We start from the raw sequence: 54,128 nt of genomic DNA, 5'->3' as shown, positions 1-54,128 counted from the left end.
CGCTTACCGCTTACCGCTTACCGCTTACCGCTTACCGCTTAGGCCTGTGGCTGCCCGTATATTTGCTCTGCGCGGTTAAATAGCACCCACGATGTTAAAATATATTTATCATTCGATACTGGCTTATTACCGCGATGAGTATGAGTAAAGTAGCCTGGGGCAATCACCATAGTGCCTTTTTTCGGAGCTATCTTACGATTTTGATAATAAAACTCGGTTTCACCGCCTTCTTCAACATCGTTTAAATAAAACATAAATAACAATACTCGATGCAGTGCTTCGTTATGGTGTAACTGTGGGTACACTTCACTATGCCAATACGGGTAGCCGCCTTTGTTAACTTCGTATTTTTGCGCTTGGATATTACCGAGTCGAAAAATTTTCTGTACCAATAAAGGTAATTGCGGTTTACCTACCTCGTCAAAATTAGCTTGCGTTAAATCAACAGGTTGTCCTGTTTGGGGGTGGTACACTTTTAAACCAAACGCCCCAATCATTATAAAAATATGTTCTTCAATGTAGTTAAAAACATATTGTGCAGTAGTTTGTTGAATATGTTTTAATTGCTCAGCGTATTCAGGATGATTGTTTAAGTGTAAGTCGTGGCTATCTTTTTTATTAAGATCTATGCCGCCTGATGTCATCCCTTGTTTTATATGCGGGCTTTGCGAAAAGATGGTGATAAAGTTATCGCAAAAGTCATTACTGAGCGCGTTGTCATACACGCGGATAAAGTCCGTCATGAGTTACCTGTTTAATTATTATTGGATTATTATGTTTACTGAAAAAGTGATGCCGCGCTTTAGCGAAACGGATGCACTCGGACACATCAACAATACCGTACTCCCTGTTTGGTTTGAAGCCGCACGTGCACCTATTTTTAAATTTTTTACCCCCGATTTAAATCCTCACGATTGGAAGCTTATTATTGCTAAAATTGAGGTGTCGTTTGTAGGTGAGTTGTTTTACTCGCATGAAGTAAGTATTAAAACATCGGTAGAGCATATTGGCAGCAGCTCATTTGTGCTTCGCCAAGAGGCATGGCAGCAAGATAAATGCTGCGCAATCGGTAAAACAGTGCTGGTACGTTACGACTTTGCCGCTAAAGCTAAGCAAGCTTTATCTCGTGTTGAAAAAGCAGCCTTAAATGAGCATTTTATTGCAGCTTCTTAATGTGTAGTTAGTAATTTAAGGTGCGCAAGTAGTTATCTAAAGCGGTGACTTGCGCTTTCCTAAAGCATAGCCCGAGCTTTGTTCTACGCCACAATATGTCATCGCTGGTTTTTGCCCACTCGTTGTTAATTAGGTAATCGACTTCTTGAGCGTATAGACCATGGCCAAAATGACAACCTAAGTCAGCCAATGCACTGCAATTACCTAGCAGTGCATTAGTTAGCGTGCCATAGGAGCGTACCAGCCTATTTAATAATAACTCAGGCAACCAATTATATTTTACTTGTAGTTGCGTTATTAACGTCGCTTTTTCACTAAAATCTCCGCCTGGTAACGGCGCGCTTTTTGTCCACGCTTCAGTCATATGAGGATAAAATAGCGCGAGTTTGTCCACAGCATTTTCTGCCAGTTTTCGATAAGTAGTTATTTTTCCGCCAAACACACTTAACAAAGCAGCCTGATTATCATCATTATTTAATATCAGCTTATAATCGCGGGTTACAGCTTGAGCATCTGCTGAGTGGTCATCGAGTAATGGCCGTACGCCACTGAATGTATGTACTATATCAGTCGCTTCAATCGGAGTTTTAAAGTAATGATTAGTAATATTGATTAAGTAACTAATTTCTTGTTTGCTAATTTTTACATCTTTAATATTGCCGGTATATTCTTCATCAGTAGTGCCAATGAGAGAATAGTCATCTTCAAAGGGAATGACAAAAACAATACGTTGATCTTCATTTTGGAGAATATAGGCACATGGCTCGTCATGAATACGTGGCACCACGATATGGCTGCCTTTGACTAAGCGAATATGCTGTGGTGATGGCTGAATAAATACATTATCAAACAATGAAGCAACCCAAGGGCCTGCGGCATTAACAATGCATTTGGCTTTGATTTGTAGTTGCTGCTGGGTCGTTTGTTGCGCTAGAGTTACATCCCAATGTTCAATATTGCGCTGTGCCTTTATACAACGAGTACGTGTTGCTATGGTTGCTCCGTGTTGTTCGGCGGCAAGGGCGTTTAAGATCACTAAACGCGCGTCATCTACCCAGCCATCAGCATATTCAAACCCTTGTGTAATTGATGCATTTAGCACACTGTCTTTTGTGAAAATAATCGACTTGGAAGCGGGTAGCGTGTCTCGTTTTCCTAGATGGTCGTAAATAAATAATCCTAGGCGGATCATCCATGGCGGCCGCAAATGTGACTGATGAGGAAGCCTAAACGAGAGCGGCCAAATAATATGCGGTGCTTTTTTTAATAACACTTCACGCTCTAGCAATGCTTCTTTTACTAACCTAAATTGATAGTGCTCTAAATAGCGCAGCCCGCCATGAATAAGCTTACTGCTGTTTGATGAGGTGGCTGAGGCTAAATCGTCTTGCTCACACAATAATACTTTCAAGCCTCTACCACTTGCATCTGCTGCAATACCAGCACCATTAATGCCACCGCCAATGACAAGTAAATCATATTCGTTATCGAGTAACTGCACGGGTGAACCTTAAAGTTAGTTGTTAATGCCAGATTATATTAACGCGATTAGCCGTCATTCTGCGGATTATTAGCAAGCGTCACTTGCGCAATACAATGTAGCCATTTTGCATATAAATCGTTACGCTCAAAGCTACTCATAGTTGGCTCAAAGCGGCGGTCACATCGCCACATAGTTGCTAGTTGCGCTGTTGATTCATAAACACCACTTTGCAGGCCTGCTAAATAGGCGACGCCAAGCGAGGTGGTTTCGGTTAAGGTGGGGCGCTCAACACTCGCACCTAAAATATTAGCTAAAAACTCCATAGCCCAATTATTATTAGCCATACCGCCGTCAACGCGCAAGATGCTGGGGCGCAAGCCATCCCCTTCCATCGCTTTTTGTAAATCTTTAGTTTGATAACCCACTGATTGCAAAGCTGCAGCGACAATCGTACTAATACCTGAATCTCGAGTAAGCCCTAAAATAGCACCTCGGGCATTGGCATCCCAATAGGGAGCGCCTAAACCTGTAAAAGAGGGCACTAAAAATACCCCATGATCTAAGGGAACACCTTTGACGAGGGCTTCACTTTCTCCCGCGCTTTCTAATAATTTCAAGCCCTCTACAATCCACTGCATGGTGGCACCTGCCATAAAAATACTGCCTTCAATGGCATACGTAGGTTTGCCGTTAAGTCTATATGCGATGGTGGTTAATAAGCGATTGTTTGACTTTAGTGCTTTATCGCCGGTGTTAAGCATTAAAAAACAGCCTGTTCCGTAGGTGCTTTTTGCCATACCTTCTTCAAAACAAGCTTGGCCAATTAAAGCGGCTTGCTGATCACCCGCTATGCCGCTAATTGGAATTTCACCACCAAATAACTCGCTGCTAGTAACACCAAAGTCAGCCGCTGAGTCCATTACTTCAGGTAGCATCGAGGCTGGAATATCAAATAAGGCGAGTAAGTCTTCATCCCAGCATTGCTGGTGAATGTTAAACAGTAATGTGCGAGAGGCATTGGTTGCATCGGTTTTGTGTACTTTACCATCGGTTAATTGCCATAGTAAGTAGGTGTCTACCGTACCAAACGCCAGCTCACCTGCTTGTGCTTGCTCTTTAGCGCCAGTGACGTTATCTAAGATCCAACGAATTTTGGTGGCAGAAAAGTACGGATCGAGTAATAAGCCGGTTTTATCATTGACGATTTTACTGTGCCCAGCATCGCGCAAACTATCACAGTACTGGCTAGTGCGTCGGTCTTGCCACACAATCGCGTTGTAAATAGGTTGCCCGGTTTTTTTACTCCACACTAAGGTGGTTTCTCGTTGATTAGCAATGCCTATGGCAATAATGTCGGCAGCCGTTACCCGTTGCTGCGCCAATACGTTTTTAACGCTCGCGAATACGGTTTGCCAAATATCTACAGGATCGTGTTCAACCCAACCATTTTGCACAAAGTGCTGCGGGAAGGTTTGTTGGGCTGTGCCAAAAACCTCGGCATCTTTGGTGTATAAGATGGCGCGAGAGCTCGTCGTTCCTTGGTCAATCGAGAGTATGTATTTGCACATAAAATATAATGTTATTTAACTTAGATAAAGATAGCTTGTCTATAAGCTAAACGAATAGCAATGCTTTTGCACCATAATGGATGTAATTTTAGGCAAATAGGATGAGTGAAAGGGAGTTAAGGCTCAGTGCTGGCGCTTAGTTTTAAATAAGCGCCAGATATATATAATATAATTATTAGTTGGCAGCATCAGCTAATTGCTGATGGAGCCAATCTTTTAATGCCATTCTATCGTGTTTTAATTGATGCATTGCTTCATCATCAATAGGGGCATCTTGTAACTCCAGGACACGGATTTCTTTATCAATTGCATTGTATTGCTTTGCCCTTGCCGCGAACTCTTCATTATCAGTGTTGAGCTTAGTGATAGTGCTTTGGTATTCAGGGAAATCTTTAGTTAATGAATGATCTTCGCCTAACATAGGTCGCTCCTTATTAAAGCGTGTTACATATTAATCTCGATAGATAAACACGCATGGGTTTTAGTCAAATTAAATGCTCTGAGGCGTTTTGCCAATACAATAGAGCTTGGGCTGATTTAAAATAAATCAACATCAAGCTCAGTATTATCGTTATTAAAGTAATTTCCCTTTGCCTGAATACAAAACACTGACACTCGTGCGGGCTTAAGTTAGAATATGAACGCAGGCAGTTGCCTGCAAACAATTTCTATTTTGAGTGCTTTATTACATGCTTTTAATGATCGATAACTACGACTCGTTTACCTACAATTTGGTACAGTATTTTCAACGTTTAGATCAAGAGGTGCTAGTAAAGCGCAATGATGAGATCTCGGTTAGTCAAATTGCCCAGTTAAACCCTAAGCATATCGTGATATCTCCCGGCCCATGTTCACCAAATGAAGCGGGTATATCTTTGGAGCTTGTTGAGCAATTAAAAGGTCAATTTCCAATTTTAGGTATTTGTTTAGGTCATCAAACAATAGCACAAGCACTAGGTGCGAACATTGTTAGGGCAAAGCAAGTGATGCATGGTAAAACCTCGCCAATTTATCATGCTAATCAAGGTGTATTTGCCGGCTTACCAAATCCATTAACAGTTTGCCGTTATCATTCGTTGGTTGTTGAACAAGATAGCATTCCTGATGAGTTGCAGATCACCGCTTGGACCGAAACTGAAAGTGGCCAGTTAGATGAAATAATGGGCTTAGTTCATAATAGCTTAGCGTTAGAGGGGGTACAATTTCACCCAGAGGCAATTTTAACGCAGCGAGGACTTGAATTACTTGCTAACTTTTTAACTCGGTTCTAGGCTTATGCTAACAAACGTAGTAGCTTCCCTTAATTTATTTATAAAAGATAACTATTAATGACAGATGAAATACGCCAACAAAGGACAGCTAAGGCATTAGAGCAACGAGCCCATGATTTGTTGCTTGGACATAGCTTTGCGCAACGTCAAATTGGCTATATTCATACTCTAGATATAAATTATGGTGAGGCGATGAAGCAGCGCACCTTACTTGAGGTTGAAGTTGCTGCGCAAAAAATACGTAAACTCTCCAGTACTTCGCATCATAAGTACCGCGCTCAAGCCAGCCAGCAGTTACATCAAGTTATTGATACCGCCATGAACAAGCAGTTAGCCGATATTGATACGGTACTACATGAAACCATTGGTATTGAAGATAATGTCCCCGCGATTTTAGACATACTTGCGGTAAAATCAGCATCGGTAGGGCGCCTTGAGCCATTAGTTAAAGATTTAACTTGGTTAGGACGTGAGTTAGTTGCTTTTGTGAATTTGCCTTATTATCGCGCGCAGCGCAATAAACATACTTCGGTAAAAGTTGATAATCCCTCTTTAGCTCTGCGTTATATTGGTTTAGACAACTTACAGTTTGTAGTGCCTACCTTTGCGGTACGTCATTGGATGCCACACAGCACCGAACCATTTCCATTATTGAAGCGTCGCCTACGCGATAACTCAATGGCTTGCGCGATTGCGGCGCAAGAGTTGGCTAAGCTCAATGGTATTAATGAAGTACATGCATTTACTTTGGGTATGTTACTCGATGTTGGCAAGATAGCTTTGATTCGACTCTATTTACGTACATTCGAACGAGTGTGGCAGCGCAAAGTAACCCTTGCCCGAGAAGACCAACATAAAGATCTTCACACCGCATTGTTAGAGTTAAAACCTGATCCGTTATTTTTAAGTACTTTACTTAATCAGCATGCGCTAAAAGTCACGGCGACGGTGATTGATAAAATGGCGTTTCGGTATTTACCTTTTAATGCTGTGTTATCGCAGTTGATTAATGGTGTGTCCAAAGGGGATTCACTATTGCCATTAGCGATGTTAATGCAAAAGGCACGTTGTTATAGTCAATGTGTTACTTTGAGCGAACATCAGCTGGTGGAAAGTGATGAAAAATCACTCTGGTTTGATTACGTTGGGTTATCAAAACAGGAACTAGAGCAGCTTGAAAAAACCAATTTGCAGCACTTTCATATTAAAATTGACTAGGGCGTGTTTATCTTTCGAGGTTGAATTTGCAGCAGTGTGTTTGGTATTTAGGCAAGGCAGAGCCTATGTAGTGTGGTTGTTCCCCATAAATAGGCGATAACGCAGCATCAATGCCAAACACGCGCTGCCCGAAGGGTTCTTCCTAGGGGCGATTAACTCTTTGTTACTTACATGGATGTAAGTAAGGGGCGTGAGCAGGACGCGGAAGCTTTGCTCAATTTTTACTTAGCCCACTAGGTTACAAATCTCGCGCCGTGATTAAATCGCCCCTAATTTGAACAAATTTTAATCCTGAAAGGTCAACACGCCCTTATTTCATAAATTTTTTGTTAATTTTTTTACGACTATTCATTCATCATTAATATCTACTCTTACCCATATTTTATCTTGCAAAGCTCTGCCTGGTGGGTGGTGGGGCAGCGATATAGAATAAACAACCCCATAATTCGTTATTCAGATAGTTATTCACTATCTCTGAAATTATATCTCAAAGCCTTTAATAACAAGGGCTACATGAAAGTTTTATAAGAGACAATAACGAAAAACTCTGAAATAATGATTATCTGAAAATTGAACCAGAGAGTATTTTTTGGCGATGTGAGCTATGCTGATTTACGCCAAAGGAGATGGTACAACAGTCTATCATCAAGCCTATTTTTTAAACTTTCTGTGGGATCACAATTAAGAGGATATAAAATGACAGTCAATCGCGAATTATTTGATCAAGTAATGGTTCCTAACTACGCACCTTCAAGCGTTATTCCTGTTCGTGGCGAAGGCTCACGTGTATGGGATCAGCAAGGTCGTGAATATATCGATTTTGCCGGTGGTATCGCTGTTAACTGTCTAGGTCATTGTCATCCAGCATTGGTTAAAGCATTAAAAGAGCAAGGCGAAAAAATCTGGCACCTATCAAATGTAATGACTAATGAGCCAGCACTTCGTTTAGCTAAAAAATTGGTAGATGCTACATTTGCTGAAAAAGTATATTTCGCCAACTCAGGCGCAGAAGCAAATGAAGGCGCACTAAAATTAGCGCGTCGTGTTGCGCTTGAAAATTTTGGTGAGCAAAAATCGCAAATCATCGCTTTCAATAAAGGTTTCCATGGCCGTACATTCTTTACTGTAACCGTGGGCGGTCAAGCTGCTTACTCTGATGGTTTTGGTCCTAAGCCGGGAGATATCGTACATTGTGACTATAACGATTTAGCCGCATTTGAAGCACTAATCTCTGATAACACATGTGCGGTAATGATGGAGCCATTACAAGGTGAAGGCGGCATTATCTCTGCTACTGACGAGTTTGCTCAAGGTGTACGCCAGTTATGTACTAAACATAACGCATTACTTATTTTTGATGAAGTACAAACTGGTGTCGGTCGTACTGGCGATCTTTATGCATACCAAGGGTTAAATGTAGTACCTGATATTTTAACTACTGCAAAAGCACTTGGCGGCGGTTTTCCAATTGGTGCAATGATCACCACGACAGAGATTGCTAAGCACCTTAAAGTCGGTACTCATGGTTCTACTTATGGCGGCAATCCGTTGGCATGTGCTGTTGGTGAAGCAGCCTTTGATACTGTGAATACACCAGAAGTATTAGCTGGCGTAAAAGCAAAGTCAGCATTGTTTAATGAATTACTAACTGCAATTAACGATAAGTACAACGTTTTCTCGGAAATTCGTGGTCAAGGTTTATTAATTGGTGCTGTGGTTAATGAGCAGTTTAAAGGTCGTGCTAAAGAGTTTTTAGTAGCAGGAACCGCTGAGGGTGTGATGTCGTTAGTCGCGGGTGCCGATGTGGTGCGTTTTACTCCATCTTTAGTGATCCCTGAAGCGGATATCCGTGAAGGGATGGCGCGCTTTGAAAAAGCCGTAGCCAACGTTGTGAACGGTTAATCAACACCTCTAATCATAATAAGGGCAAGTAGCAAGCTTGCCCTAATATTCTTAATTTACCGTTATTTATAAGGGAGCAAGCGGACTCATGATGATCCTTCGCCCAATCCAGCAATGTGATTACCCAGCTTTATTGAAAATTGCCCACGAATCAGGACATGGTTTTACCTCTTTACCTAATAACGAAGAGTTATTACAAAAGAAGATAGCTCATTCAATAAGCTCATTCGCAAAAAGTGCATCTCATCCGGGTGATGAAGGTTACTTGTTTGTTCTTGAAGATAGCGAAACAGGTGAAGTAGTCGGTACCTCAGCAATTGAAGCTGCGGTTGGTTTAGATGATGCGTTTTATCACTATCATTTAAGTAAAGCTATTCATTCATCTCGTACATTGAATGTTTATAAAGCGGTTGATATTTTAACCTTGTGTAATGATTACACTGGAGCAACTGAGCTTTGTACGCTGTTTTTAAAAGATGGTTACCGTAAAAATAATAACGGTAAGCTGCTTTCAAAAGCACGTTTTATGTTTATCAAGCAGCACCAAGAACGCTTTGCTGAAACCGTAATTGCAGAAATGCGCGGTGTTTCTAACGAACACGGCAGTAGTCCATTTTGGCAATGGTTAGAAGAACACTTTTTCTCGATGGATTTTCCAACAGCTGATTACTTAACCGGTATCGGCCAAAAAGTGTTTATTGCTGAACTAATGCCAAAGTACCCAATTTACGTCAACTTATTAAGTAAAGAGGCGCAAGCCGTGATCGGCAAGGTGCACAATAATACGCGCCCTGCGATTGAACTACTGAAAAAAGAAGGCTTCACCTTTAATGGCTACGTTGACATTTTTGATGCTGGCCCAACGGTAGAAGCAAAAGTAGATAATATTGCAACTATTCGTAATGCCAAAAACTTTACCGTAAAAATCGGTGAAAACAGCGGCGAGACGGCTATCATGCTAGCGAATGACAAACTCAATGATTTTAGAGCAACCGTTGCACAACTAAACCTTGATGAAACAAGCTCTGAGTTGACTTTGCCACAGGCAATGGCCGATGCACTGCACTTACAAGCTGGCGATATAGTTACCGCAACACGTATATAATTTAGGAGAAAGTACATGACTCATCCTGCACAATTTATTAATGGTCAATGGTCGCAAGGCCTAGGCGATGCATTTAATTCAGTAAACCCAGCCAATAACGAAATTATTTGGCAAGCAAACTCAGCCACCAGTGAGCAAGTAGACACCGCTGTTAACTCTGCGCGTGCAGCATTTTATAGCTGGGCTGATAAATCATTTGCAGAACGTTTAGCGATTGTAAAAACTTTTGCCGAAACCCTAAAAGAGCACAGCGAAGAGCTTGCTGTTGTAATAGCCCAAGAAACGGGTAAGCCGTTATGGGAAACTCGCACTGAAGCGGGTGCTATGGTCGGTAAAATAGCTATCTCTGAAAAAGCATTTTTAGAGCGCACTGGCGACGTAGAAAACCCAATGCCGCAAGGTCGTGCAATGATCCGCCATAAACCACATGGTGTAGTGGCGGTATTTGGCCCTTATAACTTCCCTGGTCATTTACCTAATGGCCATATTGTGCCTGCACTTTTGGCGGGCAATACCGTGGTGTTTAAACCATCGGAGCTAACTCCAGCTGTTGCTGAGCTAACGCTTAAGTTATGGGAAAAAGCAGGTTTACCAGCAGGGGTTATTAACCTAGTACAAGGCGAAGTAGCCACAGGTAAGGCTCTTGCTGCTCACAAAGGTATTGATGGCTTATTCTTTACCGGTTCATCACGCACAGGCCATATTCTGCATGAGCAGTTTGCCGGTCAACCAGGTAAAATCTTAGCATTAGAAATGGGTGGTAACAATCCACTGATTATTACTGATGTTGCTGATACTAAAGCCGTTATTCACGATATTATTCAATCAGCATTTATCTCAAGTGGCCAACGATGTACCTGTGCACGCAAGCTGTTTTTACCAGCAGGTGAGCAAGGCGATGCTATTTTAGCCGGTTTAATTACCGCGACTAAAGCCATCAAAGTGGGCAACTACGATGATGTAGAGCAACCGTTTATGGGCTCGATGATCTCATCAGCTGCGGCCGCTGGTATGGTAAAAGCACAGCAACAACTCGTTGAGCTTGGTGCTGAAGTATTGGTTGAGCTTAAGCATACTGAAAATACAGGTTTTGTAACGCCTGGTATTATTGAGTGTACAGATGTTGCTAACTTCCCAGATGAAGAGCACTTTGGTCCACTATTAAAAGTATTCCGCTTTACAGATTTTGATAGTGCGATTGATAAAGCCAACGATACCAGCTTTGGTTTGTCTGCGGGTTTACTCAGTGATAATGCGGCAGATTACGACCATTTTTTACGTCGTATCCGTGCTGGTATTGTTAACTGGAACCGCCCAATCACCGGTGCCTCAAGTGCAGCTCCTTTTGGTGGTATTGGTGCATCAGGTAATCATCGTGCAAGTGCTTACTATGCAGCTGATTATTGCGCATACCCAGTTGCCTCTGTTGAACTTGAAAAAGTAGCAATGCCAGCAACATTAAGCCCTGGCTTAAAAATCGATTAATCGATTTTGGTCAAATAGTAATAAATAACTAAAAAAGCAGCCAAGGCTGCTTTTTTTGTATTGGTTAATGCTCAAAGGTAGCAATTAAAAGCGCTTTCTGCTTAAATCAATACAGTCGTTTTAATTAGGTGTGGATAATTATGGTTTTAGATAGGCAAGGATATGATGACCTCATCATGTATCTTACTCAAAATTTAGCATTATTTGAGAAGTCCGGCGAAATAAAACCAGGCGCTCCTACTATTATGGAGCTAATAGAAGATGATATTGCTGAAAATGTCATGTTGTTATGCCAGCAACACACAGAGCTTTCTACTGAACAACGTAGTCAAATCGTGCGTGAAGTAGATGGCATTGTATACGACTTACAAGAAGTCCTCAGCAGCGTCACCAGTAATCAAGTGACAATAGAGCAACATGCATTTATCGATGAATTTGCCGCATTGGTAAAAAACCTCTTTGATAGCGCAGTTGTCGAAAGTGCCTGATCATTCCAATTATCGTTTTTAATTTGCAACTGCGTGTGACTTCCTTACAATCAAGGAAATAACTTCTTTGAGAGTAATAAAATGCAAGCGAATGTGAAATGGGTTGAAGGCGATACTTTTTTAGGGCGTTCTAATTCTGGTCACAATGTTGTGTTTGATGCTGGTAGCGATAGCGCCGCACCAAGCCCAATGGAAATGGTATTAATGTCAGTTGGCTGCTGTTCATCGGTTGATGTAGTCAGTATTCTAAAAAAAGCTAAACAACAGTTTTCAGATGTGCAAGTGCAACTGAGTGCTGAACGCGCAGAGTCCGCTCCGCGAGTATTCACTAAGATTAACTTACACTTTGTTGTGACTGGCGATAACGTTTCAGAAAAGCACCTTGCGCGTGCCGTTCAACTATCTGCAGAGAAGTATTGTTCAGTAGCATTAATGCTTGATAAAACAGTAGAAATTACCCACACACACGAAGTTATACAAGAACAGGGAAAATAACGCTTTTTCCTGAGGTGAAATTCGTATAAAATCCGCGAACTTTTCATTCTGCTCTGGCAGATTTCACTTGTTTATAGGTTGGTTTATCATGAACAAACCCTTCGATAAAATTAAACTTCATGGCTTTAATAACTTAACCAAAAGTTTAAGCTTTAGTATTTACGATATTTGCTATGCAAAGACTGAGCAACAACGTAAAGAATATATTGAATATATCGACGAACAGTACAGTGCTGATCGACTAACCGATATTTTAGGTGAAGTAGTAGACATTATCGGTGCGAATATTTTAAATGTTTCGCGTCAAGATTACGATCCTCAAGGTGCTAGTGTAACAATTCTGATCTCAGAAGAGCCAATTGAGCAGCAGCAAACTTATGAAGTTGATGAAGCACCAGGACCATTACCTGAAACAGTTGTTGCTCATTTAGATAAAAGCCACATCTGCGTTCATACCTATCCTGAAGCTCACCCTGATGATGGTATTTGTACTTTCCGTGCCGATATCGAAGTATCAACCTGTGGCATTATTTCGCCATTAAAAGCGTTAAACTTCCTAATTCATAGCTTAGAGTCAGATGTTGTAACAATTGACTACCGAGTGCGTGGTTTTACCCGTGACGTAGATGGTGTTAAGCACTATATCGATCACGCGATCAACTCAATTCAAAACTACATGACCGAAGATACCAAAGAAGCGTACCAAATGATGGACGTGAATGTGTATCAAGAAAACTTGTTTCACACTAAGATGATGCTAAAAGAAACAGACCTAAATACTTATTTATTTGGTGTTACTACGAGTGATTTATCTGAAGACGAAGAAGAAGCAATTCGTTCTAAATTAACACGTGAAATGCAAGAAATTTTTTACGGCCGTAACCTGCCGGAAGCAGAATAAACTCACTTAATTAGTAAGTTTTAAAAAACGGCGCGCAATGTAAATTGCGCGCCGTTTTTATTAAAGTTGCTAAATGCAGCAACAAAAGCAAACGAAAACACCATCCTTCCTAAGTATATCTCCTAAATTAGCCTGAAAATGTTGGTGACGACATTCCTTGACGCTAGCAGCTGTGGCTAATAGTCTAAGTAAACAGCCCGTCTTCTATTATGGATCAATATGCAGAATCAAGGCCTAGCACAGCAACTATTTTTGGCAAAGCAGGTGAGGGAGCACGAAGCAAAAGCAGCGACCTTAGCAGGCGTTAGCATGTTCACTTTGATGGAGCGCGCAGGGCATGCGGTATTCTCTCAGTGTATCGAGCATTTTCCGAATGCTCAGCGCTACTTTATTCTGGTCGGTTATGGTAATAATGCGGGCGATGGCTATATTGTGGCAAGCCTTGCCAAGCAAGCCGGTAAAGAAGTCATTGTACTTGCAGCCGATACCAGTAGACATCTCACCGGGGATGCGCTTACAGCTCAGCAACGTTGGCAAGCATTGGGGGGCGAAGTTGAAAGTTACACGCAAGGTCGTCTCAATAATGCCGATATTATTATTGATGGTTTGTTAGGTACCGGAATTAATAGTCAAGTTCGTCGGCCATTTTTAACGATGATTGAAGATGCCAACGCGCAACCTAGCGCAATAGTGGCAATTGATTTACCTTCAGGCATAGACGCCGACACCGGGCAGCCACTTGGCATCGCTATTCAGGCTACTATTACCGTTACTTTTGTGGGGATTAAACAAGGCTTAGTAACCGGTGCCGGGCGAAGTGCTGCAGGAAAAATCATTTTTAATGATTTAGGGATCGCAGAATCATTTACCAAGTTAGTGGATGCTAGCGCAACACTTATCAATATCACTAGTTTCAAACCACTTGCTGCACGAAGTCGCAATAGCCATAAAGGGAACCACGGAAAGCTGTTATGCGTCGGTGGGAATCAAGGTACTAGCGGGGCCATTCGTTTATCAAGTGAAGCAGCACTTCGTACAGGTGCTGCAATGGTGCGTGTTTATACTCATCAAAGCAGTGTACAAGTCGTTAGTAGTGGTCGCCCTGAATTAATGGTCAGTTGCGACAGTTTATCCGCAGCCCTTGCATGGGCAAATTGTGTCATTATTGGTCCAGGTCTTGGTCAGGATAGTTGGGCGCAAATCGCATTTGAGCAGGTTATACAATATTGCTTAGCAAATAATTTACCATTAGTTATTGATGCTGATGGCTTAAATTTGTTGGCTAAGCATGTTTTAGAGTATCGCCTTAAAAATTGCATAATAACCCCGCATGCTGGTGAAGCCTCACGGCTAATGAAAGTTTCAATTGCTGAGATTGAAGCAAATCGCTTTCAATCTGCTACGGATTTAGCTAAACGTTATACCAGTACCAGTGTGCTGAAAGGCGCGGGTAGCCTGATCGCCAACGGGCAGCAAACTTGGTTGTGCGAAAATGGTAATCCAGCGCTTGCCGTTGGTGGCAGTGGTGATGTGCTTACCGGCATCATAGGTGCGTTACTTGCTCAAGGTTTCGCTGTTGATCAAGCCGCATGTTACGGTGTGACATTGCACGCTAAAGCAGCCGATATTTTGGCAGAACGCGAAGGGGAGCGCGGCATGTTGCCAAGTGATTTATTTGCGATTGTCAGGCAGCTCATTAATGGTAAATAGCGGTTAAATATACTTTTTGGTCACTATTTTTAGGAACTCGTTTTGCTAAATACAGCACAGTCCCTATACTCTAATTTGCGCGGCTATTATTTACTACTGAGGTAAAAAGAAGATGTTGATACAAAAAAAAATGTACCTAGGGAGTTTTCTGCTGCTGTTGTTTGCTTTAATTATTCTGTCAGGAATAATGCAGCTAGTTGTTACGCCAATCATTAAAAATGACGCTATATCCAGCGCAAAATTACAAGCAAAGGTGATCGGCGAATCGTTAGCAAAAGATTTAGCTAAAAGTGCCACCTTAACGCAAAGCTTAGCCGTGGTAGCCGAGACTTTGCCATTGCAGCAAGCGGCCTTTATTGAAAATATTGCTCCTTTGATTGCAAGTGGCAAAGGTATTGCGGGTGGTGGTATTTGGCCTGAGCCGAATAAAATGCTGCCTTCAGCAGCAAAGGCATCTCTTTTCTGGGCGAAAACAGGTAATGGCCAATATAAACTTTTAGATGATTATAACCAGCCCGACAGCAGCGCGTATCAACAAGAAACCTGGTATAAAAATGCCATTAACGCTAATCGGGGTGAGTGCGTTTGGTCCGAAGCTTATGTAGACACGGTATCGAATGTACCGATGGTTACCTGTTCCGTGAAAATAATCCGTGATAACCAATTTTGGGGGGTTGCCACTTTAGACGTTGAACTGGCATCTATCGAAAGCTCATTGATCGCAGAGAACAATGCTACGGGCACCTATAACTTTATTTTAGATAGCGCCGAGCAACTGGTATCGATTCCATCGATACGCAATACTAATTTAGCAATGATGAGCCTTACTCAGGTTGCCAGTAAAGACAGTAGCTTAAAGCCGTTGGTCAGCGCCTTGCAAAACAGTAATACAACTGTTGCTGAATTTGCCAGTGGTGTGGTTAATAATGACCAATCTATTTTAGTAACTTACTCATTGGCAGAGCAAAATTGGCGCTCCGGGGTTATTATTCCTGCCGCAATTGCCAAGAAAACCGTTAACACCCTCACTTATTATTTATACAGTTCATTTATCGCCCTTATTCTCGCTTTTGTATCAGTATTACTGATTTTTGGTAATCGCCTGGTGCAGCAAATTAACACCACCACAGAGCAAGTTAGAATGTTGGTGCAAGGTCGCACGAATTCAAAACTGGCGGTGCGCGGAAGTGATGAAATGAGCCACTTATGCGAAGCGATTAATGATTATGGCGATCATCTGATTAAGATTTTAGAACAGATCCAAGCAGAAGCCGCTGCGGTTAAAAACAACGCTGAAGCGATGGATACCTTAAGTAATAACAGCCAAATTCGTACCCAAGAGTTGATGGAAGAAAACAACATGTTGGCTGAGGCAATTCATGAAATGTCGATAGCAGCCTCATCAGCCTCACAAGATGTTTTGAGCGTTGCAGATATTACTACGCAATCAGCTGATTTAGTGAATTCTGGTTTTGATGTTATTGAGAAGAATGCCGAATCAATCCAGTTATTATTTGATAAATTAACGGAATCATCAGATGCCATTTCACGGATTGCACAAGACTCAAAACAAGTGGGCTCGGTGCTTGATGTGATCATGAATATTTCAGAACAAACTAATCTACTTGCGCTTAATGCTGCCATTGAAGCCGCTCGAGCAGGTGAATCAGGACGTGGTTTCGCGGTAGTGGCTGATGAAGTTAGAACCTTGGCACATCGTACTCAGCAATCGGCTGGCGAGATTGAAACCATGATCAGCCAATTGCAAGAAGCCGCTAGTCGAGGGGTTAACGTTATTGGGCAATGCCGTGAATACTCTGAAGTAGTGAACGAGCGCTCAGCAACAACACGTGCACAGTATGAAAGTATTGTTACCGCGTTTAATGATATTAAAGAGCGTTCATCAAGCATTGCCGTAGCGACTGAAGAGCAATCACAGGTAACCGAAAATGTGAAAAACTTGGCAGAGCGAATTCGTGAGATCTCTGTGCAAAATGCCAGTGATGCTGAAGAATTTCGTAGCGTCAGCAAAGATTCAAATAGCCAAGCACAGCGTTTATATCAAATTAGTCAGCAATAATGTGATTCATTGATAGTGTTTTTCAAGCATCGTTAGCTGAGAATCTCAGCGCGATGCTTCACCTTCGTCCTCTTCTGGTGGATCGCCGGAGTCTTCTTTGCGTTTACGTTGCTCTTGTTTGGCTTTTTGTACATTCTCAAGTTGCGGGGGTGGAATAGGGAATAACGAAATAAGCGCAAAGAACGACAAAAATAAAAAAGCCCCTCGTGACATGGTTTTACCCCAAGCGACAATTTTCATCATGGCCCAAAACACAATCAGCAATAATTTTCATCATGGCCCAAAACACAATCAGCAATAATATGCTCACTACAAGCCAATGCAGCAGTAATGTTCCAAGACTGACCTTATCTAATAAATCCATTTGTGTTTAATATGGTTACTAATAGTTAGTTAATGAGGGTTAATTGAGCAATATCAAGTCAACCAGAGGTTCCATATTAAGCCAGTAGGTTGTGATTTATCGCGATTAGTGACCTCTCACTGACTGCTTTTAATTTAATTGTAGTAAGTCCCATTTATTACCATACAAATCTTCAAATACCACAACGGTGCCGTATTCTTCTACGCGGGGCTGTTCATTAAAGTTAACGCCATTTTTTTGCATTAATTCATAATCTCGCCAAAAGTCATTGGTATGTAAAAATAAAAACACTCGGCCGCCAGTTTGGTTGCCCACAGCCTCTAACTGCTGTTGAGTACTTGCTTGTGCGAGTAATAAATTAGTGCCATTAGAGTTCGGTGGTGATACTAATACCCAGCGTTTACCATTACCCTGATCAGTATCTTCGATTAAATCAAACCCCAGTTTTTGAGTGTAAAATGCAATCGCATCATCATAATTCCCTACAACTAATGCCATGCTACCTATATGCTGTTTTATGTTTGTCATTGTCCTAACTTGAAATAATGCAGTGCTTAAAGATGCTTTTTAGCATATAAGAAAATATAACCCGAGGACAAAAGACTGGTACGTTAAGTGCGGTGCTAGATTTATCAGTAGATCTGACTTCAGTCAGAAAGCTTTTCCCGATAAATCTGGACTTACGTGTGGCTGGCGCTAGGTTTTAAACTTATTATCTTTAAAAACAAAACCCAGCTTTCACTGGGTTTTTAATAACACTAAATATTATCGATGTAACTCACCGGCTCGTTCTGGCTGATAAGTGATTGCTTTTATTTTTACTTTTATGAGACCGCCACTTGGTTTTGGCCATTCAATTTCATCACCTTGCGATAGACCAAGTAAGGCGCTACCAACAGGGGCTAAAATTGATATTTTATCAGCACTTGCATCAGCATTTTTTGGATACACTAAGGTCTTAGTGAATTCTTCTTGGGTCGATTCAACAATAAAGTTTACCGTTGAGTTCATAGTAACCACTGTCGAAGGCACATCTTTTGGCTCAACGATTGTTGCGCGGCCAAGTTCAGCTTCAAGTTCTTTTTCGCCAGCAAAGCTTCCTGCTGGTAATGATTCCATTAAATCATACAATCTATCAGCATCGAGTGACGAGATGATCAGTTCAGGCTTTTTATTCATCTTAATATCCTTAATTATGTCTTATAAATAAAATTAACTCTGAGTATGGTTTTGGCATACAGTTAAAAAGCACTGCAATACGCTGGAGTCATTTTATTTGCTACTTTATCGTTGCTCTTAAAGCTAAAAACCCAGCCGAAGCTGGGTTTTTATTTTAGCTAGATGGTTAGGCGATGAATTACATCATGCCGCCCATACCACCCATGCCGCCCATGCCTCCCATATCAGCGCCGCCAGCTTCATCCTTTGGGATTTCAGCTACCATTGCTTCAGTGGTGATCATAAGGCCAGCAATCGAGCCTGCAAATTGTAGTGCAGAGCGCGTTACTTTTGTTGGATCTAGGATACCCATTTCAATCATGTCGTTGTATTCGCCAGTTGCTGCGTTGTAACCGAAGTTACCCGTGCCGCCTTTAACTGCGTTAATAACAACAGACGCTTCGTCACCTGCGTTGGTAACGATTTGACGAAGTGGTGCTTCCATAGCACGTAGTGCTACTTTAATACCATGGCTTTGATCTTCGTTGTCACCAACTAAATCAACAAGTTTGCTTGCTGCACGTACTAGTGCAACACCACCACCAGGCACTACGCCTTCTTCAACCGCAGCGCGAGTTGCATGAAGTGCATCTTCAACGCGGTCTTTTTTCTCTTTCATTTCGATTTCAGTAGCAGCACCTACTTTGATTACCGCAACACCGCCGGCAAGTTTAGCCATGCGCTCTTGTAGTTTCTCTTTATCGTAGTCTGATGTTGCTTCTTCGATTTGTGCTTTGATTTGCGCAACGCGACCGTTGATGCCAGCTTCTTCGCCTGCACCATCGATGATAGTTGTATCATCTTTAGTGATAACTACGCGCTTTGCAGTACCTAAATCTTCAACTGTTGCTTTTTCAAGTTCCAGGCCGATTTCTTCAGAGATAACCGTACCACCAGTTAATACTGCGATATCTTGTAGCATTGCTTTACGACGGTCGCCAAAACCAGGTGCTTTAACTGCTGATACTTTAACGATACCGCGCATGTTGTTAACAACTAGAGTAGCTAGTGCTTCGCCTTCAAGGTCTTCAGCAATGATAAGTAATGGTTTGCTTGCTTTAGCAACGGCTTCTAATGTAGGTAGCAACTCACGAATATTAGAGATTTTTTTATCTACAAGTAGAATAAATGGGTTATCTAATTCAACAGCGCCTTTTTCTGCGTTGTTGATGAAGTATGGAGATAAGTAACCACGGTCAAACTGCATGCCTTCAACAACATCTAGTTCGTTTTCAAGTGATTGACCTTCTTCAACAGTGATTACACCTGAATTACGGCCTACTTTTTCCATTGCTTCTGCAATGATGTCGCCAATTTCTTTATCAGAGTTAGCTGAAATAGTACCCACTTGAGCGATTGCTTTTGCATCGGCACATGGTACTGAAAGTTCTTTTAGCTCAGCAACAGCTGCGATGATTGCTTTATCAATACCGCGCTTAAGGTCCATTGGGTTCATGCCCGCAGCAACCGCTTTTAAGCCTTCGTTTACAATTGACTGTGCTAATACTGTTGCAGTAGTTGTACCGTCACCGGCTGCATCGTTTGCTTTAGATGCAACTTCTTTAACCATTTGTGCGCCCATATTTTCAAACTTGTCTTCAAGTTCGATTTCTTTTGCCACTGATACACCATCTTTAGTGATCACTGGAGAGCCAAATGATTTGTCTAGGATTACGTTACGGCCTTTAGGACCTAAAGTTACACGAACTGCGTTTGCTAAGATGTTTACGCCAGCTAGCATTTTAGCGCGTGCGTCACCTGCAAAAAGTACTTCTTTTGCTGCCATGATTAATTTCCTCTGAATTCTGAATGTTTGTTAAACGAAAAGTAGCTTTAGCCTACAATGCCTAAAATATTGTCTTCACGCATGATCAGGTACTCTTGACCTTCGATCTTTTCAGCTTTTTCAACATATGAGCCGAATAACACAGTGTCACCGACTTTAACTTCTAATGCTCTCACATCACCGTTATCTAGAGTACGGCCATTACCCACTGCAATAACTTTACCGCGGGTTGATTTCTCAGCCGCAGAACCAGTTAATACAATACCGCCAGCAGATTTGGTTTCTTCTTCTAGGCGCTCAACGATCACGCGATCATGTAAAGGACGAATGTTCATTTTATTTAGTTCTCCTAACAGTTTCTGAACAGGACAGAAAAAAGCTTTATATGTACCAGTTTGCATTAAACCCTGTGGTTCAAGGCAATTGATTTAGTTGTACTCAGTAATGGGGGTATTGCTTCAAAACCCAAGTGATAAAAATTAAAATTTTTAATCTTTTCTCTCGTACTCACCATCAATAGTGGTCGGCTCACTCATTTTGCGAGGTTCTGGCTCTGCATGAGTGTGCTGATTAAATGCTGTTGGACCTTGTTGCATGCCTGCACTCATACGCACAGTTGCTTGACTAGCAAGGCCTGCAGCTAGTTTATTGCGAATGGCCGGGGTCAATAATAAAAAACCGAATACGTCGGTCATAATGCCTGGAGTTAGCAATAATATGCCGGCGATAATCACACATAAACCGGTAAATAATTCTTTGGCTGGCATTTGCCCTTGCGCCATTTGTGTTTGCACATTTTGCAGTGCGCCCATACCTTGTGTTCTAACTAATTTTGCGCCGAATATTGCGGTTACAATAACCAGTGCAATAGTGGCGAATCCACCAATTACATCAGCTACTTGAATTAACAACGCAATTTCAATAATTGGCACGAGAATAAATAATAAAAACAAAAATCTAAACATAAGGCTCTCTAAATAGTGATCACTCAGTTGAGTTGATGAAATATAAATATGGGTTATCAGGTCTTTTTTCAAGGCTAGTGGTAAAGCTGTGTTGGCTAAATAGCCTGAACTCTGATTAAGCGATTTATTATCCGCAGTTTAGGTTAACTACACTTTGCCTTAGCTATCAGCTACTATGGCATTGGGCAGAGCAATCAATCAAAGGTTCAATATGACGACTCATTTTCGACTTATTTTTACCACTTGCGCAGATGTAAGTGAGGCACGCTCCATGGCTGAGCAATTAGTTAAGCTTAAATTAGCTGCGTGTGTGAACATTCTTCCAAATGTGGAATCTGTTTATATGTGGCAAGGAGAGGTTGCTTATGCAACCGAGTGTAAATTATTAATTAAAACAAAGTCAGAAAAAATGAATGAATTGATTCAAACTATCAAGCAATTACATAGTTATGAAATTCCTGAAATACAGGTTATTGATGTGGCCACTGGCAATTTAGCCTATTTTAATTGGATGGATGAGGTACTTAATTAATGCGTTGTTTTTTTTTATTGCTTTGTGCGCTGTCGTTAATGCCAGCACAGGCTGCAACTAATAATTTATTAAGTGATTTGCTGCAGCCCGCAGAGCAAACATTTTTACCTGTTGATCAGGCATTTTCATTTGATTTTGATCAGCAAGGCAGCACTCTTTTTATTGGTTGGGATATTGCGCCAGGTTATTACCTATATAAAAAGAAGCTAGAAATTATTGGTAAAGGTGCTGATATTGAAGTGCCTGATCTTGGTAAAGGCGTGATCATTGAAGATGAGTTCTTTGGCAAAACAGCAGTGTTTTTTGATTCACTGAGCGTGATCAGCAAGCTAAGTAATATAGCTGAGGGTGGCGTAATTAAAGTACGTTATCAAGGCTGTGCTGAAGCAGGACTATGTTACCCGCCAGAGATCATCACCATTCCATTGAGTATGATTGCCGGTGAAACCCCTGCAACTGATAATGCAACAGCAGGCAATGCATTAGCTGCGCTTAGCGCTGAATCAGCGGCTGCTACAGAAGATGTTGTAACGCAAGAAGATGACTTAGAAAAAGAATTAAACTTTACTGAAAAACTGGCCTCGCAAGGTTTGTTAGCGAACTTAGCGATTTTCTTTTTGGTCGGTATTGGCTTGGCATTTACGCCATGTGTATTTCCGATGTTTCCTATTTTGTCGAGCCTAATTGCAGGACAAAAAAATCTTTCCACTAAAAAAGCTTTTGCGCTTTCTTTTGTTTATGTGCAGGGTATGGCCGTTACGTATGCGGCGCTGGGCCTTGTGGTTGCATCACTTGGTGGTCAAGTGCAAGGTTATTTGCAGCACCCATATGTATTGATTAGTTTCAGTTTATTATTCGTTTTACTCGCTATGTCGATGTTTGGTTGGTACGAAATAAAGCTCCCTAGCGGCATGATGAATAAGCTCACACAAGTAAGTAATAATCAAAAAGGCGGCAACTACATTGGCGTGTTTTTAATGGGGGTTTTATCGGGTTTAATTGCTTCACCTTGTACCACCGCACCGTTATCAGCTGCGCTATTGTTTGTTGCGCAAAGCGGCGATTATTTAGTTGGCGGCTTAACTTTGTATGTGCTGAGTTTAGGGATGGGTATTCCGCTGCTGTTATTAGGCACCTCTGGCGGTAAATTATTGCCAAAAGCAGGCGGCTGGATGGAACAAGTTAAAACCCTGTTTGGTTTTATCATGCTGGTAGTGCCATTGATCTTGCTTGAACGTATTGTCGATGCAGACATCATATTACTTATGGCGGGCTTATTAGCATTAGCAACGGCCTTGTATTTACATCATTGGCAGAGCGCTCAAACACAAGGTAAGTTAAAAACTGCATTGTGGTTTGTTGCAACGTTATTAGTTGTTAGCGGTGTGAGCTTAACTAAAAACTATATATGGCCAACAGCGCAAGTTGTTAGTGCCGCAAATGGCGAGCAACAAGAGCGCGGCTTTAAATTAGTTGCTGACTTAGCTGAGCTCAAACAAGCAATAAATGATGCAAACAGTGATGGTCGTTTAGTGATGGTCGATTTATATGCAGATTGGTGTGTTGCGTGTAAAGAGTTCGAGAAATACACTTTTCCTGACGCTAAAGTACAAGGTGAGTTTGCAAACTTTGAGTTGTTAAAAATTGATTTGACCGAAAGTGATGATAAAACAATTGCTGTAATGGAAGAGTTTTCGGTATTTGGTTTACCCAGTATTTTGTTTTTTGATACACAAGGTGAAGAGCTTGCAGCACAGCGTGTGACGGGCTTTTTAAATGCCAAGGACTTTGCTGAGCATTTAGCAAAAGTGAGAAATAGCGCTAAATAAACATTTTTCGCACCGCTATTTTAAACGCCACTTTATATGAGTGGCGTTTTTGTTTTTGTGGTGGCTACTAGTGATTAGACCAGTATTTTGCTGCTATTTACATCGAACTGGCTATAATAGGTGGTTAACGTGAGAAATACTTGCTATTTTAGTTTTTCCCCTCTACATTTTGCGGGGATTTCTAATCAAAATGGCTTAACTCATTATTTATAGGATTATCGCGTATTATGGCTGCAAAATTTAAACTTTTAGTTATAAATGGCCCTAACTTAAACATGCTGGGTAAGCGTGAACCAGAAAAATACGGTTTACAAACACTGAGTGAGATTATGAGCGAACTAACTGAGTTTGCGCATGGTCTAGATGTTGAGCTAACGCATTTTCAAAGTAATAGTGAGCAAGCTTTAATTGAGCACATACATAGTGCATGGCAGGTCATTGATTACATTATTATCAACCCAGCGGCATTTACGCATACAAGCGTGGCTTTACGTGATGCGTTACTGGCTGTTGATATCCCGTTTTTTGAAGTGCACTTAACTAATGTGCACACGCGGGAAGCGTTTCGTCATCATTCATATTTTTCTGATGTGGCGCAGGGCGTGATATGTGGATTAGGCGCAATGGGTTATCGCGCAGCACTTGAAGCTGCGGTCAATCGGTTGCAAAACTCGAATTAATTTTAAACTAACAAACTAACAGGCGGGTCGTTCATGGATATTCGCAAGATCAAAAAACTAATTGAACTAGTAGAAGAATCAGGTATTGCTGAATTAGAAATCACCGAAGGTGAAGAATCAGTACGTATCAATCGTAATAATATGAGTGCAGGTCCTGCTTACGCTCCACATTATGCACCACAGTACGCTCCAGCACCGGCTCCAGCCCCTACAGCTGCACCTGCTGCAAACGTAGAAGCGGCAGCACCTGCCGGTCCTACTGGCCATCAAGTATTATCGCCAATGGTAGGTTCTTTCTATAAAGCAGCTTCTCCTGAAGCGCCTTCATATGTAGAAGTGGGTTCACAAGTTAAAGTAGGTGATACGCTTTGTATCATCGAAGCGATGAAAATGATGAACCAAATTGAGTCAGATAAAGCGGGCACAGTGAAAGCGATTTTAGTTGAAAATGGCGAGCCAGTAGAATTTGATCAACCTTTATTCATCATTGAATAATAGCGCAACCTAAAAGGCCAACTCTAATGTTAGATAAAGTAGTCATTGCAAACCGAGGTGAAATTGCACTTCGTATATTGCGCGCCTGCAAAGAGCTTGGGATCAAAACGGTTGCTGTGCATTCAACGGCGGATCGCGATCTTAAGCATGTATTGCTTGCAGATGAAACAATATGTATTGGTAGACCTTCTGCCACTGAAAGTTACTTAGACATTCCGCGCATTATTGCGGCAGCTGAAGTAACCGATGCAGTTGCTATCCACCCGGGTTATGGTTTCCTTGCAGAAAACGCTGATTTTGCTGATCAAGTTGAACAAAGTGGTTTTGTGTTTATTGGTCCGCGCGGCGACACGATTCGTCTAATGGGCGATAAAGTATCTGCAATCGAAGCAATGCGTAAAGCTGGCGTACCATGTGTACCAGGTTCAGATGGTCCGGTATCGGATGATAAAGACCGCAACATGCAAATCGCTAAACGTATCGGTTACCCAGTGATCATCAAAGCCGCTGGTGGCGGTGGTGGTCGTGGTATGCGGGTTGTTCGCAGTGAAGCTGAGTTAATTGACTCAATCGCTTTAACGCAACAAGAAGCAAAACAGTTCTTTGGTAATAGCATGGTTTACATGGAAAAATTCCTTGAAAACCCACGTCATATCGAAGTTCAAGTATTGGCTGACGGGCAAGGTAATGCTGTTCACTTAGGTGAACGTGATTGTTCTATGCAACGTCGTCATCAAAAAGTAGTCGAAGAAGCGCCAGCACCAGGTATTACTGCTGAAGTGCGTAAGTTTATCGGTGAGCGTTGTACGCGTGCATGTATCGAAATCGGTTATCGTGGTGCGGGTACATTTGAGTTCTTATACGAAAATGGTGAGTTCTATTTCATTGAAATGAACACTCGTATTCAGGTTGAGCATCCAGTGACAGAAATGGTTACCGGTGTTGATTTGATCAAAGAGCAGTTAAAAATTGCAGCGGGCCAACCACTATCATTCACGCAAGACGATGTCGTTATCCGTGGTCATGCAATTGAGTGTCGTATTAATGCTGAAGACCCTGAAACGTTTATCCCGTCACCGGGAAAAATTACGCGTTTCCACCCAGCAGGTGGTTTAGGTATTCGTTGGGACAGCCATATTTATGCTGACTACACAGTGCCACCACACTATGATTCAATGATCGGTAAATTAATTACTTACGGTGAAAACCGTAATGTAGCAATTGCCCGTGCACGTAATGCATTGAATGAGCTTGTGATTGACGGTATTAAAACTAATACGTCATTACATAAGCGCATCTTAGCGGATGAAAATTTCCAAAATGGTGGTACTAATATCCACTATCTTGAGAAAAAATTAGGTCTATAATCCTAATTACAAAAAAAACCGGCAACTTTGCCGGTTTTTTTGTGTCTATAAGTGTCGATTCTCGCCTTAGTAAAATAATCTGGTATGATTAACAAGTTATCGTTTTTAATACTATCCATGAGGTTAGAATGACGCACTGTGTTGGTTTTCAACTCGCTGATGAAGCTGCAACGGTTAAAATGGGCAATCAACTTGCTATGCTAATGGAGCAAGGGGCAGTTATTTACTTACACGGTGATTTGGGAGCAGGCAAAACCACCTTAACACGTGGTGTGATCCAAGGCTTTGGTCATCAAGGCAAAGTTAAGAGTCCAACTTATACGCTGGTGGAGCCTTATGAGTTGGCAACGGCCAATGTTTATCATTTTGATTTATATCGTTTAGGCGACCCAGAAGAATTAGAATACATGGGTATTCGAGATTATTTTTCGCCAACAGCTATTTGTGTGGTGGAATGGCCTGAAAAAGGCGGCGAGTTTATCCCAACACCAGACTTAGATATTACTTTACGTTATGTCGGCGATGCACGAGCAATTGAGATCCAAAGTATTAGCCCGCGTGGTCACAGTATCGTGGATAAACTCAAAAACCATAGTGAATAACAACAAATAACAAGGGTGTGAAGATACCGATGAGTCGAGTTGTCATAAAGTGGATGGGTGCTTTTTTGCTGTTAGCAATCAGTGCTAATCTCTATGCACAAAATACTATCAATAGTGTACGGGTGTGGCCATCGCCAGATAGTACGCGGGTAGTATTCGACTTAACGGATAAGCCCGACTTCAGTTATTTTATGCTAAAAAATCCACTGCGCTTAGTGGTCGATTTAGAAAATACAGATAAAATAAAAGACCTACCAACTATTCCCAGTAAGCATCAAATCGTCAGTAAACTACGTTACTCGAAAGCGAAAAGCAGCCAGGGGGTACGATTTGTTTTTGAGCTTACAGGGGCCGTTAAACCGGTGATTTTTGCATTGGCGCCAACGGGACCTTATAAAAATCGTTTAGTGGTCGACTTATATGACAAAAATCAAGCAGAGCCAGTAGCTGCAACGAGTAATACTGGGGTTAAAAAGCGTGAGCTTAATCAACAACGCGATATTATTATTGCTATTGATGCAGGCCATGGCGGCGAAGACCCTGGGTCAATTGGTCCTTCTGGTACTTATGAAAAAGATATCACACTACAAATCGCCAAACGCTTAGAGCGGATGATTGATGCCGAGCGCGGGATGATTTCGCGAATGGTGCGAAGTGGAGATTACTTTGTCAAACTTAATACCCGCACTAGCCGTGCAAGGCAGAAAAAGGCTGACTTTTTAGTTTCAATTCATGCGGATGCATTTACTAGCCCGCAACCAAATGGCGCCTCTGTTTGGGTGTTATCACTTCGTCGTGCTAATTCAGAAATTGGTAAATGGATAGAAGATAAAGAAAAACATTCAGAGCTACTCGGTGGTGCTGCTGGAGTGATTAAAGACACGGCCAGTGAAAAGTACTTGGCGCAGGCGCTGTTGGATATGTCGATGGATCATTCGATGAAAACCGGTTTCAGCGTTGCTGAAGGCATGGTTCATGAGCTTAAAAAGGTCGCTAAGTTACATAAAAAAGAGCCGCAAGCGGCTAGCCTAGCGGTATTAAAGTCACCAGATATTCCATCTATTTTGGTCGAAACTGGGTTTATTTCAAACCCGCGAGAAGAAAAACTATTAAAAAGTGCTAATCACCAAGAGCGCTTAGCGAAAGCAATATTTACTTCTATCAAAAGCTATTATCTGAAAAATCCTCCGGATGATTCGCTGTTTGCGTCGTTAAAATCGCAATATCCCACTAAACATAAAGTTCGCCCTGGTGAGTCGTTAAGTTTGTTAGCTAGTCGCTATGGGGTATCAGTAGGTAAGCTTAAGCAAGTCAATCAATTAAAATCTAATACCTTGTTTATTGGTCAAGAGTTAGACATTCCGCAAAGTTAAAATCGTTAGGATCAGTATGAGCATTGAAATATTACCCGCGCGATTAGCTAACCAAATTGCTGCGGGCGAAGTGGTTGAGAGACCCGCATCTGTGGTCAAAGAACTCGTTGAAAATAGCCTAGATGCAGGCGCAACACGTATTCAAATTGATATTGAGCGCGGCGGTCATAAGCTTATTCGCATTCGTGATAACGGCTCAGGCATTGATAAAGACGAGCTCACGTTGGCGCTTTCTCGTCATGCTACTAGTAAATTAAAGTCCCTTGATGATTTAGAAAATATTTGTTCTTTGGGCTTTCGCGGCGAAGCATTGGCGTCTATTAGTTCGGTATCGCGTTTGACACTTAGCTCAAAAACCAAACAGCAAGAGGCGGCTTGGCAAGCATTTGCACAGGGGCGAGATATGGCGGTGCAGATTAAACCCACTGCTCACCCTGACGGCACCACCATTGAAGTTAAAGACTTATTTTTTAATACGCCCGCTAGACGTAAATTTTTACGCACCGAAAAAACCGAATTTACTCACATTGATGAGTTAATAAAGCGTATTGCCCTGAGCCGTTTTGATGTGTCAATTACCCTCACACATAACGATAAAGTAGTGCGTCAATATCGTGCTAAAACCGACCCTGCACAGGCTATTGCTCGGGTCGCTCAGGTTGCAGGTAAAGCCTTTGCTGAGCAGGGGTTATATATTGAGTCAGGCGATACAGGCTTGCAGCTACATGGTTGGGTGCTACCAGTTGGCTCGAGTAATACTACGCAATATACCTATGTAAATAATCGTATGATGCGCGATAAGCTTATTTCTCATGCCATTCGCCAAGCGTTCGAAGAAGTCGCAGGCCAAGAAGAGCTACCGGGCTTTGTTATTTATATCGACATTGATCCGCGTCAAGTGGATGTAAACGTGCATCCTGCGAAACACGAAGTGCGTTTTCATCAAGGTCGCTTAGTGCATGATTTTATTCTGCAGGCAATTAAACAAGTCGTGGTGCCGCTTCAAGATGAGTTTGCTGGTGTTACTCAGCATGTTGATTCGCAACACAGCGATGCTAAAGCAGCGCATACAGCAACACCCTCTCACTCCAGCAATACAGCAGGCAGTTTGTTTGATTATCCTAAGTCGCACTTACAACCAGCGGAGCAAGCTCGCTACGGTGCTAATCCAGCACCTAGTGGTGGTGGATATACAGGTTCAAGCGAGCGAAGTAAGCAAGCGAGCCGGACAAATCATCAAGATGTGAGTGCGTTTTATCAAGGGGTCAATGAGCAACACGCCAGCCATTTTGATCAACCTATTGGCGTTACTCAAGAAGTAGCACCATTGTTACAGACGCAAAGTGCGCAGCCGTTGCTGGTACAAAGTGATGGCGGTTGTGTATTTAGCCTGCAACAGCAATTATATTGCTCACACTTTAAATATTTATTAGTCAATGATTGGCTTGAGCTTATTGCTGAGCAAGGCAGCTTAGAAGGAAAAGCCTTACTATTGCCTGTGCGAGTTAATATCAGTAAAGAAGACAGCCAAAGCTTAACACAGCAACAATCATGGTTTACCTTGCTGGGCTTTGAGTTATTGATTGAAAAGCAATTTGTGATGGTTAAAAAGTTGCCACAGAGTTTGTATCTGCTTGATGTGAGCCAAGCCGTAGATGCGCTATTAAAAGCCACTAAGGCTGAGCTTAATAGTGTGGAGCAATGGCTAAACTGGCAGCTTAGCCAAGTGCCCGAGCGCTTTTTTGCCAGCCAAGCTTTTGCCTTGGCGGTTACGCGAATGCAAAATAATCCGCAAACAATCCAGCGTTTATCTGCAAAAGCAGTTAAAATAGATTTAAGTTATTTTTTAGCACAGTTAGATTAAGGTTATCGAGTTGAGTAATTTACCGGTCATTTTTTTAATGGGCCCAACCGCTGCAGGCAAAACTGCATTAGCAATCGCCTTATGCCAACATTTAAAAACTGAAATAATCAGCGTCGATTCAGCCTTAGTGTATAAAGATATGAACATAGGTACGGCAAAACCAGATCAACATGAGTTAGCGCTTGCGCCACACCATTTAATTGATCTAATCGACCCTAGCGAAAGTTACTCAGTAGCTGATTTTCGTCGTGATGCAATTGAAAAGATTGACCAATTTCACCAACAAGGTAAAGTGCCTGTATTAGTTGGTGGTACAATGATGTACTTTAAAGCATTAATTGATGGATTATCGCCATTACCTGAAGCATGCCCGGTAGTACGAGCAGAGCTTGAGCAACAAGCCAAGCAACATGGCTGGCCGGCACTTTATAAAGAGCTTGAGATAATTGATCCGCAAGCGGCACAAAAAATGAGCGAGAATGACTCGCAACGTATTAACCGCGCCCTTGAAGTTTACCGATTAACGGGTAAAACAATGACTGAATTACAAAAAAGTAAGCAGCCGAGTTTACCGTATACTTTTCATCAATTTGCTATTGCGCCTGATGATCGCGCCGATTTACACCAGCGAATTGAACAAAGGTTTAAAATAATGCTTGAGCAGGGGTTTGAAAATGAAGTTTCATCCCTATATCAACGTAAGGATTTACACCCTAACTTACCTTCCATTCGTTGCGTGGGTTATAGACAAATGTGGGATTACATTGCTGGCGAGATTGATTACGATGAAATGGTCTTTCGCGGTATTGCAGCAACACGACAGCTTGCTAAGCGTCAATTGACGTGGCTAAGAGGTTGGCCCGATGTAACGTGGTTAACAACGGGTGATGAAGAAAACTTGCAACGTGTTGTAAGTTCGCTAAGCTAGTAGTAGTTGAAATTTTTTAGCTTTGTTAAATGAGTTCAGCCACTTAATTATAATAACACCTAGAACGAAGGAAAATAACATGGCAAAAGGCCAATCGTTACAAGACCCATTTTTGAATGCGCTACGTCGTGAGCGTATTCCAGTATCAATCTTTTTGGTTAATGGCATCAAACTACAAGGTAAGATCCAGTCATTTGATCAATTTGTTATTTTACTAGAAAACACCGTGAATCAAATGGTGTATAAACATGCGATTTCTACCGTAGTTCCTGCTCGTGCTGTTAACTTCCAAGGTATTCAAGGAAGCGAAGACGGTGAAGAGCCTGAAGCTGGAAATTTTTAAATTAGGAGCATAATGTTTGTTTGACCGTTATGAAGCCGGCGAACAGGCAGTCTTAGTTCATATCGACTTTCCAAAAGAAGGGGATCGTGAAGATCTTCATGAATTGGAAATGTTGGTATCTTCTGCTGGTGTTAGCAGTTTGGCGGTTGTGCAAGGCAGCCGTCAAGCACCACATCCGAAACTATTCGTCGGTACCGGAAAGGCTGAAGAAATCGCTGAGATTGTCAAAATCCACAACGCAGATGTCGTCATTTTTAATCATCAACTCAGACCGTCACAGGAACGCAATTTAGAACGCGTTTGCCAATGTCGTGTGCTTGATAGAACGACGCTTATTCTTGATATTTTTGCGCAACGTGCACGTACCCATGAAGGTAAGTTGCAGGTTGAGCTAGCACAATTGCGTCATATGTCGACGCGTTTGATCCGAGGCTGGACGCATCTTGAACGCCAAAAAGGCGGGATCGGTTTGCGCGGGCCTGGTGAAACTCAGCTAGAAACAGATCGACGTTTATTGCGAGTTCGTATTCAAAGTATTCGCGCGCGTTTAGAGAAAGTGGCAGTGCAGCGTGAGCAAGGTAGACGTGCTCGTAACCGCAATGAAATTCCTACGGTGTCGTTGGTAGGGTATACCAATGCGGGTAAGTCGACGTTATTTAATCGCATTACTAACTCTAATGTGTATGCTGCTGATCAACTGTTCGCGACGCTTGATCCAACCTTACGCAAACTCGAAATAGAAGATGTTGGTTCGATAATTTTAGCCGATACCGTTGGCTTTATTCGTCATTTACCCCATGACCTAGTTGCCGCATTTAAAGCGACGCTAACCGAAACTCGTGAAGCTGATTTACAACTTCATGTGGTCGATGTTGCGGATCATCGTCGTAAAGAGAATATTGAACAGGTACAATCGGTTCTTAAAGAAATAGAAGCTGATGAAGTGCCGCAATTGTTGGTTTACAACAAAATTGATGCGCTTGAAGATATTGAACCACGTATTGACCGTGACGATGAAGGCATGCCTATTAGAGTATGGTTGTCGGCACACAGTGGCGCAGGGTGTGAACTATTGTCTGAAGCTATCAGCGAGCTGTTAGCAAAGAAAATGTTTGTTCATACGCTTAAATTAGCTCCGCAATATGGTCGTTTACGTGCTGCGTTGTTCAATTTAAATGCCGTGCATCAAGAAGACTTTGATGAACAGGGTCATTGGTTACTTGCTACTCGACTGCCTATGGTAGAATGGAATCGTTTAAGAAAAGAGTTTGGTCCTGAAATCGACGCTTTTATTTCGTAATTCGAAAAAACTACTGCACAATGTCATTTTTAGTATGAGAACTGCGGTATTTTTGTTAGATTTAACGTAATTACCTAAATTATTTAGATAACAATGGAGTATAGCTATGGCCTGGAATGAACCGGGTAATAATGGCAATGACAAAGATCCGTGGAACAAAAAAGGCGGACGTGATCAAGGCCCACCTGACTTAGACGAGGTGTTTCGTAAATTCAGCAGCAAGTTTGGTGGCTTATTTGGCGGTAATAAATCCGGCAATGGCGGCGGCGGACTTGGTGGAGCTGGTCTTTCATTTGTACTGATCATTGCTGCAATTGTATGGGCATTGAGCGGTATTTATACCGTGAAAGAAGCAGAGCGCGGCATCGTTTTACATTTTGGTCAATTTGACCGCATTGCAGATCCAGGTCTGCGTTGGAAAATGACGTTTATTGAAACGGTAATTCCGGTTGATATTGAAGCCGTTCGCTCATTATCGACGTCTGGTTTTATGCTCACTGAAGATGAAAACGTGGTAAGCGTTGAGTTTCAGGTGCAATACCGTGTTATTGATCCTTTCCTATACAAATTTAGTGTAACTAATGCTGATTCTAGCTTAGAAGAAGCGCTAGAGAGTGCACTGCGTTATGTTGTTGGTCATTCAAAAATGGACCAAGTATTAACGAATGGCCGTGAGGTTGTGCGTCAAAATACGTGGGATGAACTGAATAAAATCGTCGAACCGTATAACTTAGGTTTGATCGTAACTGACGTTAACTTTAAAGACTCACGCCCACCGGCTGAAGTTAAAGACGCGTTTGATGATGCCATTGCCGCACAAGAAGATGAACAACGTTTTATTCGTGAAGCTGAAGCATACGCGCGTGAAATTGAACCACGTGCTCGTGGTCAAGTTACTCGTATGACGCAAGAAGCTGAAGGTTACGGCGAGCGCATTATTTTAGAAGCACAAGGTGAAGTCGCGCGTTTTGAAAAGCTATTACCTGAATATCAGGCTGCTAAGCGTGTAACCCGTGAGCGTTTATATATTGATGCCATGGAAGAAGTGCTAGGTAACAGTTCAAAAGTGCTAGTTGATGTTAAGGGCGGCAATAATATGATGTATTTACCGCTTGATAAAATCATGGATAAGCAAGGGAACGCAACCCGTGTTGCATTACCTAGCTCAAGTGATATTAACGACTTACGCAATAAAGTTAATACATCGCGCAATAGCACTGTGAACTCAAGTTCAGACCGCTTTGGTGCTGATCGCTTTAACGACGGGAGATAAGCGCAATGAAAAACTTTAGTTTAGTTATATTATTAGCGGCCGTTGTGTTGTCTTTTTCGTCAGTGTTCGTAGTACCTGAAGGGCAAAAAGCAATTGTTATGCTATTCAGTAAAGTGCAAAAAGACAGTGATGATAAAGCAATTGTTTATGGCCCTGGCTTACAATTCAAAGTGCCTTTCTTTAGCCAAGTACGCCGTATTGATGCGCGTATTCAAACTTTAGATGGTACGCCAGATCGTTTTGTTACTAGCGAGAAAAAAGACTTAATCGTTGATTCTTACGTTAAATGGCGTGTTAGTGATTTTAGTGCTTTTTACTTACGTGCCCGTGGTGATAAGCAATACGCTGAAGCATTACTTAAGCAAAAAGTAAATAATGGTCTACGTACTAACTTTGGTTCACGTACTATCCGTGAGATTGTTTCCGGTGAACGTAGCGAGTTAATGGAAGAAGCATTAGTTCAAGCTTCTGAAAGTGCTCAAGAGCTAGGTATTGAAGTACTTGATGTACGTGTTAAGCAAATCAATTTACCGTCAGAAGTGAGTAATTCGATTTACCAACGTATGCGTGCAGAGCGTACTGCTGTTGCTAAAGAGCATCGCTCTGAAGGTCAAGAAAAAGCCGAAACGATTCGTGCTGACATTGACCGTCGTGTCACAGTAATGCTGGCTGATGCTGAGCGTAATGCCCGTACCGTTCGCGGTGAAGGCGATGCAAAAGCTGCGGCTATTTATGCCAATGCGTACAATAAAGATGCTGAATTCTTTGGTTTTGTACGTTCATTAGAGGCCTATAAAAAGACCTTTAAAGATAAGCAAGACGTAATGGTATTATCACCAGACAGTGACTTCTTTAGATATATGAAAGGTGCTGCAGCGCAGTAATCTTTTTCTAAATCTAGCACAAATCCAAACCCTGTGTATGCAGGGTTTTTCTTTTAGTAAGATGAATTTTTATGAGTAACTTAATGTTATTCAACCAGTTAATTTTTATTGCAAAGGTCGTTGTACGACTGCGCAGAAAAAATAACCTAAACGGGGGTGATCTTTCCCCTCATTATCTGGTAAAATCTCGTCCTAATTTTTTCTAAGTGAATTTACAATGGGTAAAAACGTTGTTGTATTAGGCACCCAATGGGGTGACGAAGGTAAGGGTAAGGTAGTTGACCTCCTTACAGACAAAGCATCTTTAGTAGTTCGTTACCAAGGTGGTCATAACGCTGGTCATACACTGGTAATCGAAGGTGAAAAGACAGTTTTACACCTTATTCCATCGGGTGTATTACGTGACAATGTTAAGTGTGTGATTGGTAATGGTGTTGTTGTTTCACCAGAAGCGCTAATGAAAGAGATTGGCATGCTTGAAGAACGTGGCGTACCAGTACGTGAACGTTTATTGATCAGTGAAGCATGTCCGCTTATTTTGCCTTTCCACATCGCATTAGATGTAGCTCGTGAAAAAGCACGTGGTAATAAAGCGATTGGTACAACAGGTCGCGGCATAGGTCCTGCTTATGAAGATAAAGTAGCCCGTCGTGGTTTGCGTATCGGTGACTTATTCAACCCTGAATTATTCGCTGCGAAGCTTAAAGAAGTATTGGAATACCATAACTTCACTTTAGTAAATTATTACAAAGTAGATGCGGTAGATTTCCAACAGACGTTTGATGATGCAATGGCTGTTGCAGATATCCTTAAAGCAATGGTTGTTGACGTAACTGAGTTACTTGATCAAACGCGTCTAGCGGGCGACAACATCTTGTTTGAAGGCGCGCAAGGTACATTACTTGATATCGATCACGGTACTTATCCATATGTAACGTCTTCAAATACCACTGCCGGTGGCGTTGCTACAGGTGCTGGTTTTGGTCCGTTAAATCTTGATTATGTACTAGGTATTATCAAAGCTTACACCACGCGCGTTGGTTCTGGTCCTTTCCCTACTGAGCTTTACGACGGTTTAGAAAAACAAGACCCAGTTGGTAAGCACTTAGGTACCGTAGGTCATGAGTTTGGTGCAACGACTGGTCGCTTACGTCGTACTGGTTGGTTAGACGCTGTGGCTATGCGCCGTGCAGTACAAATTAACTCTATCTCAGGTTTTTGTTTAACTAAACTAGACGTGTTAGATGGTCTAGAAACACTAAAAATCTGTACTGGTTATCAGTTAGAAGATGGCACTATCACTAATGTGACGCCACTTGCTGCTGAAGGTTATGATAAAGTAACGCCAGTATATGAAGAGATGCCTGGTTGGACTGAAAATACAGTGGGTGCTACTACTGTTGAGCAGCTACCAAAAGCGGCACTTGATTACATCAAACGCATTGAAGAAATCACCGGTGTACCTGTTGATATTATTTCTACAGGTCCTGACCGTGTAGAAACTATAGTATTACGCAGTCCGTTTGCATAATTACTGATAGTACTAAAAAAGCTGCCTTGTGCAGCTTTTTTTGTGTCTGGGGATAGTGTTTATAATAAATAAGCTATTTATAAATTTCATTATGGAACGATCTTTGTATAAACTTTAGCAAGATGGTTTTTAATTTAAAGTGACCTAAATGCGTTTGTTAACTTGTTTATCATTAGTGCCGTTATCGTTTTTGCTGGCAAGCCACGCCAAGTCTGAAGAGACCATAGCTGCCGTGCCACTATATACAGAAACTGAGCTGCTTGCTTTGATCAATAGTAATACACATCTTGCGCGAGTAAAGGCAGATGACTGCCAGTTAGTACAAGATATCGAAGCACGAGCCAATAAAATGGCACTGCCTTCTTATCAATTTTTATATGGCGATATGCTGGCGTATGCGGTGTGTGTTGATCGTAATGTAGAGCTTGGTGTGTATTATATGCGTCAAGCAGCACAGCAAGGCTTAGCGGCGGCATTAGAGCAACTCGGGCGATACTATGACACGGGTCGATTGGTGCAAAAGGATAAAGCGCTTGCTGTGACTTACCTACGTGAAGCTTCATCACAAGGTAATTTAAAAGCACAATTGCGGTTAGTTAGTTTATTTAATCAAGGCTATGGCAGTCCACGTGATTACGAAGACGCATATCGTTGGTTATTTCATAGTATGGTTGCAGATAAAGCAACCCATAAAAAGATTGAACGCTCGCTAGCCCAATTGGCGCAAAAAATGCCCGATAGTGTAGTAGCGCGTGCACGATTGCCATTGTAGGTTTGAGTAGATTAGTTAGCGAGTTAGAAAACTAGCAAGTTGAAAGTAAAAGGGCTAGGTGCGATACCTAGCCTTTTTCGTTTTACTCTTTTATTTCTTTCGGTTCTTTGTTTTTACCATTATTAGGATCTTTCAATACCGACATTTTTGGTGGCAGCATCGCGACGACACGTTCACCTTCTTGCGGCGGTTTTTCCATATTAATAGTAAACGGACGCAGTTTGATCGGGCTATCATCATCACTGTCTTTGTCACCATTGAGGATGAATAACGGAATTGCATCGCTGTTCATCTCTTGGTATTTACTCCAGTTAAACTCTTCAGAAATTCGCGTTACACTGACCTTGCCGCCTTTGGCAATTAAGCTACTTAAACGTGCATAAGAGCCGCTGTCACCAAACAAAATTTGCCGAGATAGAAACGTCGCGCTGTCTTTGTTTGCTTTGGCGTGAGAGGTCGAAGAACGCAATGAAAAGACGTTCTTTTCATTCAATAAATGTGAAAAATACTGCACGCCTAGCGCGTTATGATGGCGGTTTGGCGAAAGCGCCATTACGCTGCGTAGAGTTGTCAGGGGTAAGTAACGTTCAGCATGTTCTGATTGCGGGTTACCATAATAACAAGGCAGCCCATCCATACGTGCCATGCGGCAGTTTTCCCAAGCTGGATCTGATAAGTGTACTTGAATATTTTGCTCTTTTAGCCCACAAGCAATGGCACGAGCGACATGGTTTGCACCAATGATCAAAATAGTATTAGGTGAAGGCTGACGAACCCCTAATAGCTTCGCAATCGGGATCGCAGTTAAGCTTTGCAGAACTACTGTGATAATGATAACGGTAAAAATCAGTGGCACCATTTTCTCGGCGTCAGCAACACCAGCTTCCATCATACTAATAGCAAATACAGAGCCTACCGCTGCTGCGACAATACCGCGCGGAGCAATCCACGCGAGTACTAAGCGAGATTTAATTGGTAGCTCAGTGCCGAAAGTGGAGATCGCAATACACAATGGGCGAGCGATAAATAATACGATAGCCAAAAAGATGAACACATCGGCATCAAGCATCATTAAATCAGCTAATTCTAAACGCGCAGCAAGCAAAATGAATAAGGTTGAAATTAAGATCATAGACAGATCTTCTTTAAACTCTAAAACAGAATCAATTTCTAAATCGTCTTGGTTCGCTAACCAAATACCAAATACAGTAACCGCTAATAGACCTGACTCATGGCTCAAATGATTTGAGACTGTAAAGCTAATAAGTACCAGAGCTAAGATGCCGAATTTATGTAATTCAAATGGTAGCCATTCGCGGCGGATCAGTAACGTTGTAAGCCAACCTGCGACCACGCCAATAGATAAACCGACTCCTAAGGTTTTAAACAAGGCGATTACGGTATGAATAAACACTTCACCTTGACCAACTAGCATTACCGCTTCAAATACTAAAACCGCAAATAAAGCACCAATTGGGTCAATAACAATGCCCTCCCAGCGTAGTATGCGGTCAATATCTTGGGTTGGTCGCATTGAGTTTAATAGCGGTGCAATAACTGTTGGGCCAGTCACAACCAATACTGCACCGAGCACCGCTGCTACACGCCAGTTGAGTTCTAAAATCCAATAGGCACTGAGGCTTATCACTATACAAGTCGTAATCATGCCAATAGAGCACAAGTTACGGACTACCTTGCCAATACCTTTGAGTTCTCTAAAGTGCAGAGTTAAAGAACCTTCAAATAAGATCACCGCAACACTGAGTGAGACCACAGGAAAGAGTAGATCACCAAGCAGTGCATCTGGATCAAGTAAACCCGTAGCAGGGCCAAGTAACAGGCCGGTAAGTAACAAAAATAAAATAGCTGGGACACGAAAACCCCATGCTATCCATTGGGCGAGAACCGAACATAGAGCGATCCCTGCGATATAAATAGCTGACATAGATGAAGTATTCCTTATTTATTACAACAGTTAGGAGTAAACCTTTCGATACTTATAATACAGGGGTATACACGTGTATGTTAATTTTTCCTAATAGAATTTTAGCTGTTTACGAACTTATTTGTAGAAGAAATGATAATTTATTGGTTTTAAAATATTTGAAACAAATTAAACTCTATTTAACTGACTGAATCTTAATGACTTTAAAATTTATTAGCTGCAATAGTAAGCCGAGTGAATAAAATATAGTCTTGATCTTTAGGCTAAAAGTAGCGTAATATAGTTAGTGTTCAAACAATTAGTCATCTAATTAGTTACTTGTTAGGTCTAAGCGAATACATATAGTTATTTTTAAGTTGCTTTAAATTACAACAATTTAGATTGAGGTTACTATATTTATATGCTTAAAAATCAATTTGTTAATTGTTTTGAATGCAGTTTGTACAATTTTACTCATTTTTAGTAATTAGTTAATTTGAACATAAATTACATTTTATTGTGATTCATATTGTTTGAGTTGAACTGTTACTTACTCAATATTTGACACCCATCGTGGTGAGCAAATCTCGGTCCTTGAGTCATCACCCTATCTGTTGGTGTATCAGACTTTAGAGGCTCTATGTATGTTGTTAATAAAAAAGCTTCACACAGCTTTTTACAGCGATGCATAAACAACACTTTTTATTTACTTTATAACTGTTCAGTCTTAATGATTGAGCCAAAGTTATGCTATATCTAACGCACTTTGTTAATTAACTAAGTGAGTGTTTCCGGCTGAGTATTAAAAAGTGATGGCTAAAGAAAGTGAGCAAAAGCAAGTGCAAATTGTTAACTCGTAACCTAGGTAAACACTAGGTGGTTGTTTTCAGATTTATCCAAACTAGGGTAAGTCACAGTTAAAATGGAAAGTTGAACATTTATGCAAAAGTTAAATTGGCGACGTATCGTATTAAAAGTAGGTAGCGCATTGATTGCACCTGATCAAGATGGTTGTCGCTCACGCTATTTATTAACCATCGCTCAGTTTATTGTTCGTTGTCGTAGTCAAGGAATTGAAGTTATTTTAGTTTCGTCAGGCTCAGTTGCCGCTGGCGCGCATTTATTTCCGAAGACACAAGAGCGCACTGTGGCAATGAAAAAGGCCATGGCAGCAGCAGGGCAAACCGAAATGATGGCTATGTGGGACCGCTTTTTTGATTTCCCATCGGCGCAGATTTTATTAACTCATGGTGACTTACGTGACCGTGAGCGTTATGAGAGTATTAGAGAAACTGTTTTCACTTTGTTGGATCATGGTGTGCTGCCAATCATGAATGAAAATGATACGGTGACAACTGATGATTTAAAAGTCGGTGATAATGATAACTTATCGGCAATGGTCGCTGCAGCAGCAGATGCTGATGCATTGATGATTTTTTCAGATGTGGATGGGCTTTATGATAAAAACCCTAATTTGCACGACGATGCAATATTACTGCCTGAAATTAAATCAATTGATGAATCAATCTATGCTATGGCAGGATCTGCTACCAGTGCGGTTGGTACAGGTGGTATGAAAACTAAAATTGAAGCAGCTGAAAAAGCGACTTCACATGGTATTACTACTTATATAATTAATGGTTTTAAAGAGCAGACATTTACAAAACTGCTGGAAGGTGAGAACCCAGGTACTATTTTCTTACCGTACGAAAAACCGATGCAAGAAGCTGTTCACTGGATGACTCATACTGCAAGTGAGCAAGGTGAAGTCGTTGTCGCAGGTTCATACGATGAGTCTTTAGAAGGTGAAACTGGCTGTATCCGTGGCGATGAAATTGTCGCAGTGCATGGTGAGTTTGCAATTGGCGATACCATTTTGGTACGTAGCAGCGACGGCACTCGATTAGCCAAAGCAACTGCAAATTACAGTAGTTGTTTATTGAATTTTATAGCAGATAACGAACAAAGCGAATTTAGCGACAAGATGCAAGATTCGATTGGTCCCGTTATTTCAGAGAAAGATATCGCATTATTGGAGAAGTCATGAGTTTAATTACAGATATTTCACGTCAGGCAGCAAAAGCGGCACATCAGTTAGCCTTACTCGATACCGAGACCAAAAATCAGGTGCTACTGGATATGGCTGCAGCATTACGCCAACAAAAAGCATTTATTATTAAAGAGAACGAAAGTGATTTAGCCGCAGCCCGCGATAACAATCTAGCAGCCGCTATGATTGACCGTTTAACGCTCAATGACGAACGTATTGAAGCGATGGCTGAAGGCATTGAAGTGATTGTAAGCCTTGATGATCCGGTGGGTCAATTACGCGATATTACTGAACGTCCTAACGGGATTAAAATTCGTAAAATGCGCGTACCACTTGGTGTGGTATGTATGATTTATGAAGCGCGTCCAAATGTAACCGCTGATGCTGGAGCGTTATGCTTCAAATCAGGTAATGGGGTTATTTTACGTGGTGGTAAAGAGGCGCTTAAAAGCTCGCAAGCAATTGCGAGTGTCATGCATCAAGTATTAGAGCAGCATAATTTACCGGCAGCGTTAATCTCCGTTATTCCAGATCCAGACCGCGGATTATTAATGGAATTGATGCAGCAACGTGACAGCATTGACTTAATTATTCCACGCGGCGGCGAAGGGCTAATTAACTTTGTAACAGATAACAGTACAATTCCTGTGATCCAGCATTTTAAAGGTGTGTGTCATTTATACGTAGATAAAGACGCTGACTTAGAAGTGGCGATTAACTTGCTACTGAACGGTAAAACTCAGCGTACTGGCGTATGTAATGCATTAGAAGGCCTTGTCGTTCATCAGGATGTTGCCGATGAGTTTTTAAATTTATGTGCTGTTGTATTACGCCAAGAAGGTGTAAAAATAAATGCAGATAGCCAAGCCGCACAATATTTTGATGATGCAACAGTGCTTGCGCCAGAGGAATTTGGCGAAGAATATTTAGATTTAGAAATCGCGATTCGTGTAGTACCAGATTTTGCTGGTGCAATTGAGCATATTGCGCAATTTGGTTCAAACCATACGGAAGTTATTTGCACTAAAAACCAAGCCGCGGCTGAATTGTTCCAGCGCAGTGTTGATGCCTCAGTAGTGATGGTTAATACCTCATCACGCTTCTCTGATGGCTCACAGTTAGGTTTAGGTGCAGAGATTGGTATCGCAACGTCAAAACTACACGCTTACGGCCCAATGGGCTTAGAATCATTAACGACGGAGAAATACCTCGTCAATGGTGTAGGTCAAATTCGCGAATAATTGGTAGTCGAATAACCAAATTAAAATGCCGAGTTTATGCTCGGCATTTTTGATCGTAAATACCATGCAGCGCACAACTGATAGCTAAAAAATAACTAACATAAAATAAACAGTTTTTTGATTAAAATGAGAAAGATTTAAAAATTGAATTTGGCATGAGAGCCATAGTGATAAAAATTGAAGAGTAGGAAAGTGGTGGAGCTAAGCAGGATCGAACTGCTGACCTCCTGCGTGCAAGGCAGGCGCTCTCCCAGCTGAGCTATAGCCCCACATTCCTAAAGTTACGAATTTCGTAACCTACTTGAGGTTCCGTTTCAAGCGGGACGAACTTTAATGAGATTTCTAAATTTGGTCAAGTATTATTTATATATTTTTTGAATTTTTACGCAAACAATGAATTTTTGGTAGACTAACGGTCACTGGATAACAGGAATGATACTAATAATGAAAAAATACGCGTTGATGTTACTCGTTTTACTCTGTGGTTGTGCTAGCCAAAGTGATGAGCCGCCTTTTGAAATTAATAATAAACAGTTACACACTAAATTAGATGAGCAAGGTAATAAGATTTTTGCTTATGTGGTATCGGTTAAAGCCAATAGTCGCGCAAATTTAAACTTAGATCGACCACTGACACGCCAGCAATTTAAAAACTTTGCAGAGCAAGAATATTTTGAAGAATCAAATAGCTTAAAATTAGAATTAGAAGATCAAGCCGTGCACTTACTAAAACAAGAGTTGCATGACAAAAAATATTGTCGCAACGATAAATATGAGATAAATGAAGTATTGTGGCGAGATTTAAGTGTACGCTTGATGGGGCGTTGTTTATAAATGTTAGCGGATAAAAGTAAATTAGCGGCGCTGTTAGCGCATTTAAATATCAATTATGACGTTATCGAACACCCTGCATTACATAGTAGTCTTGCTGCAGATGAATTAATGGTGGAACGCCCCGGAACAAGATTAAAAAACTTATTTTTGCGTGATAACGAAGGTAAAAAGCATTTTTTGGTGATCACCGCACATGACAAGCAGTTAGACTTAAAATCACTGGCTAAAGATCAAGGCTTGTCACGCTTAGGGTTTGCCTCCGATGAGCGCTTAGCACGCTTTTTAAAAGTCGCACCTGGATGTGTATCTATGCTTGCTCTGATGAATGATAAGCAAAATGATGTCACTTTATGGCTTGACCAAGACATATGGTTTGGTGATCTATTTCATTGTCATCCATTTGAGAACACCCAAACATGGTTATTAAAAAAAGCCGATTTAGACGCTTTTTTTGCCACCACAGGGCATCAACCTAAAGTGGTTTTTTTACCCGCTAGATAAGCCGAACTTACTAAAATTAATCCGCATATACAGACTGATAATAACGAGGCCATAAATGCGATATGGCCAAGTTGTTGATATACCAAGCCAGGTACAAAAGAGCCTAAAGCCCCGCCACTATAATAAAACGACACATAAGCACCATTAGTGACACTCGGTGGTGCACTGCTTATTTTATTAACCAGCGGCGCTGCGGTTGAATGAATAATAAACATCGCGCCGCAAAAACCAGTGAATGCCAGTAAAAAAATCACTAATTGTGAGCTCATCAAAAATACTAGTGTAGTGCTGTAAAAAGCAAATATAGCAGACAATAAATGCCACGGTGAAATACTCTTTTTTAATAACCAAGGAGTCGCAATAGAGGCGAGGGCGCCAATCAAGTAACCGCTATAAACTAAGCCAATATCACGGGTATTAGTAATTAAAAAAGTGTCTTGTAAAATGAACGGTAAATAATTTAATAACGCAGCAAAGCAAAAAAACATACAAAACACCGCACCATATAATTTTAATACCGCAGCATTCGCGAGCTGTTTTAAATAATTTAATGGGGAAAGAGTGCTGTTAACAATGGCTGTTTGATTACGTGGAATACTCAATGCAAAGCTAATTAAACCTGCGGCAATAACAAAATAGAAGCTTTGCCAAGTCCATAAATCAGCAAAAATAGCCGCTAACACTCGGCCAAAGTAACCCCCAGCAATTGTACTACCAATATAGAAGGTCATATTCTTTTGCAAACTATCAGCTTGATAAGTGCTGCCTATGTAAGTGGTCATTGCTGTGAGTGCGGCAGGCAAGGTTAAACCTTGTAAAAATCGTAGTAACAGTAATAACTCAAAACTGGGAGCGTAGGCAAAAGCAACACAGGTAACAGCTAGTACTAGCATCGCGTAGCGAAGAATTGTTAAAGGGTTACGTTTAGCTAGTAATAAGCCGTATACCAAAGGAGCAATCGCCAAAGGGAGCATAGTTGCCGTCATCAAGCTACCTGCGGTTGCAGGACTAACTGAAAATTGCTTTGCAAATAAACTTAATAATGGCTGCGGTGCATAGAGCACGAAAAAGATAAACAGCGAGCAAACTAATAAATGACAGAAACGCATTTTATTGGCCCTACTACAAAAACCACAGCTTAACCTGATTGATATTAAATTCAACCTCAACGCGTTCTTTAAGTGGTTACTTTTATTCTAGAAATAAGTATTTATTGCGCTAAATCAGGTTTTCAATCACAACACTTTGCTAGATTAATGGTCACAGCACTATGATTTGTTTTAATTGGTGATTATACCCAAGCCACCTCAAGATGCAGAATTCAGCGTTTCACAGGGGCTTAATATCAAGGCGTTACTTTGCAAGAATGCAGTCCCTTTTAAGAAGTAACAACGCTGAGAGTAAGTTCCTGTGAAACGCCCAACGGGTTGGTTTAAAAGCGATTTATACTACGTTATTGATTTTAGCAATAGACCCACTATTACTTGCAATCAATGCCTTGCCTAAATCGCTTTTAATTCCAACTGAAACTCGCATCTTGGGGTGGTTTGGGTATAAAATAAAGCTAATATCAGTTTTTAATGGAACAAAGCTATGGGTTCATTACAAGACCAATTGCTACAAGCAGGATTAACCACATCACATAAAGCTAAAGTTGCTAAAAGTGAAAAGCGTAAGCAACAAAAAAAGCCAAAAAAAGGGGCGACCAGTAACCCTAGTGATCTGCAAAAGCATATTCAGCAAACAAAGTTAGAACAGCAGAAAAAAGCAGAAGAATTAAATCAAGCTCGCCAAGGTGAGTTAAAGCAACGTGAGCAAGTTGCCCGCGTAAAGCAGATATTAGAACATCATAATCAAGATTCGATTCGTGGTGAGCGGACTTTCAATTTTACTTACGAAAATAAAGTCAAAGAGCTCGACGTAAATGAACAAACGCAAAAAGCCTTGTCAGGTGGCCGACTGGCAATTTGTGTGTTGGAAGGGCAGTTTTTTGTACTTGAAGATGAGCCAGCCCGTAAAGTGGCAGAAGTTGATGAAAAGTACATCGTGTTTCATGTAGAGCCAGAAGACAAAGGCAAAGATGCTGATGACCCATACGCTGATTTTGAAGTACCAGATGATTTAGTATGGTAGCCTAAGAGATGACTTGAACAGCGTGTTTGGTGATCTACTTGGTGTATAAATTACGTACATATGTGATGTACAAAGATCCGTTATTATGGTCTACAATTAAGTTAATAATTTTTATAAACCGTCAAAAAGAAGAGAAAATACAATGAGCAAGATAACAAAATTACTCTTAGGTGCAAGCCTCTCAATGGTTACTAGTATGTCATTTAACAGCATGGCTGCCGATGGTGCTGCGCTTTATACAGCAAAAATGTGCCAAACATGTCATGGTCCTGAAGGTAAGGCACCGATCATGGCAATGTATCCTAAACTAAATGGTCAGAATAAAGACTACTTAGTGGCACAAATGAAAGACATTAAATCAGGTGCGCGCAACAATGGCATGACTGCAGCGATGAAAGCGATGGTTGCGACTGTTACTGAAGAAGAAATGGTCGCTATTGCCGATTACTTAGCAAACGTAAAATAATTTTTGCTGAGTGTGAGTTATCAATGGGCTCACCGAAAACAGCCACACCAATTTGGTGTGGCTGTTTTGTTTTAAACATTGATCATCCACGCACACTACTTTAGACTTCTATCCATCTATTTCGTGTTTTGTTTTTAACGCGTTTAAATAAGGCCCCATAATGTTTGAATTACCACAACTTGATTTAAAAAATAAAGTCTCTGCACAAGAATGGCAGTTACGAGTTGATTTAGCCGCCTGTTATCGGTTGGTTGAGCATTTTCGTTGGGGTGATTTGATTTACACACATTTATCGGCGCGTTTGCCGGGGACTGACCATTATTTAGTGAATGCGTTTGGCCTCACATTTGATGAAGTAACAGCTTCTAACCTAGTCAAAGTGGACTTGGCCGGAAATATTTTGGATGACACGCCATTTGCAATCAACCCTGCTGGTTTTACGATTCACAGCGCGATTCACGAAGTGCGTGATGACGCTCATTGTGTTATTCACTTACATACTAAAGAAACGATTGCCGTTGCCACGCAGCAAAATGGTCTGCTGCCACTTAGTCAGTATTCAATGTTTTCACTGCCGTCATTGTCTTATCACGGCTATGAAGGCTTAGCAGTTAATAGCGATGAGAAAAAACGTTTACAAGATGATCTCGCTAATACTAATCATATGTTGTTAGTAAACCATGGTGGTTTAACTGTGGGGCCAACGGTGGGTGATGCATTTATGCGTTTTTATGATTTACAGCGTGCTTGTGAAATACAGCTGGCTTTACAAGCCAGTGGCCAAGCTGTTACACCAGTACCTCAAGCCATAATCGATAATATTTATAATCAAGCGAATGTAGTGCACAGCGGAAGTACCGGTGGGCAATTAGCTTGGCCTGCGATGTTACGTAAGGCCCATCGTCTTGATCCTAGTTTTGCAAAATAACCTAAGCCTTGGTTAATAAGGAATTGTCATGAAAGTTAATCGCGTTGAAGTTTTTGATATCCACTGTCCAGACAGACCTGCTTGGACTCCTGTATTTGTCCGTATTCATACTGACGAAGGTATTAGCGGGGTTGGCGAAGCTGGCCTTGCTTATGATTTAGGACACAGTGCTGCCGCTGCTATGATCAAAGAAATGGCTGATGCTTTCTTAATTGGTCATGACCCATTTCAAACCGAAAAGTTATGGTCGCGTATGCTGCGTGAAAGCTTTTGGGGTTTAGGTGGGGGCCCAGTAGTCTATGCAGCAATGAGCGCGATAGACACCGCTTTATGGGACATTAAGGGTAAAGCATTAGGTTTACCTGTGTATCAGTTGTTAGGCGGTAAAGTTAACGACAAGCTGCGTACTTATGCTTCGCAATTACAGTTTGACTGGGACACTGAGTTTAAAGCTCTGGTACATCCACAAGAATACGCAGAAGCGGCGTTAAAAGCAGTGGCTGAAGGCTACGATGCCGTTAAAGTTGATCCGATCCAATATGATAAAGACGGCAATACTTATTACGACCGCACTAACATTATTTCACGTGCTGAAATGAAGCTATATCGCGCCCGTATGCAGGCAATTCGTGAAGCTGTTGGTGATGAAGTGGATATCATTTTTGAATGCCACAGTTTACCGGGTGTTACCTCTGCTATTCAAATCGGTGAAATCGCTAAAGAATTTGACTGTATGTTTTATGAAGAACCAGTTAACTACTTAAATCATTCGTTACATGCCAAAGTGGCAGATAAAGTATCAGTGCCAATTGCCGGTGGCGAGCGTTTATATAATCGTTGGGGTGTGCGCCCTTACTTAGAAGATCAAAGTATTAATGTATTACAGCCAGATATCGGTTTATGTGGTGGTTTTACTGAAACTAAAAAAGTGTGTGATTACGCTGATATTTTTGATGTGCGTATTCAGGCTCACGTCTGTGGCGGCCCCGTTGCAACCGCAGCATCATTACATTTAGAAACGGCTATTCCAAATTTCTTAATTCATGAGCATCACACTTATGCAATTAAAAAGTGGAACCGTGAGTTATGCTTGCAAGATCCACAGCCTAAAAATGGTTTCTTTGAAGTGTCTGAAGAGCCGGGTATTGGTATTGAACTTAACGACGAAATCGTGATGCGCTCTCAGCGTGTTGAGATCAAATAAAATCATAGGCTACGAGCTATGAATAGCGAGCTAATTTCAGCTCGCTATTCATTAAGTTTATCTACTTTGGCTTTTGCAAATTTAAAACTATTTCTTACTAATTCAAAACGTTAAAATTTTCCTAGCACCTAGCACCTAGCACCTAGATATCATTCACCTTGCATTGTACATCCGGTAGCGGCTCGGTGGCTTTGCTATCGAGATGACGTACAAAGCATAGGTTGTTTTTTATCAGTAATTCAAAACGGTCTGGCATGTTTAGCTGTTTACCCATAATAGGGTTGCCAAGCTCGTCGGTTTTAGTGACGTTATCAACGACCATCAAGCTGCGCTTCATAAACACATCATTAGCTACTGCAATCTTCTCTGAGCGCATTAGGCGAGCAATTCCTTGAGCAATCAGTTCCCCTTGAGGCTCTGTTAGTAATGCATGCTGTAATTTTGGTGTTGGTTCACTGCTTTGCACAGAGCAGCCGCTGATCAAGAGCGCGGTTAGTATTGATAATGAACATTCTTTTAGCATAACAATTCTGCCTTGAGTTTAATGCTAACGCTTAATGCGAAGGCAGTATTTTATTTTGCTCAGCAAGAGATCCAGCCCGTGTATCTAATACTGCAGGGGTATCGCCAAAGCGTGCAGGTGCAAAACCTTGCTTACTGGCTATTGAACTGGCTGCTGGACAACTACCATTATCACGATAACCCAACGCGGCTTTTAGTACCGCTTCTTCAGGATCGCCTAACTGGTGGCTAAAGTCATCAGCAACGGCGCAACCGGCTATGCGTACTGGTAAGCGGGCATTGTCAGTGGTGTTTTGCGGCGCAAAACCATCTGAATATTCACCAAAACCTTTATTGTTTTCGCCAGTAAATTGAATGCTAAAGTAAGTCGTATCGCAGTTATCTGTGGCGTAAAATCCATAAGGTTTGCCGCAAGTACCAGCGCCAATTTGAATAACTTCAATATCAGCGCCGCGTAAGCCATTTATTATCGCTTCGCTGGCAGAGCAAGTGCTACTAGTGGTTAATAAATAAACGCGTTTTAAGTTAAGGCTTGGTAATGGTGTACCTGGTATTAATGCCGGGTTCTCGGCAAAGCCAACAAATTCATCGGTGAACATCACAGGCTCCAAACGTTGCCCAGTAACAGGGTTAAAGGTTGGGTGTTGATCGTTAAAAATGGTTTTTTCGAAAACTTTACCGTTGGTGTTCGCGGGGCCTGCGATCATATAAGCAACTTGACTGGCCATTTGTAAAAAACCACCGCCATTATAACGAATATCAATAATCAGATCAGTGACATTACTTGCTTTGAGATTATTAAAGGCATCATAAAGCGGTTTTTCAGCAATTGCATTGTGGCTATTAAATTGAAAGTAACCAACAGTGCCATCAGCCAAGGTTTTCACGTTTGTGACTGGCCTAGAAGTAATCGTTTGTGAGTTTAAAATAACTTCGCGGGTTTCATCGGTATTAATATCTTTGAATACGAAGGTAGTACTTTTACCGGTTTGAGTTGGATATAAACCCGCGTTGAGGATATCGACCTCTGCTTGCGTGCTGGCATTGATAAAATCAACACCATCGATTTCTAAAATCTCAAAGCCGCGGGCAAGATTTTGCGCACTTGCCGGTGAGTTGGGCTCTGTATAGCTGATCACACCTTGACGTGGTGCTGTAGGGCTGATTAATTTAACCTTAAAACCATAACCAAAAGTCACTCCTGATTGGCTTTGGGCTTCCCATTGTGCAGTTGGCAGGCTAGAGTGAAAGTTGTCTTTGTTTGCGCCTGACTCGGTAATTTGCTCGGTTTTTAGTAATTTAAAATATTCATTTACAGCAGGGTTCAGCGCTGGATCACGATCGATAATTTCGTCATACCAAAGGTAGGTTTCATTGCTCCATGAGCGCAGCCAGTGCTTTTCGTTTAATGCTTGGCATTGTTGATAAAAATTACTTGAGGGTTGAAATACACCTTTTGTCCAATTGATACTGTTACCAGTGTCGCCATCACCATTGCTGTTATTGTTGTTGTCGGTCATTGTACTACCGCCACCACAGCCAGAAAGAAGCGCTAGAAAAGAAACATTGAAAAGCCCAATAGTGAGCTTTTGAATAGAGGAAACAGCCATAGTGATGATCTATTTTTTATACAATATAAACCCAATATAGCGGTTTTTAATTAAACTTGGTAGCAGTGCTGCGCATTTTTGTAGCTAAGTTGTTGCCATAAACTATGAGTATTACACAGCTCAAAATGGTTTGACCAACGCTGTTGATAACTCGCGTTGATTTGACACACAGGGAAATTACTAGCAAACATAACGCGGTGCTGACCAAAGTGTTGCAGGATAAAGTTAAAACACTGCTGTTGCTGAGTTTGCAGCTGCGCGGTGAGTAGCTCAAAGCCTGAAAATTTAATCCAGCAGTTAGGTAGTTGCGCTAATTGGCTGATCCCCTGCTGCCAAATTGACAGATTATTGGGTAAACCCGCATGGTTTATTATTAATTGTAAATGCGGAAGTTGTTGGCAGTAGTTGATTAGCTGTTGGGTAATCGTGAGCTTTTCAACTTCAAATTGAGCTTCAAATATCAGCTGCTTACTGGCTAATAGCGCTAAGTTATCATGGCATGTAGCATGGCTTAAGCGCATGGCATCAGCGCCTTCAGTGATATCTCTAATGCCCACTAAGCTTGGGTGTGATAAAGCGGTAATTGCATTATTAAAATCGTCGGGATGACTATTAATATTGGCAAAGCTGATAGCTTTATAATTGTGGCCACCTAAGTGCTCAGCTAGCCAGTGTAGTTCATTGATGGGGTGCTGGTTATCAAAGCCTGCTTCAATGTGTACTAGGCCAGCAATTTCAAACTGACTTATATGCTGTAATTGGTTAACACTTATGGGCGCTTTAATCGTATCTAAATTTGGCCAAGGCACAGGATTGTTACCTTGTAGCCAATCATATTGCCCTTGGACTAAATTAAAAAAGTGTACGTGAGGGTCAATAATGCGTTCACTCATTGCGCGGTATAACCACCATCAATAGTTTGCAAACTGCCGGTAATAAAGCTGGCATCATCACTGGCTAAAAACGTAACTAATGCTGCGACTTCATCAGCTTGGCCTAATCGTCCGAGTGGCTGTAATGCGCCTTCTTCGGCAACTATAGTGGCTTTATCGGCGCCACTACGAGCACAATATGCGTCGATAGCATTATGAAAAAGCGGTGTTTCTATGGTGCCTGGGCACACTGCATTGGTGCGAATATTAAACTGGGCATAATCTAATGCGGTGGTTTTTGCCATTGAGGCTAACGCATGTTTGGTCAGGTTATACGCAAACGAGTTGTTTTTAGCTATGATGGCTTGATCTGAGGCAATTAAAATAATCACCCCATTTTGTTGCGCTTTCATGCTTGGTAACACGCTTTGAATTGCCGCGTAGGCACCTTTTACATTAAGTGCAAACAAGCTATCGAAGGTTGCTTCGTCAGTGTCTTCAATTGTCGCGCTTAGATGACGGCCGGCATTCGATACCAACACATCTATACATTTGCCATTACTGGCAATCTTTGCAATAACCTTTTTTACTGCGCTAACATTACTCACATCGCAGTGGTGCCAAGTGCCTAAATCTGCAGGTTCTAGATCAAGGTTATGTACTTGGTAACCATTATTTAGAAAACGCTTAACAACAGCACGACCTATACCTTTACTGCCGCCTGTAACGATAGCAACCTTTGACATGGAATTTCCTTAGTGGTTGTGACCACAACCGCCTTCGCTATGGACATGGCCGTGTGATACTTCTTCGCTGGTTGCTTCACGTACGCTAAGTACTTGCACGTCGAACGTTAGAGTTTTGCCTGCAAATGGGTGATTTAAATCACAATCAGCATTGAAACGACCTACTTTCACGATCGTTACTTGATGACGGCCTTGATTAGAGCTAACCATTGCTGTCATGCCTGGCTTCCATGCTTTAGTGTCACCTTGAAGGTGTTTAAGAGGAATGCGTTGAATAAGATCATCAACACGTTCACCGTAAGATTCACTCGGTGTAAGTGTCACGCTGAAGCTATCGCCAGCAGCCTTGCCTTCAAGAGCTGTTTCAAGACCAGGAAGCATACCTTCCAAACCATGAATATAGGTTAGCGGCTCACTGCCAGTACTTGTTTCTAGTTGCTCGCCCGCTTCACTTAATGTGTAGTGAAATTCAACTGCCGAGTTTTTGCTAATTTGCATGCCGATCTCTTTAATTTAACTGTAATGAAAAGCTAATTTTACGCTAAATAAGCCGGATTATAAACTACTGGTTCGGTTAGTGTGGTTGCTTTAAGGTTCTTGCAAGCTCTGAAAGTAAACCTTCGTCATGCAATTGTGACACGGCCTTTGTTGCTTGCGGCAAATGTAGCACCAGCTGCGTGCCAGGCGTTAAAATACTCGAGGCACTAAGTTTATTCCACCGGGCTAAATCACTATGCGGCACATCATAAAGTTGGCTGATTCCCCAGATAGTATCACCAGGCTTTACCTGGTATTGGATTGCGATAGTGGGGATCGCTATTTCAGTTTGTTCAAGGTAAGGACTGATTTTATAATTGATAGTTAACGAGTCTGGCATGGTGCGAGGTTGGCCAACCATCAGTGCTTCACCAATACCAATTAAATTAGAGGTTTTGTTATTCATCGCTTTTAGTTTGTTAACTGATAATCCAAAACGACGAGCAATCGAGTACAAAGTATCATTTTTTTTCACTGTATATTCTCCAGTGAAATTATTTTTAAAGAACTGGCTGCTTAATAAGCTTTGATGTTGCAGTGGTAGTAATAAAGTATGAGGACCATTAGGTGAGCTTTGGTTTTTTAAATAGCCAGGGTTGAGTTTGTGTAGTTGGCTGCGACCAATACCAGATAAATTGGCGATCACCGAAAAATCAAATTGCTGGCCAACGTTAAGCTCAGTTGTAAGGGCTTTGTTGGCAAGTTTAGGGCGGTATAATCCGCGCTGAGGGTTTTGTATTAAGTAGCTTAATGCCATTAGCTTTGGCACGTATTCAGAGGTTTCTTTGGGTAATTTCAACGACCAGTAATCAGTGCTTTTGCCGCGCTTTTTATTTTCTGCGATGGCGCGCTTTACACGTCCTTCGCCACTATTATAAGCCGCTAATGCATGTAGCCAGTCGCCATCAAAGCGCTTATGTAAATACTCTAAATAGGCCAAAGCGGCATCTGTTGAAGCGAGAACATCTTTGCGCCCGTCATACCATTGATCTGATTTTATGCCGAAGTGATGAGCCGTCGCACCGACTAATTGCCATACCCCAACAGCTTGTTCTGAGGAGCTAATAGTCGGGCGAAAGTCACTTTCTACAAAAGGCAATAAAGCTAATTCCATGGGTAACTTACGTTGCTCTATTTTACTAACAATATGATAAAGATAAGGCGCAGCCCGGGCACTGACAACCTGTAAGTATTTTGGTTGCTTGGTATACCAGGTAATCCGTTTATTTAGTGCTTTGTTTAGGTAAATTTGAATGGTTAAGTTGTCGGCTATATGTCGCCATAAATCTTTATTGCGAGTGTGCGCTTGAGGTGATGTAGCGGCTTGTTGCGCTGGAGCTGTTAATGTTATTTTTTGTTTTTTATGCTTGGTATCTGTGGGCTGTGCTGAGCTATTTGATGACGGTTTAACGTGATTAAAAATAACCGGAGCTTGCACAGTATCACTTGGCGCTGAATATGGCTCAGTTGTTTGGCAACCGGATAGTAAAATTAAAGTCACAAACAGGGCTAAGAGGTAACTGCGCATAAACATCACTAAATTAATATCCTTTTAAAAGTCTAGCACATCCACGT

Annotated in this window: 52 protein-coding genes and 1 tRNA gene; 34 read left to right on the top strand and 19 right to left on the bottom strand. The window is 41.5% G+C overall.

The annotated features are described in order from the left end of the window. Nucleotides 1–38 precede the first annotated feature (38 nt). Nucleotides 39–743 (bottom strand): 2OG-Fe(II) oxygenase, encoded by a 705-nt coding sequence (locus H5200_RS09370; protein ID WP_182761364.1) that lies wholly within the window; start codon nt 741–743, stop codon nt 39–41. Between the two features lie 31 nt (nt 744–774). Here H5200_RS09370 and H5200_RS09365 point away from each other — a divergent pair, with 31 nt between their 5' ends. Next, nucleotides 775–1,173, top strand: a complete 399-nt coding sequence (locus H5200_RS09365) for a thioesterase family protein (protein WP_145238012.1) — start codon at nt 775–777, stop codon at nt 1,171–1,173. Nucleotides 1,174–1,180: 7 nt separating this feature from the next. On the opposite strand, the gene glpD is transcribed toward H5200_RS09365, so the two are convergent. The 3 genes from glpD to H5200_RS09350 all read right to left on the bottom strand — a co-directional run bounded on the left by glpD (nt 1,181) and on the right by H5200_RS09350 (nt 4,645). Then, on the bottom strand, nt 1,181–2,674 hold the full coding sequence (gene glpD / locus H5200_RS09360; protein ID WP_182758809.1) for a glycerol-3-phosphate dehydrogenase: 1,494 nt from the start codon (nt 2,672–2,674) through the stop codon (nt 1,181–1,183). A gap of 47 nt (nt 2,675–2,721) precedes the next feature. Then, a complete protein-coding gene (gene glpK, locus H5200_RS09355) occupies nt 2,722–4,224 on the bottom strand; it encodes a glycerol kinase GlpK (protein ID WP_182735544.1) in 1,503 nt (500 codons plus the stop codon). A gap of 175 nt (nt 4,225–4,399) precedes the next feature. Next, entirely contained in the window at nt 4,400–4,645 is a 246-nt protein-coding gene (locus tag H5200_RS09350; RefSeq protein WP_145238021.1) for a YdcH family protein, read from the bottom strand. Between the two features lie 268 nt (nt 4,646–4,913). On the opposite strand from H5200_RS09350, the gene H5200_RS09345 reads away from it, so the two are divergent. The 10 genes from H5200_RS09345 to H5200_RS09300 all read left to right on the top strand — a co-directional run bounded on the left by H5200_RS09345 (nt 4,914) and on the right by H5200_RS09300 (nt 16,879). Further along, nucleotides 4,914–5,495, top strand: a complete 582-nt coding sequence (locus H5200_RS09345; protein ID WP_145238024.1) for an aminodeoxychorismate/anthranilate synthase component II — start codon at nt 4,914–4,916, stop codon at nt 5,493–5,495. 57 nt (nt 5,496–5,552) lie between these two features. Then, complete coding sequence (locus H5200_RS09340) at nt 5,553–6,713, top strand: HDOD domain-containing protein (protein ID WP_145238027.1); 1,161 nt, start codon at nt 5,553–5,555, stop codon at nt 6,711–6,713. A 696-nt stretch (nt 6,714–7,409) separates the two neighbouring features. Further along, nucleotides 7,410–8,615, top strand: coding sequence for an aspartate aminotransferase family protein (locus H5200_RS09335; protein ID WP_149980483.1), 1,206 nt, complete (start codon nt 7,410–7,412; stop codon nt 8,613–8,615). A gap of 88 nt (nt 8,616–8,703) precedes the next feature. Then, entirely contained in the window at nt 8,704–9,720 is a 1,017-nt protein-coding gene (astA, locus tag H5200_RS09330) for an arginine N-succinyltransferase (RefSeq protein ID WP_145238033.1), read from the top strand. A gap of 15 nt (nt 9,721–9,735) precedes the next feature. After that, nucleotides 9,736–11,205 carry a succinylglutamate-semialdehyde dehydrogenase gene (astD, locus tag H5200_RS09325; RefSeq protein ID WP_145238036.1) on the top strand — a complete coding sequence of 490 codons (1,470 nt, stop codon included), beginning with the start codon at nt 9,736–9,738 and terminating at the stop codon, nt 11,203–11,205. Nucleotides 11,206–11,345: 140 nt separating this feature from the next. Beyond that, complete coding sequence (locus tag H5200_RS09320) at nt 11,346–11,693, top strand: DUF3802 family protein (protein WP_149980484.1); 348 nt, start codon at nt 11,346–11,348, stop codon at nt 11,691–11,693. A gap of 81 nt (nt 11,694–11,774) precedes the next feature. Continuing rightward, nucleotides 11,775–12,188, top strand: coding sequence for an OsmC family protein (locus H5200_RS09315; RefSeq protein WP_145238042.1), 414 nt, complete (start codon nt 11,775–11,777; stop codon nt 12,186–12,188). 88 nt (nt 12,189–12,276) lie between these two features. Beyond that, nucleotides 12,277–13,089, top strand: coding sequence for an adenosylmethionine decarboxylase (gene speD / locus H5200_RS09310; protein WP_145238045.1), 813 nt, complete (start codon nt 12,277–12,279; stop codon nt 13,087–13,089). A 219-nt stretch (nt 13,090–13,308) separates the two neighbouring features. Continuing rightward, a complete protein-coding gene (locus H5200_RS09305; RefSeq protein ID WP_182740567.1) occupies nt 13,309–14,799 on the top strand; it encodes an NAD(P)H-hydrate dehydratase in 1,491 nt (496 codons plus the stop codon). A 187-nt stretch (nt 14,800–14,986) separates the two neighbouring features. Continuing rightward, nucleotides 14,987–16,879: a methyl-accepting chemotaxis protein gene (locus tag H5200_RS09300; protein ID WP_259398528.1), complete on the top strand. Its 1,893-nt coding sequence runs from the start codon at nt 14,987–14,989 to the stop codon at nt 16,877–16,879. A 45-nt stretch (nt 16,880–16,924) separates the two neighbouring features. Here H5200_RS09300 and H5200_RS09295 read toward each other — a convergent pair whose 3' ends face one another. From H5200_RS09295 to H5200_RS09270, 6 genes are all read right to left on the bottom strand, one after another. After that, nucleotides 16,925–17,122 (bottom strand): hypothetical protein, encoded by a 198-nt coding sequence (locus tag H5200_RS09295; RefSeq protein WP_182740568.1) that lies wholly within the window; start codon nt 17,120–17,122, stop codon nt 16,925–16,927. Between the two features lie 250 nt (nt 17,123–17,372). Beyond that, nucleotides 17,373–17,771 (bottom strand): VOC family protein, encoded by a 399-nt coding sequence (locus tag H5200_RS09290; RefSeq protein ID WP_149980488.1) that lies wholly within the window; start codon nt 17,769–17,771, stop codon nt 17,373–17,375. Nucleotides 17,772–18,008: 237 nt separating this feature from the next. After that, nucleotides 18,009–18,422: a nucleoside diphosphate kinase regulator gene (gene rnk, locus H5200_RS09285; RefSeq protein WP_145238060.1), complete on the bottom strand. Its 414-nt coding sequence runs from the start codon at nt 18,420–18,422 to the stop codon at nt 18,009–18,011. Between the two features lie 178 nt (nt 18,423–18,600). Beyond that, nucleotides 18,601–20,247: a chaperonin GroEL gene (groL, locus tag H5200_RS09280; RefSeq protein ID WP_145238063.1), complete on the bottom strand. Its 1,647-nt coding sequence runs from the start codon at nt 20,245–20,247 to the stop codon at nt 18,601–18,603. A 47-nt stretch (nt 20,248–20,294) separates the two neighbouring features. Next, nucleotides 20,295–20,582, bottom strand: coding sequence for a co-chaperone GroES (locus H5200_RS09275; protein WP_145238066.1), 288 nt, complete (start codon nt 20,580–20,582; stop codon nt 20,295–20,297). 153 nt (nt 20,583–20,735) lie between these two features. Then, nucleotides 20,736–21,212, bottom strand: coding sequence for an FxsA family protein (locus H5200_RS09270; protein WP_182718924.1), 477 nt, complete (start codon nt 21,210–21,212; stop codon nt 20,736–20,738). 211 nt (nt 21,213–21,423) lie between these two features. Here H5200_RS09270 and cutA point away from each other — a divergent pair, with 211 nt between their 5' ends. From cutA to H5200_RS09195, 15 genes are all read left to right on the top strand, one after another. Next, a complete protein-coding gene (gene cutA, locus H5200_RS09265) occupies nt 21,424–21,744 on the top strand; it encodes a divalent-cation tolerance protein CutA (RefSeq protein ID WP_145238073.1) in 321 nt (106 codons plus the stop codon). Next, on the top strand, nt 21,744–23,573 hold the full coding sequence (locus H5200_RS09260; RefSeq protein WP_182761363.1) for a protein-disulfide reductase DsbD: 1,830 nt from the start codon (nt 21,744–21,746) through the stop codon (nt 23,571–23,573). Before cutA ends, H5200_RS09260 begins: the two co-directional genes overlap by 1 nt. Before the next feature lie 227 nt (nt 23,574–23,800). Beyond that, nucleotides 23,801–24,253 carry a type II 3-dehydroquinate dehydratase gene (gene aroQ, locus H5200_RS09255; RefSeq protein WP_145238079.1) on the top strand — a complete coding sequence of 151 codons (453 nt, stop codon included), beginning with the start codon at nt 23,801–23,803 and terminating at the stop codon, nt 24,251–24,253. A 33-nt stretch (nt 24,254–24,286) separates the two neighbouring features. Next, a complete protein-coding gene (gene accB, locus H5200_RS09250; RefSeq protein ID WP_182718926.1) occupies nt 24,287–24,748 on the top strand; it encodes an acetyl-CoA carboxylase biotin carboxyl carrier protein in 462 nt (153 codons plus the stop codon). A 26-nt stretch (nt 24,749–24,774) separates the two neighbouring features. Continuing rightward, nucleotides 24,775–26,115 (top strand): acetyl-CoA carboxylase biotin carboxylase subunit, encoded by a 1,341-nt coding sequence (accC, locus tag H5200_RS09245; RefSeq protein WP_145238085.1) that lies wholly within the window; start codon nt 24,775–24,777, stop codon nt 26,113–26,115. Nucleotides 26,116–26,243: 128 nt separating this feature from the next. After that, nucleotides 26,244–26,717: a tRNA (adenosine(37)-N6)-threonylcarbamoyltransferase complex ATPase subunit type 1 TsaE gene (gene tsaE / locus H5200_RS09240; RefSeq protein WP_145238089.1), complete on the top strand. Its 474-nt coding sequence runs from the start codon at nt 26,244–26,246 to the stop codon at nt 26,715–26,717. 29 nt (nt 26,718–26,746) lie between these two features. After that, nucleotides 26,747–28,090, top strand: coding sequence for an N-acetylmuramoyl-L-alanine amidase (locus tag H5200_RS09235; protein WP_182718927.1), 1,344 nt, complete (start codon nt 26,747–26,749; stop codon nt 28,088–28,090). Nucleotides 28,091–28,106: 16 nt separating this feature from the next. After that, on the top strand, nt 28,107–29,954 hold the full coding sequence (gene mutL, locus H5200_RS09230; RefSeq protein ID WP_182718928.1) for a DNA mismatch repair endonuclease MutL: 1,848 nt from the start codon (nt 28,107–28,109) through the stop codon (nt 29,952–29,954). Between the two features lie 10 nt (nt 29,955–29,964). After that, entirely contained in the window at nt 29,965–30,882 is a 918-nt protein-coding gene (gene miaA, locus H5200_RS09225; protein WP_149980497.1) for a tRNA (adenosine(37)-N6)-dimethylallyltransferase MiaA, read from the top strand. Between the two features lie 79 nt (nt 30,883–30,961). After that, entirely contained in the window at nt 30,962–31,225 is a 264-nt protein-coding gene (hfq, locus tag H5200_RS09220) for an RNA chaperone Hfq (protein ID WP_064668197.1), read from the top strand. A 16-nt stretch (nt 31,226–31,241) separates the two neighbouring features. Beyond that, nucleotides 31,242–32,525, top strand: a complete 1,284-nt coding sequence (gene hflX, locus H5200_RS09215) for a ribosome rescue GTPase HflX (protein ID WP_149980498.1) — start codon at nt 31,242–31,244, stop codon at nt 32,523–32,525. A 106-nt stretch (nt 32,526–32,631) separates the two neighbouring features. Then, nucleotides 32,632–33,798: an FtsH protease activity modulator HflK gene (hflK, locus tag H5200_RS09210; protein ID WP_182740566.1), complete on the top strand. Its 1,167-nt coding sequence runs from the start codon at nt 32,632–32,634 to the stop codon at nt 33,796–33,798. Nucleotides 33,799–33,803: 5 nt separating this feature from the next. Next, nucleotides 33,804–34,682: a protease modulator HflC gene (hflC, locus tag H5200_RS09205; protein ID WP_149980500.1), complete on the top strand. Its 879-nt coding sequence runs from the start codon at nt 33,804–33,806 to the stop codon at nt 34,680–34,682. A gap of 217 nt (nt 34,683–34,899) precedes the next feature. Next, nucleotides 34,900–36,213: an adenylosuccinate synthase gene (locus H5200_RS09200; protein WP_182718929.1), complete on the top strand. Its 1,314-nt coding sequence runs from the start codon at nt 34,900–34,902 to the stop codon at nt 36,211–36,213. 148 nt (nt 36,214–36,361) lie between these two features. After that, nucleotides 36,362–36,985 (top strand): tetratricopeptide repeat protein, encoded by a 624-nt coding sequence (locus H5200_RS09195; protein WP_182718930.1) that lies wholly within the window; start codon nt 36,362–36,364, stop codon nt 36,983–36,985. Between the two features lie 82 nt (nt 36,986–37,067). On the opposite strand, the gene H5200_RS09190 is transcribed toward H5200_RS09195, so the two are convergent. After that, nucleotides 37,068–38,930 carry a sodium:proton antiporter gene (locus tag H5200_RS09190; protein WP_182761362.1) on the bottom strand — a complete coding sequence of 621 codons (1,863 nt, stop codon included), beginning with the start codon at nt 38,928–38,930 and terminating at the stop codon, nt 37,068–37,070. A gap of 919 nt (nt 38,931–39,849) precedes the next feature. Between H5200_RS09190 and proB the strand changes: the two genes are divergently transcribed. Together proB and H5200_RS09180 are read left to right on the top strand one after the other, a co-directional pair. Beyond that, nucleotides 39,850–40,956 carry a glutamate 5-kinase gene (proB, locus tag H5200_RS09185; protein WP_145238116.1) on the top strand — a complete coding sequence of 369 codons (1,107 nt, stop codon included), beginning with the start codon at nt 39,850–39,852 and terminating at the stop codon, nt 40,954–40,956. Then, entirely contained in the window at nt 40,953–42,200 is a 1,248-nt protein-coding gene (locus H5200_RS09180) for a glutamate-5-semialdehyde dehydrogenase (protein ID WP_145238119.1), read from the top strand. The genes proB and H5200_RS09180 overlap by 4 nt, the downstream gene beginning before the upstream one ends. Nucleotides 42,201–42,393: 193 nt before the next feature. Here the strand turns inward: H5200_RS09180 and H5200_RS09175 are convergent. Continuing rightward, a tRNA-Ala gene (locus H5200_RS09175) sits at nt 42,394–42,469 on the bottom strand. Between the two features lie 175 nt (nt 42,470–42,644). Here H5200_RS09175 and H5200_RS09170 point away from each other — a divergent pair. Next, complete coding sequence (locus tag H5200_RS09170) at nt 42,645–43,034, top strand: hypothetical protein (RefSeq protein WP_145238122.1); 390 nt, start codon at nt 42,645–42,647, stop codon at nt 43,032–43,034. Further along, on the top strand, nt 43,035–43,535 hold the full coding sequence (locus H5200_RS09165) for a prolyl-tRNA synthetase associated domain-containing protein (protein ID WP_182761361.1): 501 nt from the start codon (nt 43,035–43,037) through the stop codon (nt 43,533–43,535). On the opposite strand, the gene H5200_RS09160 is transcribed toward H5200_RS09165, so the two are convergent. Next, nucleotides 43,502–44,644: an MFS transporter gene (locus tag H5200_RS09160; protein WP_182761360.1), complete on the bottom strand. Its 1,143-nt coding sequence runs from the start codon at nt 44,642–44,644 to the stop codon at nt 43,502–43,504. The genes H5200_RS09165 and H5200_RS09160 overlap by 34 nt on opposite strands. A 484-nt stretch (nt 44,645–45,128) precedes the next feature. Here H5200_RS09160 and H5200_RS09155 point away from each other — a divergent pair, with 484 nt between their 5' ends. From H5200_RS09155 to H5200_RS09140, 4 genes are all read left to right on the top strand, one after another. Beyond that, the gene (locus H5200_RS09155; RefSeq protein ID WP_149980503.1) at nt 45,129–45,668 is read left to right on the top strand and encodes a DUF2058 domain-containing protein; all 540 of its coding nucleotides are present in this window, start codon (nt 45,129–45,131) and stop codon (nt 45,666–45,668) included. A 142-nt stretch (nt 45,669–45,810) separates the two neighbouring features. Next, complete coding sequence (locus H5200_RS09150) at nt 45,811–46,134, top strand: c-type cytochrome (RefSeq protein WP_182761359.1); 324 nt, start codon at nt 45,811–45,813, stop codon at nt 46,132–46,134. A 160-nt stretch (nt 46,135–46,294) separates the two neighbouring features. After that, on the top strand, nt 46,295–47,062 hold the full coding sequence (locus H5200_RS09145) for a class II aldolase/adducin family protein (RefSeq protein ID WP_182735552.1): 768 nt from the start codon (nt 46,295–46,297) through the stop codon (nt 47,060–47,062). Between the two features lie 28 nt (nt 47,063–47,090). Further along, nucleotides 47,091–48,266: a mandelate racemase/muconate lactonizing enzyme family protein gene (locus H5200_RS09140; RefSeq protein ID WP_064668182.1), complete on the top strand. Its 1,176-nt coding sequence runs from the start codon at nt 47,091–47,093 to the stop codon at nt 48,264–48,266. Nucleotides 48,267–48,408: 142 nt separating this feature from the next. Here the strand turns inward: H5200_RS09140 and H5200_RS09135 are convergent, their stop codons facing one another. From H5200_RS09135 to H5200_RS09110, 6 genes are all read right to left on the bottom strand, one after another. Continuing rightward, on the bottom strand, nt 48,409–48,789 hold the full coding sequence (locus tag H5200_RS09135; protein ID WP_149980504.1) for a hypothetical protein: 381 nt from the start codon (nt 48,787–48,789) through the stop codon (nt 48,409–48,411). A 31-nt stretch (nt 48,790–48,820) separates the two neighbouring features. After that, complete coding sequence (locus H5200_RS09130) at nt 48,821–50,398, bottom strand: S41 family peptidase (protein WP_182761358.1); 1,578 nt, start codon at nt 50,396–50,398, stop codon at nt 48,821–48,823. A 50-nt stretch (nt 50,399–50,448) separates the two neighbouring features. After that, complete coding sequence (locus tag H5200_RS09125; RefSeq protein ID WP_182761357.1) at nt 50,449–51,291, bottom strand: amidohydrolase; 843 nt, start codon at nt 51,289–51,291, stop codon at nt 50,449–50,451. Then, nucleotides 51,288–52,016 (bottom strand): SDR family NAD(P)-dependent oxidoreductase, encoded by a 729-nt coding sequence (locus H5200_RS09120; RefSeq protein WP_149980507.1) that lies wholly within the window; start codon nt 52,014–52,016, stop codon nt 51,288–51,290. Before H5200_RS09120 ends, H5200_RS09125 begins: the two co-directional genes overlap by 4 nt. A gap of 9 nt (nt 52,017–52,025) precedes the next feature. After that, nucleotides 52,026–52,514 carry a peptidylprolyl isomerase gene (locus H5200_RS09115; protein ID WP_149980508.1) on the bottom strand — a complete coding sequence of 163 codons (489 nt, stop codon included), beginning with the start codon at nt 52,512–52,514 and terminating at the stop codon, nt 52,026–52,028. 76 nt (nt 52,515–52,590) lie between these two features. Beyond that, nucleotides 52,591–54,081, bottom strand: a complete 1,491-nt coding sequence (locus H5200_RS09110; protein WP_182761356.1) for a LysM peptidoglycan-binding domain-containing protein — start codon at nt 54,079–54,081, stop codon at nt 52,591–52,593. Between the last annotated feature and the right edge of the window lie 47 nt (nt 54,082–54,128).

Origin of the sequence: Pseudoalteromonas sp. SG43-7, from assembly GCF_014164295.1 — a bacterium.
Taxonomy (GTDB): Bacteria; Pseudomonadota; Gammaproteobacteria; order Enterobacterales; family Alteromonadaceae; genus Pseudoalteromonas; species Pseudoalteromonas rhizosphaerae.
The sequence above is the reverse complement of the archived record's forward strand: the minus strand, read 5'-3'. Positions and strand labels throughout refer to the sequence as shown.

Bases quoted from the DNA above. Each gene is read 5' to 3' on its own strand.
- H5200_RS09370 (WP_182761364.1), bottom strand. From the start codon at position 743: ATGACGGACTTTATCCGCGTGTATGACAACGCGCTCAGTAATGACTTT.
- H5200_RS09365 (WP_145238012.1), top strand. From the start codon at position 775: ATGTTTACTGAAAAAGTGATGCCGCGCTTTAGCGAAACGGATGCACTC.
- glpK (WP_182735544.1), bottom strand. From the start codon at position 4,224: ATGTGCAAATACATACTCTCGATTGACCAAGGAACGACGAGCTCTCGC.
- H5200_RS09350 (WP_145238021.1), bottom strand. From the start codon at position 4,645: ATGTTAGGCGAAGATCATTCATTAACTAAAGATTTCCCTGAATACCAA.
- H5200_RS09345 (WP_145238024.1), top strand. From the start codon at position 4,914: ATGCTTTTAATGATCGATAACTACGACTCGTTTACCTACAATTTGGTA.
- H5200_RS09340 (WP_145238027.1), top strand. From the start codon at position 5,553: ATGACAGATGAAATACGCCAACAAAGGACAGCTAAGGCATTAGAGCAA.
- H5200_RS09335 (WP_149980483.1), top strand. From the start codon at position 7,410: ATGACAGTCAATCGCGAATTATTTGATCAAGTAATGGTTCCTAACTAC.
- astA (WP_145238033.1), top strand. From the start codon at position 8,704: ATGATGATCCTTCGCCCAATCCAGCAATGTGATTACCCAGCTTTATTG.
- astD (WP_145238036.1), top strand. From the start codon at position 9,736: ATGACTCATCCTGCACAATTTATTAATGGTCAATGGTCGCAAGGCCTA.
- H5200_RS09320 (WP_149980484.1), top strand. From the start codon at position 11,346: ATGGTTTTAGATAGGCAAGGATATGATGACCTCATCATGTATCTTACT.
- H5200_RS09315 (WP_145238042.1), top strand. From the start codon at position 11,775: ATGCAAGCGAATGTGAAATGGGTTGAAGGCGATACTTTTTTAGGGCGT.
- speD (WP_145238045.1), top strand. From the start codon at position 12,277: ATGAACAAACCCTTCGATAAAATTAAACTTCATGGCTTTAATAACTTA.
- H5200_RS09305 (WP_182740567.1), top strand. From the start codon at position 13,309: ATGCAGAATCAAGGCCTAGCACAGCAACTATTTTTGGCAAAGCAGGTG.
- H5200_RS09300 (WP_259398528.1), top strand. From the start codon at position 14,987: ATGCAGCTAGTTGTTACGCCAATCATTAAAAATGACGCTATATCCAGC.
- H5200_RS09295 (WP_182740568.1), bottom strand. From the start codon at position 17,122: ATGATGAAAATTGTCGCTTGGGGTAAAACCATGTCACGAGGGGCTTTT.
- H5200_RS09290 (WP_149980488.1), bottom strand. From the start codon at position 17,771: ATGACAAACATAAAACAGCATATAGGTAGCATGGCATTAGTTGTAGGG.
- rnk (WP_145238060.1), bottom strand. From the start codon at position 18,422: ATGAATAAAAAGCCTGAACTGATCATCTCGTCACTCGATGCTGATAGA.
- groL (WP_145238063.1), bottom strand. From the start codon at position 20,247: ATGGCAGCAAAAGAAGTACTTTTTGCAGGTGACGCACGCGCTAAAATG.
- H5200_RS09275 (WP_145238066.1), bottom strand. From the start codon at position 20,582: ATGAACATTCGTCCTTTACATGATCGCGTGATCGTTGAGCGCCTAGAA.
- H5200_RS09270 (WP_182718924.1), bottom strand. From the start codon at position 21,212: ATGTTTAGATTTTTGTTTTTATTATTTATTCTCGTGCCAATTATTGAA.
- cutA (WP_145238073.1), top strand. From the start codon at position 21,424: ATGACGACTCATTTTCGACTTATTTTTACCACTTGCGCAGATGTAAGT.
- H5200_RS09260 (WP_182761363.1), top strand. From the start codon at position 21,744: ATGCGTTGTTTTTTTTTATTGCTTTGTGCGCTGTCGTTAATGCCAGCA.
- aroQ (WP_145238079.1), top strand. From the start codon at position 23,801: ATGGCTGCAAAATTTAAACTTTTAGTTATAAATGGCCCTAACTTAAAC.
- accB (WP_182718926.1), top strand. From the start codon at position 24,287: ATGGATATTCGCAAGATCAAAAAACTAATTGAACTAGTAGAAGAATCA.
- accC (WP_145238085.1), top strand. From the start codon at position 24,775: ATGTTAGATAAAGTAGTCATTGCAAACCGAGGTGAAATTGCACTTCGT.
- tsaE (WP_145238089.1), top strand. From the start codon at position 26,244: ATGACGCACTGTGTTGGTTTTCAACTCGCTGATGAAGCTGCAACGGTT.
- H5200_RS09235 (WP_182718927.1), top strand. From the start codon at position 26,747: ATGAGTCGAGTTGTCATAAAGTGGATGGGTGCTTTTTTGCTGTTAGCA.
- mutL (WP_182718928.1), top strand. From the start codon at position 28,107: ATGAGCATTGAAATATTACCCGCGCGATTAGCTAACCAAATTGCTGCG.
- hfq (WP_064668197.1), top strand. From the start codon at position 30,962: ATGGCAAAAGGCCAATCGTTACAAGACCCATTTTTGAATGCGCTACGT.
- hflK (WP_182740566.1), top strand. From the start codon at position 32,632: ATGGCCTGGAATGAACCGGGTAATAATGGCAATGACAAAGATCCGTGG.
- hflC (WP_149980500.1), top strand. From the start codon at position 33,804: ATGAAAAACTTTAGTTTAGTTATATTATTAGCGGCCGTTGTGTTGTCT.
- H5200_RS09200 (WP_182718929.1), top strand. From the start codon at position 34,900: ATGGGTAAAAACGTTGTTGTATTAGGCACCCAATGGGGTGACGAAGGT.
- H5200_RS09195 (WP_182718930.1), top strand. From the start codon at position 36,362: ATGCGTTTGTTAACTTGTTTATCATTAGTGCCGTTATCGTTTTTGCTG.
- H5200_RS09190 (WP_182761362.1), bottom strand. From the start codon at position 38,930: ATGTCAGCTATTTATATCGCAGGGATCGCTCTATGTTCGGTTCTCGCC.
- proB (WP_145238116.1), top strand. From the start codon at position 39,850: ATGCAAAAGTTAAATTGGCGACGTATCGTATTAAAAGTAGGTAGCGCA.
- H5200_RS09180 (WP_145238119.1), top strand. From the start codon at position 40,953: ATGAGTTTAATTACAGATATTTCACGTCAGGCAGCAAAAGCGGCACAT.
- H5200_RS09170 (WP_145238122.1), top strand. From the start codon at position 42,645: ATGAAAAAATACGCGTTGATGTTACTCGTTTTACTCTGTGGTTGTGCT.
- H5200_RS09165 (WP_182761361.1), top strand. From the start codon at position 43,035: ATGTTAGCGGATAAAAGTAAATTAGCGGCGCTGTTAGCGCATTTAAAT.
- H5200_RS09160 (WP_182761360.1), bottom strand. From the start codon at position 44,644: ATGCGTTTCTGTCATTTATTAGTTTGCTCGCTGTTTATCTTTTTCGTG.
- H5200_RS09155 (WP_149980503.1), top strand. From the start codon at position 45,129: ATGGGTTCATTACAAGACCAATTGCTACAAGCAGGATTAACCACATCA.
- H5200_RS09150 (WP_182761359.1), top strand. From the start codon at position 45,811: ATGAGCAAGATAACAAAATTACTCTTAGGTGCAAGCCTCTCAATGGTT.
- H5200_RS09145 (WP_182735552.1), top strand. From the start codon at position 46,295: ATGTTTGAATTACCACAACTTGATTTAAAAAATAAAGTCTCTGCACAA.
- H5200_RS09140 (WP_064668182.1), top strand. From the start codon at position 47,091: ATGAAAGTTAATCGCGTTGAAGTTTTTGATATCCACTGTCCAGACAGA.
- H5200_RS09135 (WP_149980504.1), bottom strand. From the start codon at position 48,789: ATGCTAAAAGAATGTTCATTATCAATACTAACCGCGCTCTTGATCAGC.
- H5200_RS09130 (WP_182761358.1), bottom strand. From the start codon at position 50,398: ATGGCTGTTTCCTCTATTCAAAAGCTCACTATTGGGCTTTTCAATGTT.
- H5200_RS09125 (WP_182761357.1), bottom strand. From the start codon at position 51,291: ATGAGTGAACGCATTATTGACCCTCACGTACACTTTTTTAATTTAGTC.
- H5200_RS09120 (WP_149980507.1), bottom strand. From the start codon at position 52,016: ATGTCAAAGGTTGCTATCGTTACAGGCGGCAGTAAAGGTATAGGTCGT.
- H5200_RS09115 (WP_149980508.1), bottom strand. From the start codon at position 52,514: ATGCAAATTAGCAAAAACTCGGCAGTTGAATTTCACTACACATTAAGT.
- H5200_RS09110 (WP_182761356.1), bottom strand. From the start codon at position 54,081: ATGCGCAGTTACCTCTTAGCCCTGTTTGTGACTTTAATTTTACTATCC.